General features: G+C 71.6%; 47 protein-coding genes, 1 tRNA gene and 1 pseudogene (2 of these 49 running past the window's edge). 27 read left to right on the top strand and 22 right to left on the bottom strand.

Going from position 1 to position 57,671, the window contains the following annotated elements:
• The 4 genes from GQF42_RS13105 to GQF42_RS13090 form a co-directional block, all read left to right on the top strand.
• Positions 1-335, top strand: the final stretch of a protein-coding gene (locus GQF42_RS13105) for a VIT1/CCC1 transporter family protein (RefSeq protein WP_158919807.1). The gene continues 397 nt to the left of window position 1, outside the view; the window shows 335 of its 732 coding nt (coding positions 398-732); its start codon lies beyond the left edge, outside the window; the stop codon is at positions 333-335.
• Between the two features lie 445 nt (positions 336-780).
• Positions 781-5,373 (top strand): glutamate synthase large subunit, encoded by a 4,593-nt coding sequence (gene gltB / locus GQF42_RS13100; protein ID WP_199272667.1) that lies wholly within the window; start codon positions 781-783, stop codon positions 5,371-5,373.
• Entirely contained in the window at positions 5,366-6,829 is a 1,464-nt protein-coding gene (locus GQF42_RS13095) for a glutamate synthase subunit beta (RefSeq protein ID WP_158919806.1), read from the top strand. Before gltB ends, GQF42_RS13095 begins: the two co-directional genes overlap by 8 nt.
• A 617-nt stretch (positions 6,830-7,446) precedes the next feature.
• Positions 7,447-8,175: a vWA domain-containing protein gene (locus GQF42_RS13090; protein ID WP_158919805.1), complete on the top strand. Its 729-nt coding sequence runs from the start codon at positions 7,447-7,449 to the stop codon at positions 8,173-8,175.
• 148 nt (positions 8,176-8,323) lie between these two features.
• Here GQF42_RS13090 and GQF42_RS13085 read toward each other — a convergent pair whose 3' ends face one another.
• Together GQF42_RS13085 and GQF42_RS13080 are read right to left on the bottom strand one after the other, a co-directional pair.
• Positions 8,324-9,322, bottom strand: coding sequence for an acyl-CoA dehydrogenase family protein (locus GQF42_RS13085; RefSeq protein ID WP_158919804.1), 999 nt, complete (start codon positions 9,320-9,322; stop codon positions 8,324-8,326).
• Entirely contained in the window at positions 9,322-10,461 is a 1,140-nt protein-coding gene (locus tag GQF42_RS13080; RefSeq protein WP_158919803.1) for an acyl-CoA dehydrogenase family protein, read from the bottom strand. Before GQF42_RS13080 ends, GQF42_RS13085 begins: the two co-directional genes overlap by 1 nt.
• A 50-nt stretch (positions 10,462-10,511) precedes the next feature.
• On the opposite strand from GQF42_RS13080, the gene GQF42_RS13075 reads away from it, so the two are divergent.
• The 3 genes from GQF42_RS13075 to GQF42_RS13065 are packed head-to-tail and all read left to right on the top strand — an operon-like array spanning position 10,512 to position 13,137.
• A complete protein-coding gene (locus tag GQF42_RS13075; protein WP_158919802.1) occupies positions 10,512-11,297 on the top strand; it encodes an SDR family oxidoreductase in 786 nt (261 codons plus the stop codon).
• Between the two features lie 30 nt (positions 11,298-11,327).
• Complete coding sequence (locus GQF42_RS13070) at positions 11,328-11,939, top strand: TetR/AcrR family transcriptional regulator (protein WP_158919801.1); 612 nt, start codon at positions 11,328-11,330, stop codon at positions 11,937-11,939.
• 40 nt (positions 11,940-11,979) lie between these two features.
• The gene (locus tag GQF42_RS13065; protein ID WP_158919800.1) at positions 11,980-13,137 is read left to right on the top strand and encodes an acetyl-CoA C-acetyltransferase; all 1,158 of its coding nucleotides are present in this window, start codon (positions 11,980-11,982) and stop codon (positions 13,135-13,137) included.
• Here GQF42_RS13065 and GQF42_RS13060 read toward each other — a convergent pair.
• From GQF42_RS13060 to GQF42_RS13045, 4 genes are read right to left on the bottom strand one after another with little or no spacing between them, the layout of a single operon-like run.
• Complete coding sequence (locus GQF42_RS13060) at positions 13,121-14,182, bottom strand: NAD(P)H-dependent flavin oxidoreductase (protein WP_158919799.1); 1,062 nt, start codon at positions 14,180-14,182, stop codon at positions 13,121-13,123. The two genes, GQF42_RS13065 and GQF42_RS13060, sit on opposite strands and share 17 nt — an antisense overlap.
• Positions 14,179-14,958 (bottom strand): CoA-transferase subunit beta, encoded by a 780-nt coding sequence (locus tag GQF42_RS13055; RefSeq protein WP_158919798.1) that lies wholly within the window; start codon positions 14,956-14,958, stop codon positions 14,179-14,181. The genes GQF42_RS13060 and GQF42_RS13055 overlap by 4 nt, the downstream gene beginning before the upstream one ends.
• On the bottom strand, positions 14,955-15,806 hold the full coding sequence (locus GQF42_RS13050; RefSeq protein ID WP_158919797.1) for a CoA transferase subunit A: 852 nt from the start codon (positions 15,804-15,806) through the stop codon (positions 14,955-14,957). The genes GQF42_RS13055 and GQF42_RS13050 overlap by 4 nt, the downstream gene beginning before the upstream one ends.
• The gene (locus tag GQF42_RS13045; protein ID WP_158919796.1) at positions 15,807-16,586 is read right to left on the bottom strand and encodes an enoyl-CoA hydratase family protein; all 780 of its coding nucleotides are present in this window, start codon (positions 16,584-16,586) and stop codon (positions 15,807-15,809) included.
• A 94-nt stretch (positions 16,587-16,680) separates the two neighbouring features.
• Between GQF42_RS13045 and GQF42_RS13040 the strand changes: the two genes are divergently transcribed.
• Both GQF42_RS13040 and GQF42_RS13035 read left to right on the top strand, forming a co-directional pair.
• Positions 16,681-17,418: an SDR family oxidoreductase gene (locus GQF42_RS13040; protein WP_158930090.1), complete on the top strand. Its 738-nt coding sequence runs from the start codon at positions 16,681-16,683 to the stop codon at positions 17,416-17,418.
• A 1-nt stretch (position 17,419) separates the two neighbouring features.
• Positions 17,420-18,325 carry an SDR family oxidoreductase gene (locus GQF42_RS13035; protein WP_158919795.1) on the top strand — a complete coding sequence of 302 codons (906 nt, stop codon included), beginning with the start codon at positions 17,420-17,422 and terminating at the stop codon, positions 18,323-18,325.
• 30 nt (positions 18,326-18,355) lie between these two features.
• Here the strand turns inward: GQF42_RS13035 and GQF42_RS45860 are convergent, their stop codons facing one another.
• From GQF42_RS45860 to GQF42_RS13020, 3 genes are all read right to left on the bottom strand, one after another.
• On the bottom strand, positions 18,356-18,538 hold the full coding sequence (locus GQF42_RS45860) for a hypothetical protein (protein ID WP_233273335.1): 183 nt from the start codon (positions 18,536-18,538) through the stop codon (positions 18,356-18,358).
• Between the two features lie 361 nt (positions 18,539-18,899).
• Positions 18,900-19,781 (bottom strand): hypothetical protein, encoded by an 882-nt coding sequence (locus GQF42_RS13025; RefSeq protein ID WP_158919794.1) that lies wholly within the window; start codon positions 19,779-19,781, stop codon positions 18,900-18,902.
• Between the two features lie 58 nt (positions 19,782-19,839).
• Positions 19,840-21,594 carry a glycoside hydrolase family 35 protein gene (locus tag GQF42_RS13020; RefSeq protein WP_158919793.1) on the bottom strand — a complete coding sequence of 585 codons (1,755 nt, stop codon included), beginning with the start codon at positions 21,592-21,594 and terminating at the stop codon, positions 19,840-19,842.
• 97 nt (positions 21,595-21,691) lie between these two features.
• Between GQF42_RS13020 and GQF42_RS13015 the strand changes: the two genes are divergently transcribed.
• The 8 genes from GQF42_RS13015 to pyk all read left to right on the top strand — a co-directional run bounded on the left by GQF42_RS13015 (position 21,692) and on the right by pyk (position 31,353).
• Positions 21,692-22,582: a helix-turn-helix domain-containing protein gene (locus GQF42_RS13015; RefSeq protein WP_158919792.1), complete on the top strand. Its 891-nt coding sequence runs from the start codon at positions 21,692-21,694 to the stop codon at positions 22,580-22,582.
• A gap of 33 nt (positions 22,583-22,615) precedes the next feature.
• Positions 22,616-22,963, top strand: coding sequence for a chorismate mutase (locus GQF42_RS13010; protein WP_158919791.1), 348 nt, complete (start codon positions 22,616-22,618; stop codon positions 22,961-22,963).
• Between the two features lie 284 nt (positions 22,964-23,247).
• Entirely contained in the window at positions 23,248-25,758 is a 2,511-nt protein-coding gene (pepN, locus tag GQF42_RS13005) for an aminopeptidase N (RefSeq protein ID WP_199272666.1), read from the top strand.
• 200 nt (positions 25,759-25,958) lie between these two features.
• Positions 25,959-26,246, top strand: a complete 288-nt coding sequence (locus GQF42_RS47240) for a hypothetical protein (RefSeq protein WP_325100324.1) — start codon at positions 25,959-25,961, stop codon at positions 26,244-26,246.
• A 261-nt stretch (positions 26,247-26,507) separates the two neighbouring features.
• Positions 26,508-26,714 carry a hypothetical protein gene (locus GQF42_RS47235; RefSeq protein ID WP_325100323.1) on the top strand — a complete coding sequence of 69 codons (207 nt, stop codon included), beginning with the start codon at positions 26,508-26,510 and terminating at the stop codon, positions 26,712-26,714.
• 166 nt (positions 26,715-26,880) lie between these two features.
• The gene (locus GQF42_RS12995) at positions 26,881-28,257 is read left to right on the top strand and encodes a pyridoxal phosphate-dependent decarboxylase family protein (protein WP_233273334.1); all 1,377 of its coding nucleotides are present in this window, start codon (positions 26,881-26,883) and stop codon (positions 28,255-28,257) included.
• Complete coding sequence (locus GQF42_RS12990; RefSeq protein WP_158919789.1) at positions 28,254-29,669, top strand: lysine N(6)-hydroxylase/L-ornithine N(5)-oxygenase family protein; 1,416 nt, start codon at positions 28,254-28,256, stop codon at positions 29,667-29,669. Before GQF42_RS12995 ends, GQF42_RS12990 begins: the two co-directional genes overlap by 4 nt.
• A 229-nt stretch (positions 29,670-29,898) precedes the next feature.
• Positions 29,899-31,353, top strand: coding sequence for a pyruvate kinase (gene pyk / locus GQF42_RS12985; protein WP_158919788.1), 1,455 nt, complete (start codon positions 29,899-29,901; stop codon positions 31,351-31,353).
• Positions 31,354-31,447: 94 nt separating this feature from the next.
• Here pyk and GQF42_RS12980 read toward each other — a convergent pair.
• Positions 31,448-31,522 (bottom strand) — tRNA-Leu (locus GQF42_RS12980).
• 100 nt (positions 31,523-31,622) lie between these two features.
• Here GQF42_RS12980 and GQF42_RS12975 point away from each other — a divergent pair.
• Positions 31,623-32,279, top strand: a complete 657-nt coding sequence (locus GQF42_RS12975; protein ID WP_158919787.1) for an ANTAR domain-containing response regulator — start codon at positions 31,623-31,625, stop codon at positions 32,277-32,279.
• A gap of 68 nt (positions 32,280-32,347) precedes the next feature.
• Here GQF42_RS12975 and GQF42_RS12970 read toward each other — a convergent pair whose 3' ends face one another.
• From GQF42_RS12970 to GQF42_RS12930, 9 genes are all read right to left on the bottom strand, one after another.
• Positions 32,348-33,064, bottom strand: a complete 717-nt coding sequence (locus tag GQF42_RS12970; RefSeq protein WP_158919786.1) for an ABC transporter ATP-binding protein — start codon at positions 33,062-33,064, stop codon at positions 32,348-32,350.
• Complete coding sequence (locus GQF42_RS12965) at positions 33,061-33,984, bottom strand: ABC transporter ATP-binding protein (protein WP_158919785.1); 924 nt, start codon at positions 33,982-33,984, stop codon at positions 33,061-33,063. Before GQF42_RS12965 ends, GQF42_RS12970 begins: the two co-directional genes overlap by 4 nt.
• Before the next feature lie 5 nt (positions 33,985-33,989).
• Positions 33,990-35,840: a branched-chain amino acid ABC transporter permease gene (locus GQF42_RS12960; protein ID WP_158919784.1), complete on the bottom strand. Its 1,851-nt coding sequence runs from the start codon at positions 35,838-35,840 to the stop codon at positions 33,990-33,992.
• A 5-nt stretch (positions 35,841-35,845) separates the two neighbouring features.
• Positions 35,846-36,778 carry a branched-chain amino acid ABC transporter permease gene (locus tag GQF42_RS12955; RefSeq protein ID WP_158919783.1) on the bottom strand — a complete coding sequence of 311 codons (933 nt, stop codon included), beginning with the start codon at positions 36,776-36,778 and terminating at the stop codon, positions 35,846-35,848.
• Between the two features lie 110 nt (positions 36,779-36,888).
• Positions 36,889-38,127, bottom strand: coding sequence for a branched-chain amino acid ABC transporter substrate-binding protein (locus tag GQF42_RS12950; RefSeq protein ID WP_199272665.1), 1,239 nt, complete (start codon positions 38,125-38,127; stop codon positions 36,889-36,891).
• 297 nt (positions 38,128-38,424) lie between these two features.
• Positions 38,425-39,087, bottom strand: coding sequence for a Tat pathway signal sequence domain protein (locus GQF42_RS12945; protein WP_158919781.1), 663 nt, complete (start codon positions 39,085-39,087; stop codon positions 38,425-38,427).
• On the bottom strand, positions 39,084-39,506 hold the full coding sequence (locus GQF42_RS12940; RefSeq protein ID WP_199272664.1) for a hypothetical protein: 423 nt from the start codon (positions 39,504-39,506) through the stop codon (positions 39,084-39,086). The genes GQF42_RS12945 and GQF42_RS12940 overlap by 4 nt, the downstream gene beginning before the upstream one ends.
• A 53-nt stretch (positions 39,507-39,559) precedes the next feature.
• Positions 39,560-40,051 carry a hotdog fold thioesterase gene (locus GQF42_RS12935; protein ID WP_158919780.1) on the bottom strand — a complete coding sequence of 164 codons (492 nt, stop codon included), beginning with the start codon at positions 40,049-40,051 and terminating at the stop codon, positions 39,560-39,562.
• Positions 40,052-40,113: 62 nt separating this feature from the next.
• Positions 40,114-42,426, bottom strand: a complete 2,313-nt coding sequence (locus GQF42_RS12930; RefSeq protein WP_158919779.1) for an FdhF/YdeP family oxidoreductase — start codon at positions 42,424-42,426, stop codon at positions 40,114-40,116.
• Between the two features lie 230 nt (positions 42,427-42,656).
• Here GQF42_RS12930 and polA point away from each other — a divergent pair, with 230 nt between their 5' ends.
• A complete protein-coding gene (gene polA, locus GQF42_RS12925; RefSeq protein ID WP_158919778.1) occupies positions 42,657-45,383 on the top strand; it encodes a DNA polymerase I in 2,727 nt (908 codons plus the stop codon).
• 336 nt (positions 45,384-45,719) lie between these two features.
• Entirely contained in the window at positions 45,720-46,139 is a 420-nt protein-coding gene (locus GQF42_RS12920; protein WP_199272663.1) for a hypothetical protein, read from the top strand.
• Here the strand turns inward: GQF42_RS12920 and GQF42_RS12915 are convergent.
• Positions 46,048-46,916 (bottom strand): annotated as a pseudogene (locus GQF42_RS12915) (DUF4184 family protein). The gene GQF42_RS12920 and the pseudogene GQF42_RS12915 overlap by 92 nt on opposite strands.
• A gap of 312 nt (positions 46,917-47,228) precedes the next feature.
• Between GQF42_RS12915 and GQF42_RS12910 the strand changes: the two are divergent.
• The 3 genes from GQF42_RS12910 (at position 47,229) to GQF42_RS12900 (ending at position 50,294) form a co-directional block, all read left to right on the top strand.
• Positions 47,229-48,962 carry a lytic transglycosylase domain-containing protein gene (locus GQF42_RS12910; protein WP_158919777.1) on the top strand — a complete coding sequence of 578 codons (1,734 nt, stop codon included), beginning with the start codon at positions 47,229-47,231 and terminating at the stop codon, positions 48,960-48,962.
• 176 nt (positions 48,963-49,138) lie between these two features.
• Positions 49,139-49,273: an SPW_0924 family protein gene (locus GQF42_RS12905; protein WP_158919776.1), complete on the top strand. Its 135-nt coding sequence runs from the start codon at positions 49,139-49,141 to the stop codon at positions 49,271-49,273.
• Between the two features lie 28 nt (positions 49,274-49,301).
• Positions 49,302-50,294, top strand: coding sequence for a DUF3068 domain-containing protein (locus tag GQF42_RS12900; protein WP_158919775.1), 993 nt, complete (start codon positions 49,302-49,304; stop codon positions 50,292-50,294).
• On the opposite strand, the gene hrpB is transcribed toward GQF42_RS12900, so the two are convergent.
• A complete protein-coding gene (gene hrpB, locus GQF42_RS12895) occupies positions 50,284-52,809 on the bottom strand; it encodes an ATP-dependent helicase HrpB (protein WP_158919774.1) in 2,526 nt (841 codons plus the stop codon). The genes GQF42_RS12900 and hrpB overlap by 11 nt on opposite strands.
• Positions 52,810-52,924: 115 nt before the next feature.
• Positions 52,925-53,809 (bottom strand): class I SAM-dependent methyltransferase, encoded by an 885-nt coding sequence (locus GQF42_RS12890; RefSeq protein WP_199273050.1) that lies wholly within the window; start codon positions 53,807-53,809, stop codon positions 52,925-52,927.
• Between the two features lie 317 nt (positions 53,810-54,126).
• On the opposite strand from GQF42_RS12890, the gene rpsA reads away from it, so the two are divergent.
• The 4 genes from rpsA to GQF42_RS12870 form a co-directional block, all read left to right on the top strand.
• On the top strand, positions 54,127-55,620 hold the full coding sequence (rpsA, locus tag GQF42_RS12885; RefSeq protein WP_067015219.1) for a 30S ribosomal protein S1: 1,494 nt from the start codon (positions 54,127-54,129) through the stop codon (positions 55,618-55,620).
• Between the two features lie 214 nt (positions 55,621-55,834).
• Complete coding sequence (locus GQF42_RS12880) at positions 55,835-56,773, top strand: PAC2 family protein (protein WP_158919772.1); 939 nt, start codon at positions 55,835-55,837, stop codon at positions 56,771-56,773.
• Between the two features lie 45 nt (positions 56,774-56,818).
• Positions 56,819-57,430: a dephospho-CoA kinase gene (gene coaE / locus GQF42_RS12875; RefSeq protein WP_158919771.1), complete on the top strand. Its 612-nt coding sequence runs from the start codon at positions 56,819-56,821 to the stop codon at positions 57,428-57,430.
• 49 nt (positions 57,431-57,479) lie between these two features.
• Positions 57,480-57,671, top strand: the 5' portion of a protein-coding gene (locus GQF42_RS12870; protein ID WP_158919770.1) for a tetratricopeptide repeat protein. Its footprint extends 189 nt past the window's final position; the window shows 192 of its 381 coding nt (coding positions 1-192); its start codon is at positions 57,480-57,482; its stop codon lies beyond the right edge, outside the window.

The raw sequence follows: 57,671 nt of genomic DNA, 5'->3' as shown, positions 1-57,671 counted from the left end.
CCAGGGACCCGGAGCAGGCGCTGGAGATCCATGCCCGTGAAGAGCTGGGGATCGATCCGAGCGACCTGCCCTCGCCGCTGGTCGCGGCCGTCTCGTCGTTCGGGTCCTTCGCGCTCGGCGCCCTGCTGCCCGTGCTGCCCTTCCTGCTCGGTGCGACCGCGCTGTGGCCCGCCCTGCTGCTGGCCCTCGTCGGGCTGTTCGGGTGTGGTGCCGTCGTGGCCAAGGTGACCGCGCGGAGCTGGTGGTACAGCGGCCTCAGGCAGCTCGCACTCGGCGGTGCGGCAGCCGGTGTGACGTACGCCCTGGGCAGCCTGTTCGGAACGGCCGTAGGATAGCGAGACCGCTACCTATGCGTTGGGCCGCATAAGTAGCCGTTACTCGCTGGTTTCGAATGTTTCATCACCGGGCATGAGCCGTAAGCGCTGCGGGCAATGACGCCTGCGGCACCCCCTGGGGCGAGTGAAGACGCTCTCCCCGCCCCTCTTGGGCCGACGGGCGCCGATCCGACCGATCCTGTCCGCGGCGGTCCCGCCTCTGAGTCGCCGCCATGTGCGGCACCCGCCGCCACCGCGCGGCACCCCCGCCGCTCCGCGCGGCACCCCGCCGTCACCATGCGGCGCCTCTGCCATGTACCCCGTGGTGTCCGCATGCTGGAACGCAGTATCCGGTTCCCGAGAACCGACCCATCATGTAACCTGCACGAAATTTTGATCACACGCAGAGGGCCAACGTCGTCCCTCGGCACCTGCCACATGCCACATGACGACGACGGGAGAGCCGATGCGTACGCCGCGCCAGCCGTCCCAGCACTCCGCGAATGGCCAGAACTGGTCGTTCATGGATGCTCGCCCTGCTGCCCAGGGTATGTACGACCCCCGCAACGAGCGTGACGCCTGTGGCGTCGGTTTCGTCGCCACTCTCACCGGCGAGGCATCGCACACGCTGGTCGAACAGGCCCTCACCGTCCTGCGCAACCTGGAGCACCGCGGTGCCACCGGCTCCGAGCCCGACTCGGGCGACGGTGCCGGCATCCTCTCCCAGGTGCCCGACGCCTTCTTCCGTGAGGTGGCCGGATTCACCCTTCCCGCGGCCGGTTCCTATGCGGTGGGCATCGCCTTCCTGCCGGAGGAGGGAACCGAGGACGCCGTCGCGCGGATCGAGACGATCGCCGACGAGGAGGGCCTGACGGTTCTCGGCTGGCGTACGGTCCCGGTCGCCCCCGAGCTGCTCGGCGCCAGCGCCCGCTCCACCATGCCGGCCTTCCGGCAGCTCTTCGTCGGCGACGGCGCCAGCGAGGGCATCGCGCTGGACCGCAAGGCCTTCGTGCTGCGCAAGCGCGCCGAGCGGGAGGCCGGTGTCTACTTCCCGTCCCTCTCCGCGCGCACCATCGTCTACAAGGGCATGCTGACCACCGGCCAGCTCGAGCCCTTCTTCCCGGACCTGTCCGACCGCCGCTTCGGCTCCGCGGTCGCGCTCGTCCACTCGCGCTTCTCCACGAACACCTTCCCCTCGTGGCCGCTCGCGCACCCGTACCGCTTCGTCGCGCACAACGGTGAGATCAACACCGTCAAGGGCAACCGCAACTGGATGCGCGCCCGCGAGTCGCAGCTGGTCTCCGACCTGTTCGGCGCCGGCGAACTCGAGCGAACCTTCCCGGTCTGTACGCCGGACGCCTCCGACTCCGCCTCCTTCGACGAGGTCCTGGAGCTGCTGCACCTGGGCGGCCGGTCGCTGCCGCACTCCGTGCTGATGATGATCCCGGAGGCATGGGAGAACCACGCCTCCATGGACCCGGCCCGGCGCGCCTTCTACGGCTTCCACTCCACGATGATGGAGCCCTGGGACGGCCCGGCCTGTGTCACCTTCACCGACGGCACCCAGGTCGGCGCCGTGCTCGACCGCAACGGTCTGCGTCCCGGCCGCTACTGGGTCACCGACGACGGCCTCGTCGTCCTCGGCTCCGAGGTCGGCGTCCTCGACATCGACCCGGCCAAGGTCGTCCGCAAGGGCCGGCTGCAGCCCGGCAAGATGTTCCTCGTCGACACCGCCGAGCACCGCATCATCGAGGACGACGAGATCAAGGCGACCCTCGCCGCCGAGCAGCCGTACACCGAATGGCTGGAGGCCGGCGAGATCGAGCTGGGCGACCTGCCCGAGCGCGAGCACATCGTCCACACCCACGCCTCGGTCACCCGCCGCCAGCAGACCTTCGGCTACACCGAGGAGGAACTGCGCGTCATCCTCGCGCCGATGGCCAAGGCCGGCGCCGAGCCGATCGGCTCCATGGGCACGGACTCGCCGATCGCCGCGCTGTCCTCGCGTCCGCGTCTGCTGTTCGACTACTTCACCCAGCTGTTCGCGCAGGTCACCAACCCGCCGCTGGACGCGATCCGCGAGGAGCTGGTCACCTCCCTGCGTTCGTCGCTGGGCCCGCAGGGCAACCTGCTCGACCCGACCGCCGCCTCCTGCCGGTCCGTCGTGCTGCCCTTCCCTGTCATCGACAACGACGAGCTGGCCAAGCTCATCCACATCAACGCCGACGGCGACCTGCCCGGCTTCCAGGCCGCGACCCTCTCCGGCCTGTACCGGGTCTCCGGCGGCGGTGACTCCCTCGCCGCACGCATCGCCGAGATCTGCGCCGAGGCCGACGCCGCCATAGAGAACGGCGCCCGCCTGATCGTCCTGTCGGACCGGCACTCCGACGCCGAGCACGCGCCGATCCCGTCGCTGCTGCTCACCGCGGCCGTCCACCACCACCTCATCCGCACCAAGCAGCGCACCCACGTGGGCCTGCTGGTCGAGGCCGGCGACGTCCGCGAGGTCCACCACGTCGCCCTGCTGATCGGCTTCGGCGCCGCCGCCGTCAACCCGTACCTGGCGATGGAGTCGGTCGAGGACCTGGTGCGCGCGGGCACCTTCCTGGACGGCATCGAGCCGGAGAAGGCCATCAAGAACCTGATCTACGCCCTCGGCAAGGGCGTGCTGAAGGTCATGTCGAAGATGGGCATCTCCACCGTCGCCTCCTACCGCGGCGCCCAGGCCTTCGAGGCCGTCGGCCTGGACGAGGCCTTCGTCGAGAAGTACTTCAACGGCACGGCCACCAAGATCGGCGGCGTCGGCATCGACGTCATCGCCCAGGAGGTCGCCGCCCGGCACGCCAAGGCCTACCCGGCCTCCGGCATCGCTCCCGCGCACCGCGCGCTGGAGATCGGCGGAGAGTACCAGTGGCGTCGCGAGGGCGAGCCGCACCTGTTCGACCCGGAGACGGTCTTCCGTCTCCAGCACTCCACGCGCTCGGCCCGCTACGACATCTTCAAGAAGTACACGGACCGTGTGAACGAGCAGTCCGAGCGCCTGATGACGCTGCGCGGTCTGTTCGGCTTCCGTTCCGACCGTGCCCCGATCTCCGTCGACGAGGTCGAGCCGGTCTCGGAGATCGTCAAGCGGTTCTCGACGGGCGCGATGTCGTACGGCTCCATCTCCAAGGAGGCGCACGAGACTCTCGCCATCGCCATGAACCAGCTGGGCGGCAAGTCCAACACCGGTGAGGGCGGCGAGGACCCGGAGCGCCTGTACGACCCGGCGCGCCGGTCGGCCATCAAGCAGGTCGCCTCGGGCCGCTTCGGCGTCACCTCCGAGTACCTGGTCAACGCCGACGACATCCAGATCAAGATGGCCCAGGGCGCCAAGCCCGGCGAGGGCGGCCAGCTGCCCGGCCACAAGGTCTACCCGTGGGTCGCCAAGACCCGTCACTCGACGCCGGGCGTCGGCCTGATCTCGCCGCCGCCGCACCACGACATCTACTCCATCGAGGACCTGGCCCAGCTGATCCACGACCTGAAGAACGCGAACCCGCAGGCGCGGATTCACGTCAAGCTGGTCTCCGAGGTCGGCGTCGGCACGGTCGCCGCGGGTGTCTCCAAGGCGCACGCGGACGTGGTCCTGATCTCCGGCCACGACGGCGGTACGGGTGCCTCCCCGCTGACCTCGCTCAAGCACGCGGGCGGCCCCTGGGAGCTGGGCCTCGCCGAGACCCAGCAGACCCTGCTGCTCAACGGCCTGCGCGACCGCATCGTCGTCCAGACCGACGGCCAGCTCAAGACCGGCCGTGACGTGGTCATCGCCGCGCTGCTCGGCGCCGAGGAGTTCGGCTTCGCGACCGCTCCGCTCGTCGTCTCCGGCTGCATCATGATGCGCGTCTGCCACCTGGACACCTGCCCGGTCGGCATCGCCACCCAGAACCCGGTCCTGCGCGAGCGCTTCGCGGGCAAGGCCGAGTACGTCGTGAACTTCTTCCGGTTCATCGCCGAGGAGGTCCGGGAGCTGCTCGCCGAGCTGGGCTTCCGCTCCATCGAGGAGGCCGTCGGCCACGCCGAGGTGCTGGACGTCGAGCGCGCGGTCGACCACTGGAAGGCGCAGGGCCTGGACCTCGAGCCGCTGTTCCACGTGCCGTCGCTGCCCGAGGGTGCCGTCCGCCACCGGATCGTGGCCCAGGACCACGGCCTGGAGAAGGCGCTCGACAACGAGCTGATCAGGCTCGCCGCCGACGCACTCGCCGCCGGCGACGCCACCGAGGCCCAGCCGGTGCGCGCGCAGGTCGCCATCCGCAACATCAACCGCACGGTCGGCACGATGCTCGGCCACGAGGTGACGAAGAAGTTCGGCGGCGCGGGCCTGCCCGAGGACACCGTCGACATCACCTTCACCGGCTCGGCCGGCCAGTCCTTCGGCGCGTTCCTGCCGCGCGGCGTCACGCTGCGCCTGGAGGGCGACGCCAACGACTACGTGGGCAAGGGCCTGTCGGGCGGCCGTATCGTCGTCCGCCCGGACCGCGCGGCCGACCACCTCGCCGAGTACTCGACCATCGCGGGCAACACCATCGGCTACGGCGCCACCGGCGGCGAGCTATTCCTGCGCGGCCGTACCGGCGAGCGGTTCTGCGTCCGCAACTCCGGCGCGCTGGTGGTCTCCGAGGGCGTGGGCGACCACGGCTGCGAGTACATGACCGGCGGGCACGCGGTCGTCCTCGGCCCGACCGGCCGCAACTTCGCGGCGGGCATGTCCGGCGGCGTCGCCTACGTCATCGACCTCGACCGCGACAACGTCAACGTCGGCAACGTCGAGTCGGTCGAGACGCTGGACGACACCGACAAGCAGTGGCTGCACGACGTGGTGCGCCGCCACGCCGAGGAGACCGGCTCGACGGTCGCCGAGAAGCTGCTCGCCGACTGGGACGCGGCCGTGGCCCGGTTCAGCAAGATCATCCCCAGCACGTACAAGGCAGTGCTCGCCGCCAAGGACGCCGCCGAGCGAGCCGGTCTCACCGAGACCGAGATCACCGAGAAGATGATGGAGGCGGCGACCAATGGCTGACCCTAAGGGCTTCCTGAACCACGGCCGCGAGGTCGCCGAGACCCGTCCCGTCGGTGAGCGCGTCAAGGACTGGAACGAGGTCTACGTCCCCGGCTCCCTGCTGCCCATCATCAGCAAGCAGGCCAGCCGCTGCATGGACTGCGGCATCCCGTTCTGCCACAACGGCTGCCCGCTGGGGAACCTGATCCCCGAGTGGAACGACTACGCCTACCGCGAGGACTGGGGCGCCGCCTCCGAGCGCCTGCACGCGACCAACAACTTCCCGGAGTTCACCGGTCGCCTCTGTCCGGCCCCCTGCGAGTCGGCCTGCGTGCTCGGCATCAACCAGCAGCCGGTCACCATCAAGAACGTCGAGGTCTCGATCATCGACAAGGCGTGGGAGACCGGGGACGTCGCCCCGCAGATCCCCGAGCGCCTGTCCGGCAAGACGGTCGCGGTCATCGGCTCCGGCCCCTCGGGTCTCGCCGCCGCCCAGCAGCTGACCCGGGCCGGTCACACGGTCGCCGTCTACGAGCGCGCGGACCGCATCGGAGGCCTGCTGCGGTACGGCATCCCCGAGTTCAAGATGGAGAAGCGGCACATCAACCGCCGTATCGAGCAGATGCGCGCGGAGGGCACCCGCTTCCGTACCGAGGTCGAGGTCGGCCGCGACATCAACGCGCGTGACCTGAAGAAGCGCTACGACGCGATCGTGATCGCCGCCGGTGCGACCATGGCCCGCGACCTCCCGGTCCCCGGCCGTGACCTCAAGGGCATCCACCAGGCCATGGAGTACCTGCCGCTGGCCAACAAGGTCCAGGAGGGCGACTACGTGGCGCCCCCGATCTCGGCCGAGGGCAAGCACGTCGTCGTGATCGGCGGCGGTGACACCGGCGCGGACTGCGTGGGTACCGCCCACCGGCAGGGCGCGGCCTCCGTCACCCAGCTGGAGATCATGCCCCGCCCGAACGACGAGCGGCACCCGATCGGCCAGCCCTGGCCGACCTTCCCGATCCTGTACAAGGTCACCTCGGCCCACGAGGAGGGCGGCGAGCGGATCTACTCCGCCTCCACCACCCACTTCGAGGGCGACGAGGACGGCAACGTGCAGTGGCTGCACCTCGCCGAGGTCGAGTTCGTCGACGGCAAGCTGACCTCCAAGCCGGGCACCGAGCGCAGGATCCCGGCCCAGCTGGTCACCCTCGCCATGGGCTTCACCGGCACCGACCGGGAGAACGGCCTGGTGGAGCAGTTTGGTCTGGACCTCGACGAGCGCGGTAACATCGCCCGCGACGCCGACTTCCAGACCAACGTGCCGGGTGTGTTCGTCGCCGGTGACGCCGGCCGCGGACAGTCCCTGATCGTGTGGGCGATCGCGGAGGGCCGCTCGGCCGCCCGCGGTGTCGACCGCCACCTGACCGGTGCCAGCGACCTGCCGGCTCCGATCCGTCCGACGGACCGCGCGCTGGCGGTCTGACGGCACCCGGGACCCCGCAGGTCCCGCCACAGACGTCCCGCACAACGGCGTGCGGAACACTGACGACGCCTGCCCCGTCCCCGACCGGACACCTGGGCAGGCGTCGTTGCATGTCCGCGCGCGGTGGTCACTCGCAGGGGACGCCGGCCGGCGGACCGCGCGTGGTGACGCCCCGGCCCGGACGGTAGGACGGCGGCCCTGCTCCGGTCGCCGCGGATGTGCCGGTCCTCGAAGAGCGCGGGCGTGGGCACCCCACGGCCCGCATCCAGCCACGGCCGTGCACATGGCCGGCTGCGACGACCGGACGACCGGACGCGGCCTTCGACGGCGACCGGACGGAGCGTGCCCCGGGATCGCCGAAGGGGAGGCGGGCGGCCGGCGAGCCCCAGGCCTGCGAGCGCAGGATGCAGCCCACGACGTGGGCCTTCGAGGTGAGCCTTCGAGGTGGACCGTCGAGGAGGGCCTTCGAGGCCGGCCTTCGAGGTGGGCCTTCGAGATGGGCCTCGGTCCAGCCGGCGGTGCGCTCGTGCAGCGCGCCGTACGGTCGACCCGCGCGGCCCCGGTGCCCGTGGGTGCTCGCGTAGGCTCGGCCACGGGCACCGGCACGAAGGGGGACCATGGCCGCGATCAGTCTGCGCAAGGTGGAGGAGACCGCGCCCGCGCTGGTCAGCCTGTACAAGACCGCAGGGGTCTGCCTGCGCAGGAACGGCCTGGACGGGCTGCGCGCAGCCGTCTACCTCGTGGTCGATCACTCCGGCTCCATGCGCCCGTACTACCAGGACGGCAGCGTGCAGACGCTCGCCGACCGGGTGCTCGGCCTGTCCGCGCACCTGGACGACGACGGGCGGGTGCCGGTGGTGTTCTTCTCCACCGACATCGACGCGCTCAGCGACATCACCCTCGACGGGCACGAGGGCGCCGTCGAACGGATCGTGGCCGGGCTCGGGCACATGGGCAGGACCAGCTATCACCTGGCGATGGACACCGTCATCGACCACTACCTGGACAGCGGCGCCACCGACCCCGCCCTCGTCGTCTTCCAGACCGACGGCGGCCCGATCAGCAGGCCCGCCGCCGAACGGTATCTGTGCAAGGCGGCCAGACTGCCGCTGTTCTGGCAGTTCGTCGGCTTCGGCGACCCGGACGGCAAGCAGTTCGACTTCCTGCGGAAACTGGACGAGCTGGCCGTGCCCGGCAAGCGGATCGTGGACAACGCCGGCTTCTTCCACGCCGGCCGGGACCCGCGCCGCCTGTCCGACGCCGAGCTGTACGACCGGCTCGTCGCCGAGTTCCCGCGGTGGCTCGAGGCCGCACGCGCCGCCGGGATCGTCACACCTCCCGCCTGACGCACGCCCCGGCGTCGGTCCGCTCGACCTGCTGGACTGCGTGTGCGGCAGCGCGGCGGAGGCCGAGCCCTGTCCGGCGCCGGTGCTGCTCGAGCGGCAGAGGGCATCGAGGAGCGCATCGCCCGGCTGCAGGGCGCCCGTACCTCGCTCACCCGCCTGCGGGTCCCTTGAGCGCGTCCTCGAGGAACAGCTCCCGGCACTCCTCGGGCGTGCCCCAGGCGGTGCGCAGGGCGCGGGCCTTGGTCAGCCACAGGGACAGGTCGTACTCCGCGGTGTAGCCGATCGCGCCGTGCAGCTGCAGCGCCGTGCGCGCCGCTGTGTAGGCCGCCTCGCACGACTTGAGCTTGGCGGCGGCCACGTCCCCCGGGTGCAGGGAGAGCGCCGCCCCGAACAGCAGGGGGCGGGCGAACTCCAGGGCCGTCGCGGTGTCGGCCAGGCGGTGCTTGACCGCCTGGAAGGAGCCGACGGGGACGCCGAACTGGGTGCGTCGGCGGACGTACTCCACCGTGCGGTCGACAAGCGCCAGCCCGACACCGAGCGCCTGGGCGGCGGTGGCCAGCCGGGCCCAGGTCAGGGCGAGGTCGTACGGCGGGCGGGGGCTGAGCAGTTCACCATCCGGGAGGAGCGGGGTCAGGCGGCGGGCGGGGTCGAGGGAGCGGCGCGGCGGGCCCGCGGGCGAGGCCAGACGCAGTCCGTCGGGGGCGAGGGCCAGACGAAGGCCGGCCGTGTCGGCGTCGAGGGCGAGGGGGACGGCAGCGGCGTCGCGGACGGAGCCGCCGGGGGCCGTCGCCACGGTCGCGAGTTCGGTCCCCGCCAGGAGCCCCGGCAAGAAGCGCCGCGCGAGTGCAGGGTCCTGGAGGAGCACGGCCGCCGCCACCGTCTCCACCAGCGGGCCCGGCATCGCATGCCGTCCCAACTCCACGAAGGCCAGCGCCAGTTCCACCGGATGCCGGCCCAGCCCGCCCCGCTCCTGCGGCACCGTCAGGCCGAACACCCCCGCCTCGGCCACCCGGTGCCACAGCGCACGCCCGCGCGTGTGGTCGCCGCCGCTCCACTCGCGGATCACCGTCGGAGTGTCCGCGGCCGTCAGCATCGCGTGCAGCGAGCCGGCGAAGGCGAGCTGTTCGGTGTCGGGCAGGAAGCGCATCAGCGCCGTCCCTTCGGCAGGCCGAGCAGCCGCTCGGCGATGATGTCCCGCTGGATCTCGTTGGTGCCCGCGTAGATGGGTCCGGCGAGCGAGAAGACGTAGCCCTCGGCCCAGTCGGTGTCCGCCCACTCGCCCTCGCCGTCCAGCAGATCGAGCGCCGTCTCGTGCAGGGCGAGGTCCAGCTCGGACCAGAACACCTTGTTCATGCTGGACTCCGGGCCGATCCGGGCGCCGTCCAGGAAGCGGGAGGCGGCCGCGTACGTGAACAGCTGGTAGGAGCGGGCACCGATCAGCGCGTCGGCCACGCGCGTGCGTGCGTGCTCCGGGCAGCCGCGCGCCCGCCAGAGTCCGGCCAGCCGGGCGGCGGCGGCGAGGAAGCGGCCCGGGGAGCGCAGGGTGAGCCCGCGTTCGTTGCCGGCCGTGGACATCGCGATCCGCCAGCCCTGGCCCGGCTCGCCGATCATGTCCTCGTCCGGCACGAACACGTCGTCCAGGAACAGCTCCGCGAAGGCCGGTTTGCCGTCCAGGCGCCCGATCGGACGGACGGTGACACCGGGGGACCGCAGGTCGAACATCAGGTAGGTGAGCCCCTGATGGGGTTTCGGGGCATCGGGGTGGCTGCGGAACAGGCCGAAGGCCCGGTCGGCGAAGGCCGCCCGCGAGGACCAGGTCTTCGCGCCGCGAAGCAGCCAGCCGCCGTCCGTCCTGACCGCACGGGAGGTGAGCGAGGCCAGGTCGGAGCCCGCCTCCGGCTCGGACCAGGCCTGCGCCCAGACCACCTCGCCGCTCGCCATCGGGGGCAGCACGCGCGCGCGTTGCTCCTGTGTGCCGTGGTCGAAGAGCGTCGGCGCAAGCAGGCTGACACCGTTCTGCCCGACCCGGCCCGGTGCGCCCGCCGCCCAGTACTCCTCCTCGAAGACCAGCCAGCGCAGCAGACCGGCGTCCCGGCCGCCGTACCGCTCCGGCCAGGACACCACCGACCAGCGGTCCGCGGCCAGTTCGGCCTCCCACGCGCGGTGGGCCGCGAAGCCCGCTGCCGTCTCCAGGGACGGCAGCGCGGTGCGTGGCACATGCGCCTCCAGCCAGGCCCGGGCTTCGGCACGAAACTCCTCGTCGGCCGGGGAATGGGAGAGGTCCACCACCGTCACCATCCTTCCCTAACAAGTGTTTGGTAGGTTAGCGTGGCTCTATGACAGGCGTCGAGAGCCCGGCCTACGTGCCCGGGCACGGACTGCTCCGGGGCCGCAGTGCCGTCATCACCGCGGCGGCCGGCGCCGGCATCGGCGGGGCGACCGCGTACCGCTTCCTGGAGGAGGGCGCGCGCGTGCTGATCAGTGACGCGCACACGCGCCGGCTCAAGGAGCACGAGGCCGAGCTGGCCCGCAAGTTCCCGGGCCGGGTGGCGGCGGTGCCGTGCGACGTCACCGACGAGGCGCAGGTGAGCACCCTGTTCGAGACCGCCGTGCACGAGCACGGCAGGCTCGACATCGTCGTCAACAACGCGGGTCTGGGCGGTACTTCGGACCTCGTCGACATGACCGACGCGCAGTGGTCCCGCGTCCTGGACGTCACTCTGAACGGCACGTTCCGCTGCACCCGCGCCGCTCTGCGGGCCATGCGGGAGACCGGCCGCGGGGTGATCGTCAACAACGCCTCCGTCGTCGGCTGGCGCGCCCAGGCCGGGCAGGCGCACTACGCCGCCGCCAAGGCCGGAGTGATGGCGCTGACCCGGTGTGCGGCGATCGAGGCCGCCGCCTACGGCGTCCGGGTCAACGCGGTGGCCCCCAGCCTCGCCATGCACCCCCACCTGGTGAAGGTCACCTCGGCCGAACTGCTGGAACAGCTGACCGGGCAGGAGGCCTTCGGGCGGTACGCCGAGCCTTGGGAAGTGGCCAATGTGATCGTGTTCCTGGCGTCCGGCTACTCCTCGTACATGACCGGCGAGGTCGTCGCCGTCAGCAGCCAGCATGCCTAGGCAACCGGGGCCGGGGACCAGAATGGGTCCGTGCCGACCAAGAAGAAGCCCCAGGTGACCCCGGCAGCGGCCCGGCGCGGCGAACTCCTGACCACCGCCGCCGAGGTTTTCGCCGAGCACGGCTACAACGCCACCACCGTCCGCAGGATCGCCGACCACGCCGGGATGCTCGCGGGCAGCCTGTACTACCACTTCGACTCCAAGGAGTCGATGCTCGAGGAGATCCTGCGGACCTTCCTCGACGAGCTGTGGGACGGCTACGACACCGTCCTGGCCTCCGGGCTCGGGCCCCGCGAGACGCTCGAGGCGCTGGTCACCGAGTCCTTCCGGGAGATCGACCGGCACCGCGCGGCCGTCGCGATCTACCAGAAGGAGAGCCGGCAGCTCGCCGCCCAGGACCGGTTCGCGTTCCTCGCCGACTCCCAGCGCCGGTTCGAGAAGGCCTGGCTGTCCACTTTGGAGCGCGGAGTCGCCGAGCGTGTCTTCCGCGCGGACCTGGACGTCCGCCTCACCTACCGCTTCGTCCGCGACACCGTCTGGGTCGCCGCCTCCTGGTACCGGCCCGGCGGGCAGCACAGCCCCGAGGAGATCGCCCGCCAGTACCTGTCGATGGTGCTGGACGGCATCGCCGTACGCGAGTGACACCGTTTCCGTAACACCCCTTTCCTGTGTGGGAGTTGCCATGGCCGAGGCCTACATCGTCGAAGCGGTCCGCACGCCCGTGGGGCGGCGCGGGGGAGGGCTCAGCACGGTCCACCCGGCCGACCTGGGCGCGCATGTGCTGACGGCGCTGGTGCAGCGGGCCGGGATCGACCCGGCCGCCGTGGAGGACGTGGTCTTCGGCTGTCTGGACACGGTGGGACCGCAGGCCGGGGACATCGCCCGCACCTGCTGGCTGGCCGCGGGCCTGCCCGAGGAGGTGCCCGGCGTGACCGTCGACCGGCAGTGCGGGTCCTCCCAGCAGGCCGTGCACTTCGCCGCGCAGGCCGTGCTCTCCGGCACCCAGGACCTGGTGGTCGCCGGCGGTGTGCAGAACATGTCCCAGATCCCCATCGCCTTCGCCTCCCGGCAGGCCGCCACCCCTCTCGGCCTGACCGACGGCCCCTTCCTCGGCAGCACCGGATGGCGCGCCCGCTACGGCGACCAGCCCGTCAACCAGTTCGCCGGCGCCGAGATGATCGCCGCCCAGTGGGGCATCAGCCGGCAGGACCAGGAGGAGTTCGCCCTGCGCTCGCACCGGCGCGCCCTGCGGGCCCTCGACACCGGCCGCTTCGAGCGCGAGACCGTCCCCTACGGCGAGGTCACCCTCGACGAGGGCCCCCGCCGGGACACCTCCCTGGAGAAGATGGCCACGCTGAAGCCCGTCCTCGAGGGCGGCACCATCACCGCCGCCTGCTCCTCGCAGGTCTCCGACGGCGCCGCGGCGATGCTGCTCGCCTCGGAGCGGGCCGTACGCGACCACGGGCTGCGTCCCCGCGCCCGCGTCCACCACCTCTCCGTGCGCGGTGAGGACCCGATCCGGATGCTCTCCGCGCCCATCCCGGCCACCGCGCACGCCTTGAAGAAGGCGGGGCTGGCCCTCGGCAGCATCGACCTCGTGGAGATCAACGAGGCCTTCGCGCCGGTCGTCCTGGCCTGGCTCAAGGAGACCGGCGCCGACCCCGGCAAGGTCAACGTCAACGGCGGCGCGATCGCCCTCGGCCACCCACTCGGCGCGACCGGCGTCCGCCTGATGACGACCCTCCTGCACGAACTGGAGCGCACCGGCGGTCGCTACGGCCTGCAGACCATGTGCGAGGGCGGCGGCCAGGCCAACGTGACGATCATCGAGCGTCTCTGAGTCCCGCCAGCCCGGTCAGCGCCTCCTCCGCCTCCTTCACGATCCGCTCCACCAGCTGAGCACACGACGGCAGGTCGTCGATCACCCCGGCGACCTGCCCGGACGCCATCACCCCCAGATCCGTACGGCCGTCCACCATCGCGGACTTGAGCAGCATCGGCGTGTTCGCCGCCAGCAGCACCTGACTCCAGGTCAGCTCCTTTCCGTGCTTCATGGCCAGGCCGTCGCGGACCAGCTCCCGCCGGCTGAGCCCCGACAGCCGCCGGAACCCGGCCGCCTTCCGCACCGCGTGGGCCAGAGCCCGGATGCGGCCCGACCGCTCCAGCACGTCGACCAGGTCGGTACGCAGCATCCGGTGCGGCAGGCCGTCCACCGCCCGGGTGACCGTGACGTCCCGGACCGTCGCGGCCAGGTACCGGGCCTTCACCGCGTCCGGCACGGTCGAGTCGGAGGTGAGCAGGAACCGCGTGCCCATCGCCACCCCGGCCGCCCCGTACGCCAGCGCCGCCACCAGACCGCGCCCGTCGAAGAAACCGCCCGCCGCCACCACCGGTATCTGCACCGCGTCCACCACCTGCGGCAGCAGCACGCTCGTCGCCACCTCGCCGGTGTGCCCGCCGCCCTCACCGCCCTGCACGATCACCGCGTCCGCACCCCACGCGGCCACCTTCTCCGCGTGCCGCCGCGCCCCGACGGACGGGATGACGACCACCCCCGCCTCCTTGAGCCGGGCGATCAGCTCGCGCGAGGGAGCCAGCGCGAAGGAGGCCACGCGGACACCCTCCGCCAGCATGATCTCCACCCGGTCGGCTGCATCACCGGCGTCGGCGCGCAGGTTCACCCCGAACGGAGCGTCGGTACGCGACCGCACCTCCCGTATCGCCTCGCGCAACCGGTCCGGTGTCATCGTCGCGGAGGCCAGGATGCCGAGCGCGCCCGCGTTCGCCGCCGCCGAGACCAGCCGGGGGCCGGCCACCCAGCCCATCCCGGTCTGCACGATCGGATGGCGTGTGCCGACCAGCCGGGTCAGCGCGGTCTCCCTCACCCCGTCACCCCCTCCGGCACCTCACGGGCGCGCGCCCCGTCCGGGTCCAGCACCTCGCGGATCAGCCGCAGTTCCGCCGTCTCGGGCTCCCGGGTGCGGGGCACCTCGTCGGGCACGGCGAGCGCGAAGCCCGTCGCCTCCCGTACCTGCTCCACACTCACCCCCGGATGCAGCGAGGCCGGCCGCATCGAGCGGTCCGGGGTCGCGAAGTCGAAGACGCCGAGGTCGGAGACCACCCGGGCGAGGTGGTGGAAGCGGGCCGCGCTCCCCAGCCCGGCCGCCCGGTCGTACCCCACCCCGCACACCACGTCCACCCGCTCCACGAACACCCGCCGGGAGTGTCTCGGGATCCAGTAACTGGTCGGATTGTTCAGCGTGTTGAGCGGTGCTCCGCGCATTCCGAGCAACTGGCGGCGGGGGCGGGCCCAGTCGCCGATGCAGGAGATGTTCTGGTTGCCGTACCGGTCGATCTGGCTCGCGCCCATCATCACGTGCCGGCGCCCGCCCGCGACCAGCTCCAGATGCTGCCGGTAGGGCAACCAGCCCTCGGGTGTGCCGTCCGGACCGACCAGCAGGGCCTCGCCGTCGGTCAACAGCAGGTCCGGCGCGAAGGTGAGCCGGGCCAGCCGCGCACCCAGCGAGGGGATCAGGCCCATCGGGCTCGCCAGGACCTCCCCGGCCCCGCGCCAGGCGTCGGCACAGGCGATCACGCAGTACTCGGCCCGGGTGGGCGGGGGAAGAGGGGCCCGTGCGACCGTCGGCTCCGGTGTGCTCATCGCTCCTGCTCCTTCCGCCACTCCCGCACCGCCGACCGATAGGCCTCCTCGTCCCCGCCCAGGAACCTGCCGGCGAAGTCCGGCCAGGGCGTGGACGCGTAGAGCCGCTGGAACGCCTCGTCCCTGCCGTAGTCCGGTGCGCAGGAGGTGAAGTGCGCGCCGCTCGGGGCCTCCACCACACCGGTCACCGTGAGCCGTTTGAGCAGGAGCGACTGCGGGGGAGCCTCCTTGGTCAGCTCGGCGGTGTCCACGATCCGTTCGCAGGAGACGTAGGCTGCGTCCGCCGCCTCGCAGAACAGGTCGTCGAAGTACGGGTCCGGGCCCAGACACTGCCCGTTGCCCAGCCGGTCGGCGCGGCCCACGTGCACCAGGGCCGCGTCCATCCGCAGGGCCGGCATGGCCACGAGGGTCTCCCCGTCCTCGTACGGCGAAGTGACCGTCCTCAGGCCGGGGTTGATCCGCATGACGTCCGAGCCGAGGCCCGCCCGCACCGGCAGGAACGGCAGCCGGTGCGCCGCCGCGCGCAGGCCCGACAGGAACATCCCCTCGTCGACCTCCGTCAGCTCGAACCCGGCCCGCTCGCGCGCCGACCGGTAGTGCGGCTCCAGCGGGATCGAGTCGAGGGTGACGAAGGCGGTGACCAGCTTGCGGATCCGGCCGGCCGCGGCCAGCATCCCGACGTCCGGGCCGCCGTACGACACGACCGTCAGGTCCGTGATGCCCGTCCGCAGCAGGGCTCTGACCAGCGCCATCGGCTTGCGCCTCGACCCCCAGCCGCCGATGCCGAGGGTCATGCCGGTCCGCAGCCGGGCGACCACCTCGTCGGCGGTCATCGTCTTGTCGCCCATCTATCCGCCCTCCTTGCCCGGCGTGGTGTCCTTGGCGGACGCCTCGTCCTTCCCGAACGTGTCGCGGACCCGGTCGGCCAGTCCGCTGAGGTTGGCCTCGAAGGTGAAGCCCTGCTCGAAGCGGTAACTGCGGCGCACGTCGACCGGGTCGATGCCGTTGATGGCGGCCTTCGCCATGCGCAGCAGCCGACCGTCCTTCGCGGCGATCTCGTGTGCCAGCCGCAGTGCCGCGTTCCGCAGTTCCGCGCGGGGCACCACCTGCCACACCGAGCCGTGCCGGTGCAGCTCGGCGGCGCTCACCGTGCCACCGGTGTAGTACAGGACGCGCATCAGGTGCTGGGGGACCAGCCGGGCCAGATGGGTCGCGGCGCCCAGGGCGCCCCGGTCCAGCTCGGGCAGGCCGAAGGTGGCGTCCGCGCTCGCCACGATCGCGTCCGCGTTGCCCACCAGGCCTATCCCGCCGCCCAGGCAGAAGCCCTGCACCGCCGCGACGACGGGGACCGCGCACTCGTACACCGCCGCGAAGGCCTGCGCGCAGCCGTGGTTGGCGCCGATCAGGGCCTGCTGCCCGGCCGTCTGTATCTCCTTGATGTCCACCCCTGCGTTGAAACCGCGGCCCTCGGCGGCCAGTACGACGCACCGGACGTCCGCGTCGCGGCCGGACTCGCGCACCGCGTCGGCCAGGTCGAACCAGCCGCGCACCGGCAGCGCGTTCACCGGCGGGAAGTCGACGGTGACCACGGAAATCCCTTTTTCCGGGGACGAACGGGAGACACCCATGGACGCATCAGCTACCTTTCCACCAAACATTTGTTAGGTACGAGGCTTCGAAGCTAGCAGTCGGCGCAGACAAGCGGGAGGGCCTGTGGATAACTTGCCGCGCGACACGACCGTGGTCGTCACCGGCGGCACCCGGGGCGTCGGAGCGGGGATCGCGCGGGCGTTCGCCGAGGCCGGGGCCCGGGTCCTGGCCTGTGCCCGCCGCCCACCGGAACGCCCCCTCGACGGCGTGGAGTTCACGCCCCTGGACCTGCGTGACCCGCCCGCCGTGCAGGGCTTCTTCGCCGCGCTGCCCCGGCTCGACGTGCTCGTCAACAACGCCGGAGGCACGCCGTACCGGCTGCTCGCCGACGCCGACGCCGAGCGGCACGCCAAGGTCGTCGAGCTGAATCTGATCACCCCGCTGACCGCGTCCCTCGCCGCGTACGAGCACCTCCGGCGCAGCCGGGGATCGGTCGTGATGGTCGGCAGCGTCAGCGGTGCCCGGCCCTCGCCCGGCTCGGCCGCGTACGGCGCCGCCAAGGCGGGGCTGGCCAGCCTGGCCGCCTCCATGGCCGTGGAGTGGGCGCCCGAGGTCCGCGTCAACACACTCGTGGTCGGCATGGTCCGCACCGAACTCTCCTCGGGGCACTACGGCGGCCCGGACGGTGTCGCGGCCGTCTCCCGCACCGTCCCGCTGGGCCGGCTCGCCGCCCCCGCCGACGTCGGCGCCGCGGCCGTCTTCCTGGCCTCCGACGCGGCCGCCTACATCAGCGGGGCGAGCCTGCACGTGCACGGCGGCGGGGAGCGGCCCGCCTTCCTCGATGCCGCAACAGCCAACCGGGAGAAGTGAGATGAGCGCACTCTGCGACGGCCGGATCGTCGTCGTCACCGGCGCCGGCCGCGGGCTCGGCCGTGCCCATGCCCTCGCCTTCGCGGCCGAGGGTGCCCGGGTCGTCGTCAACGACCTGGGCGTCGGGCTCGACGGAGCCCCCGACGCCAGGAACCCGGCCGAGTCCGTCGTCGCGGAGATCCGGGCCGCCGGCGGCGAGGCGGTCGCGCACGGCGGCGACATCGCCACGGCGGAGGGCGCCGCGTCCCTCGTCCGGACGGCCGTGGAGACGTACGGCCGGCTCGACACGCTCGTCAGCAACGCCGGATTCCTGCGCGACCGCATGCTGGTCAACCTCGACGAGGACGACTGGGACGCCGTGATCCGCGTCCACCTCAAGGGGCACTTCCTGCCCCTGAAGCATGCCGCCGCGCACTGGCGGGCCGAGACCAAGGCCGGGCGTACGCCGGTGGCCCGGATCGTCCACACCAGCAGCGGGGCCGGTCTGCTGGGCTCGGTCGGGCAGGGCAACTACAGCGCCGCCAAGGCCGGCATCGTCGGGCTGACCCTGGTCGCGGCGGCCGAGCTGGCCCGCTACGGCATCCAGGTCAATGCCGTCGCGCCCGCCGCCCGCACGCGGATGACGGAACGCACCTTCGCCGAGACGATGGCGGCCCCGGCCGCCGGGTTCGACGCCATGGCGCCGGAGAACGTCTCCCCGCTCGTGGTCTGGCTGGGCTCGGCCGCGAGTACGGGCGTGACGGGCCGGGTGTTCGAGGCGGAGGGTGGCCGGATCACCGTCATGGAGGGCTGGCACCCGGGCCCCACCGCCGACAAGGGGGCGCGCCGGACTCCGGCCGAGGCGGGGGAGACGGCACGTGAGCTGCTGGCCGCCGCGGAGCCGCCGGGAGCGGTCTACGGGGCCTAGCGGGTCCACGGGCCCCGGCGGCGCGGGAGTTCAGCCGGTGAGCCGGGCCGCCGCCGCGCGCCGGCGCTCGCTCATGACGGACGACAGGAAGCGGTGCATGGTCCGCAGCTCGTCCGTGCTGAACTCCTCACAGGCTTCGACGATGTCCTGTGTCCAGCCCTCGAAGTACCCGGCCAACTCCGCGACCTTGGCCTGGTCCGGTTCGACCAGCACCCGGCGCCTGTCCGTCGGATGCTCGACCCTGTGGACGAAGCCCTTGTCCTCCAGCCGGTCGAGCAGCCCGGTGACGGAGGCGGGAGAGCCCGGTCAGCTCGGCCGGCTCCTTGGCGGTGAGCGGGCCCTGCCGCTGGAGGTGGCCGAGGGTCTTCTCCTGCGTCGCGTTCAGCCCCTGCCCGGCGGCGACGGCCGAGTGGAACATCACCGTGACCGTGCCGTGGGCCCGGCTCGCCTCCCTGAGCTGCGCCAACACCCGGGAGCGTGCAGCCTCGTCGCGCGTGTCGTCCCGCTTCTCATGTGCTGCGGCCATGGATCGGGCCAGCGAAATCTTCGTTCGGCCGAACCAACTGCCCGGAGGCTAGGTGTCGCACTCCAGTACCGTGCGGCACAGCCCGCACCGCGCCCGGACCCGCCCCCGCACCGGCACCCGGATCCGCTGGTGGCAGGTGGGACAGGGGAAGGTGACGCGGAGGTGGCCAGCGGGGTCGGGGGTGAACGTGTAGGGCGCTCCCGGCAGTACGGCGGGTGCATGCCGTCGGTCATGGGCGTAACGGCGCCGACCGGCCCAGCCCGCGCCGGTCAGCGGCGGCTGCTGCTCGTCCCGGCGGGCCCGGGCCATGCCCTTGACGTAGGCGGTGTAGGCCTGCGGGCTGGTGAACCACACGGACGGGTCCTCCCGGAAGAGCAGCGCCCGCTTGGCCAGGACGTAGCCGAACTCCTCGGGTGTGAGATAGCCGAGCTTCTGCGAGGAGACCCCGTCCTCCCGGTAGGCGTCCAGCAGCAGCCAGCCCGCGCCCAGGTAGGTCGTCACCGTGTCCGTGAGGATCTCGTTCTCGGCCGTGGTGGGAAAGGCGAGGTCCAGGCGGTGCAGATAGACGTGCGCCACCTCATGGGCGAGCGCGGCGCCGATGTCCCGGCGATGGGTGCGGAAACGGTCGTTCAGCTCGACGAAGTACTCAGGGCCCGCCGCCAGTTCGACGTTCGCCGCGTGGGTCATCTCCCGGAAGCCGACGATCAGCCGCGCGTCGGGCAGCCGGAAGTGCCGCACGATCTCGCCGGCCACGCGCTGCGCGCCCAGGTACAGGTCGTCGGTGTCGCAGAAGGCCACGTCGGCGGGGGCCAGACTGGCCGCGAACGTCTGGACGGTGTCGTAGGACAGGCGCCTGTACAGCGCGTTGACCGCGGCCCGCACCGTCTCCAGGTGCGGGAAGCCGTGCTCGACGGGTCCGCCGTTCGCCACGTCCGCACCCCCAATGACGCCGGAACTCCTCTCCACTGTAGGCGCGGCGGGCCGCCGGTCACACGGGCAGCAGGCGGGGCGCCGGCCGGTCCGGGCCGGTCTCCTGCAGTTCCAGCACCCACAGCTCGTTCTCGCCCTCCCGCAGCACCGGCCCGGGGACGTACAGGGACCGCTGGGGGCCCACCGACCAGTAGCGGCCCAGGCCGAACCCGTTGATCCAGACGAAGCCGCGCGTCCAGCCGGGCAGCTCGAGCCGGGCGTCCCCGGCCCCGTGGACGGTGAGCGCGCCCCGGTACAGCCCCGGGGCGCCCGGTCCGGGCGGCGCGCCGAAGGGCACCGTGTCCACGCCGGCGTCGAAGGCGTCCAGATCCAGGCCACGCGCGCGTACCGTGTGCAGATACTGCCGCTCGTGCAGGATGCCGCCGGTGACGCCCTTCGCCTCGCCGAGGCGTGGCCCGTAGTTCACCCTTCCCAGGGACTCCACCCACAGCTGCACGCGCGCGGGGCCCGCCACGGGCTCCTTCAGTTCCGGCTCCTCCTCGGCGAGCACCCCGGCCCGTACGCCGTCGACGTACACCACCGCCAGATCCCGCAGCCCGCGCAGGCGCAGCGGATACGGCTGCCGCGGCCCCGGCACCGCCACCTCGTAGCGCACCAGTCCCCGGGTGACCCCCAGCTCCTCGAAGGCGGGCGGCACCGGTGTCACGGTCTCCTCGCCGCCCAGTGCCTCCAGTACGTCGCCCAGGGGCGCCCATCCCGTGAGCACCGCCTGGGTCGGGGCGCCCAACGGGGAGGGGTGCGGCGGCGGTTCGGGCAGCGGCTCGTGGTGGTACTCCGAAAGGACTTCGCGAAAACGCCAGAACTTCTCGGTGGGGCGGCCCTGTTCGTCCACGGGTGCGTCGTAGTCGTACGAGGTCACGTCCGGCTCCAGCGGGCCCTCCTGCAGGGCGCCGCCCCGGTTGGCGCCCGCCCAGCCCCCGAAGCTCGTGCCGCCGTGCGCCATGTACAGGTTCACCGACGCGCCGGACTCCAGGATCTCCCGCAGCGCGCCGGCGGCCTCGCCCGGGTCCCGTACGACGTGCTTGCCGGCCCAGTGGTCGAACCAGCCGCACCAGAACTCCATGCACATCAGCGGGCCCTTGCGGCGGTGCCGGCGCAGCGTCTCGAAGGCCTCGCGCGCGTGCGAGCCGAAGTTCACCGTGGCGAGCACCCCGGGCAGCGAACCGCCGCTCAGCATGTGGTCCTCGGGCCCGTCCGAGGTGAACAGCGGGACCGTGATCCCCTCGGCGCGCAGCACACCGGCCAGCTCCGTCAGATAGCCGCTGTCACTGCCGTAGCTGCCGTACTCGTTCTCGACCTGCACCATGAGCACCGGGCCGCCACGGTCGATCTGCCGGGGCGCGATCTCCTGCAGCAGGTGGTGGAACCAGGTGCGCACGTGGGTCAGAAAGTGTTTGTCGCCCGTACGCGCGCGCGTGCCCAGCTCGAGCGTCAGCCACGCCGGCAGACCGCCGTTCTCCCACTCGGCGCAGATGTAGGGACCCGGCCGCACGATCGCCCACAGACCCGCCTCCCGGACCGCGTCCAGGAACCGGCCGACCGCCTGCACGTCCCGGGTGGTGCCGGGGCGCGGCTGGTGCAGATTCCACGGGACGTACGTCTCCACGCAGTTCAGGCCCATCGCCCGCAGCATCGCCAGCCGGTGCCGCCACTGCGCCTCGTGCACCCGGAAGTAGTGCAGTGCCCCGGACAGCAGCCGCACCGGCCGCCCGTCCAGCAGGAAGTCGGATTCCCCCACCGTGAACTCGCTCATGCGGCTCAGCTTCACCTCTTCCGGTGATCAGTGCCATGGACGAAGATCGGCGTTGCTTGGACAAACGTCGGCGGGTGCGCGGCCGGGAGGAGCGCCGATGTACCAGACCTGGATGCGGTTCTTCAGCCCCCATCCCGTCCACCACCGCCTCGGCCTGGTCTGCCTCGGCGTCGGTCTCCAGCACGGCACGCTGCCCACGGTCGGCCCGCGCGTCCTCGACCACCACGTGGCCGTCGTGATCAGCTCGGGCGGCGGCTGGTACCGGGGCGCCGACGGCCGCCGCACGACCGTCACCGCGCCCGCGCTGCTCTGGCTCACCCCCGGAGTGCCCCACCACTACGCGCCCGATGCGGACACCGGCTGGGACGAGGGCTTCGTCGACTTCGCCGGGTCCGCCGCCGCCACCTACACCGAACTCGGCTACATCGAACCCGAGCGGCCCGTCGTCCCGCTCTCCGACGCCTCCGGGCCCCGCGCGGTGATCGCCCGCATCGTCCGCGCCGCCCGCCGGGGCAACCCGCTGCTGGAGGTGGAGACCGGCGCCGCCGTGCACGAGCTGCTCGTCGCCCTGCGCCGGGCCCGCGCCGATCTCGCCCCGGACGGCGACCAGGTGCTCGAGGCCCTCGCCCGGGACGCCTGCACCCCGATGAGCGTCGCCGACCACGCGCGCGTGCACGGCATGACCCCCGCCGAGCTGCGCGGCGCCGTCCGCCGGGCCGCCGGGTGCAGCCCCAAGGACTACCTGCTCGGCATCCGTCTGGCCCGCGCCAAGGAACTCCTCGCCGCCACCGAGCTGCCCGTCGCGGCCGTCGCCCGGCGGGTCGGCTACGACGACCCCGCCTACTTCTCCCGGCTGTTCACGCGCCGTGTGGGCCTCGCTCCCGTCCGCTTCCGGGCCCAGCAGGGCCGCAGCGTCCCCGGAGGCTGGAGCGACCGGGTCCCGGACCCCGACGACCCCCCGATGATCCACTCTCCGGACACCCCGTAGACGCAGGCCGCAGAACGCATAGGGTTGACGGCCATGACCACCAGCAATACCGGCACCGGTGACGTGGAGCCCCAGGTCCGCCAGGAACTGGAGCGGCTGCGCGACAGCATCGACAACATCGACGCGGCCGTCGTCCATCTGCTCGCCGAGCGTTTCAAGGCCACCCAGCAGGTCGGGCGGCTCAAGGCCGTCCACCAGCTGCCGCCCGCCGACCCGGCCCGCGAGTCCCGCCAGATCGAGCGGCTGCGCCGCCTCGCCGAGAACGCCAAGCTCGACCCGGCCTTCGCCGAGAAGTTCCTGAACTTCATCATCGCCGAGGTGATCCGGCACCACGAGCGCATCGCCGAGGACACCGCCAACGCCCAGCCGACGGACGACTGACCCCGAACGCCGCCCCCGGCGTCCGGCAGGGCGGCCGGGGAGCGGACGGGCCAGCGGGGGAGCGGGGGAGGCGCGTACGGGGGAGCAGGGACGGCGCGTACGGGCGCAGCCGGATCGGACCGGGCCCGGTGGGTCACGGGTGCGGGGTGGGCCGGTCGGGCGCGGTGAGGCGTGGGCGCGGGCGGGCGCGGTGGGCCGGGCGGACCCGACCGGCGATCCGGACATATGGCGTGAACCAGTCCACCCCCTGTGCGCTGTCAGTGCGATCAGGCAGCATGGCCTGCATGTCCGTACTCACGCGCGACGAAGCGCAGCTCCGAGCACAGCTCCTCGACGTCCACCGCTACACGGTCGAACTGGACCTCACCACCGGGGACGAGACCTTCGACTCCCGCACCGCGATCCACTTCACCGCGCGGTCGGCCGGGGACACGTTCGTCGAGCTGAAGCCCGCCGAGCTGCGCACGGTCACGCTCGACGGACAGCCCCTCGACCCGGAGTCGCTGGACGACGGCCGGCTGCCGCTGAAGAACCTCACCGCGGGCGAGCACGAGCTGCGCGTGGACACGGTCATGCGCTACTCCCGCACGGGCGAGGGCATGCACCGCTTCACCGACCCCAGCGACGGCGAGACGTACGTCTACACGCAGATGTTCATGGACGACGTCCAGCGTGTCTTCGCCGCCTTCGACCAGCCCGATCTGAAGGCGGTCTTCGAGGTCTGCGTCACCGCGCCCGAGGGCTGGACCGTCCTCGCCAACGGCATCACCGAGCAGCGCGCCGACGGCGTCTGGCAGGCCGCGCCCACCCCGCTGATCTCGACCTACCTCGCCGCCGTCGCGGCGGGCCCCTGGCACTCGGTGCGCACCGAGCACCGCGGGCTGCCCTTCGGCATCCACTGCCGCCGCTCCCTCGCGCCCCACCTGGAGGCGGACGCCGAGGAGATCCTCGACATCACGCGCGCGTGCTTCGACCGCTACCACGAGAAGTTCGAGGAGCCGTACCCCTTCGACTCCTACGACCAGGCGTTCGTGCCCGAGTTCAACGCGGGCGCCATGGAGAACCCCGGCCTGGTCACCTTCCGCGACGAGTTCGTCTTCCGCTCCGCCGTCACCGACACCGAGCGGCAGACCCGTGCCATGGTCATCGCGCACGAGATGGCCCACATGTGGTTCGGCGACCTCGTCACCCTCAAGTGGTGGGACGACATCTGGCTGAACGAGTCCTTCGCCGAGTACATGGGCTACCAGACCACTGCCGAGGCCACCCGGTTCACCGACCCCTGGACCGAGTTCGGCGTCACCCGCAAGGCCTGGGGCTACGACGCCGACCAGCGCCCGACCACCCACCCGGTCGCCCCCGAGAACGTCGACGACACCGCCTCCGCGCTGCTCAACTTCGACGGCATCTCCTACGCCAAGGGCGCCTCCGCGCTGCGCCAGCTGGCCGCCTGGCTGGGCGAGAAGGACTTCCTCGCCGGCATCAACACGCACTTCGCACGGCACAAGTTCGGCAACGCCACCCTCGCCGACTTCATCGACTCCCTCGCCTCCGCGACCGACCGGGACGTGCCCGCCTGGGCCGACAGCTGGCTGCGCACCACCGGCGTGGACACGCTCACGCCGCGCATCGCCTCCACCGACGGCGGACGCACCCTCAGCGTCGACCGCGCGGGCAGCCGCCCGCACCGCCTCACCGCCGGTGTGTACGACCGCGACGTCACCGACGAGAGCCGACTCGTGCTGCGCACGCGCCTGGACCTGGACGTCCCGCAGAGTGCCCCGCAGCCCATCGGCAAGCGTCCCGCGCTGCTCCTGCTCAACGACGGCGACCTCACCTACGCCAAGATCCGTTTCGACACCGAGTCCTTCGAGGCGGTGCACGGCGCACTGTCCGGGCTGCCCGACCCGCTCACCCGCGCGGTCGTCTGGAACGCCCTGAGGGACGCCGTGCGCGACGGCGAACTGCCGCCCGCCGCCTACCTGGAGACGGCCCGCGCCCACCTGCCGCGCGAGACCGACCTGGCCCTCGTCCAGGGTGTCCTCGCCTTCGCCTCCGGCCAGGTCGCCGACCAGTACCTGAGCGTGCAGGACCGCCCGGCCGCCCTGGCCACCCTCACCTCGCTCTGCCGCGACCTGCTGCGGCGCACCGAGGACGGCGACCACCCCGGCCTGCGGCTGATCGCCGTACGGCATCTGGTCGGCGTCGCCGCCCACCCCGACACCATCGCCGCCTGGCTCGCCGACGGCACCGTGCCCGGCGGGCCGGAACTGGATCCCGAGCTGCGGTGGCACATACTCGCCCGGCTCGCCGTCCTCGGCGCCACCGACGAGGCCGAGATCGCCGCCGAGCTGGAGCGGGACCCGAGCGCCACCGGCCAGGAGGGCGCCGCCCGCTGCCGCGCGGCCCTGCCCGACCCGCAGACCAAGAGCGCGGCCTGGGCGGCCATGTTCGCGGGCGACGAGCTGTCCAACTACCTTTTCACGGCCACCGCGCAGGGCTTCTGGCAGCCTGAACAGGCCGATCTGGTACGGGAGTACGTGCCGCGTTTCTACGCGGACGCGGTCGCCGTCAGCGCCCGTCGCGGCCCGGCCATCGCGCAGGCCGCCGGGCGCTGGGCCTTCCCGGCCCATGCGGTCGACGCCGAGAACCTGGACCTCGGCGAGGCCTGTCTGCGCGACGCCGACCTCACGCCGGCCCTGCGCCGCACCCTCGCCGACCGCCTCGACGACCTCTCCCGCGCCCTGCGTGTGCGCGACGGGCAGGAGGCGCCCGGCGGGACGCGGGAGGCCTAGGCGGAGGCGGCGGGCGTAGGACGGGAGACGTAGGACACGGCCGCGCCCTGACGGTGATGCGGCGGGGCGGCGGCCTTCCTGGGCCCGGGCAGGAGTGTTCCACCCAACCTCAGGAGGCAGCACCGTGATCGCAGTGACCGGAGCGACCGGCAACGTCGGCCGCGGCCCTCGTCGCCCGTCTCCTCGCCGCAGGGCGGCCCGTGCGCGCACTGACCCGTGATCCGCAGCGGGCCGCACTGCCCGACGGGGCCGAGGTGGTGCGGTTCGCGCCGGACGCCCCGGCCGCCGGGTTCGCCGGGGCCACCGCTCTCTACCTGTACGCGCAGGTCGGCACGCCCGAGTTGCTCCGGGCCGCCCGCGAACAGGGGGTACGGCATGTCGTCCTGCTCTCCAGCGCCATCATCGCGCCGGGTGCCGACGAGACCCACCCCATCCACGTCCTGCACGCCACCGTCGAGCAGCACCTCCGCGACAGCGGTCTGACCTGAACCTTCCTGCGGCCGGGCGCCTTCGCCACCAACGCCCTCGCATGGGCACCGCAGATCCGCGCCGCGAACACCGTCCGCGGCATCCACGCGAACGCTCTCTCCGCGCCCATCCATGAGGACGACATCGCGGCCGTCGCCGAACGGGCCCTGCTCGACGGTGGGCACGAGGGCGCCGTCCACCGGCTGACCGGGCCCGCGGCGACGAGCAACGCCGAGCAGGTCACGGAGATCGGCGCGGCCGTCGGCCGGGATCTGACCTTCGTGGAGGCGGACCCGCGCGAGGCGGGCCCGGAGCTGTTCCCCCACGCGCCGCCGCAGCTGCTCGAACGGCTGCTGCAGAGCTTCGCGGACACCGCCGGTGTGCCCCCGGAGATCACCGACACGGTGGGCAGGCTCACCGGCGTCCCGGCCCGCACCTTCGCCGAGTGGGCCCGGGACCACGCCGGGGACTTCGGCGCGCGGGCATAATCCCGACGCATTTTCCCCGCACGGCAGTACCCACTTTCGGGTTCTGATCGTCGGTCTTTCGGGACACACGGGCTGCTTCTTGTACAAGCTGGAAGTCCATCCGCAAGCCGGAAGCACCCCGGCGGCGGAGACGCCCGACGGGCAGCCCAGGAGCGGAGGACGGCCGATGCGCGGTGACGACCCTCTGCCCACCGCGCCCCTCGCCTCGGGCCCCCGCGCCGCCGATGTGCTGCGGCCCCTGCTCGGCACGGTCCTCGACGCGCTCGCGGCCGGTGGCCGGGCCCGCGGCGGGCCGTTGCCCGCCGGTGGCCCCGAGGCGGTCGCCACGCGCGTCGCCGACGTACTCGGCGATGTCCTGCCCGACCACGGCGACCCGGACGCCCTCCGCGCCCTCGTGCAGACCCTCGCCGAGGGCGCCGCCGACCCCGCGGACCCGCTGTGCGCGGCCCATCTGCACTGTCCGCCGCTCGCCGTGGCCGCGGCGGCCGACCTCGCGGCGAGCATCCTCAACCCGTCGCTGGACTCCTGGGACCAGGCCCCGGCCGCCGCCGCCCTGGAGGCCGCGGTGACCCGCGCGCTCGCTCACACGGCCGGTCTCGCCGACGCCCTGGTCACCACCGGCGGCACCGAGTCCAACCAACTCGCCCTGCTGCTCGCCCGCGAGGCGCACGGCACCGGCGTCCGGCTGGTGTGCGGGGCGGGCGCCCACCACTCGCTGCCGCGCGCCGCCTGGCTGCTCGGCCTGCCCGACCCGGTCGTGGTGCCCGCCCCGAGCGGAGTGCTGGACCCGGCCGCCCTGGACAAGGCCCTCACCACGCTTCCCGGTCCGCTGCTGGTCGCCGCCACCGCCGGGACCACCGACACCGGCCTCATCGACCCGCTGCCCGAGATCGCGGGCCTGTGCGCCGCCCACGGCGCCCGGCTGCACATCGACGCCGCCTATGGCGGAGGTCTGCTGTTCAGCGACCGCCACCGTGAGCGGCTGGCCGGACTCGAGGCCGCCCACACCGTCACCCTCGACCTGCACAAGCTCGGCTGGCAGCCGATCGCCGCCGGTCTCCTCGCCGTCGCCCGGCCCGCCGAACTCGCCGTACTCCACCAGCGCGCCGACTACCTGAACGCCGACGACGACACCGAGGCCGGATTCCCCGACCTGCTCGGCCGCTCCCTGCGCACCACGCGCCGTCCCGACGTCCTCAAGATCGCCGTCACGCTCAGGACCCTGGGCCGCACCGGACTCGGCACTCTGGTCGACCAGGTCTGCGCCCGCGCGCGCGAGTTCGCCGCGCTGGTCGAGGCACATCCCGGCTTCGAGCTGTACGGCCGGCCCGTGATCAGCACGGTGCTGTTCCGGCCCGCGGGTGCCGACGACGACACCGTGGCCGCCGTACGCCGCCGGCTGCTGCACGAGGGCAGGGCCGTCCTCGGGCGGGCCCGGCCCGACGGCCGGCTCTGGTTCAAGGCTACCCTCCTCAACCCCCACATCCGGCCGGACGACCTGGCCCGGCTGCTGAAATCCGCAGAAGAAGGCACCTCCGTATGACCATCCCCCCGCAGCACGAGTCCGCATCCCCCCGCGACCTGGTCGGCATCGGCATCGGACCGTGCAACCTCTCCCTCGCCGCCCTCGCGCACCCGCTCGCCGAACTCGACGCCGTCTTCTACGAACAGCGCCCCGGTTTCGACTGGCACCCCGGCCTGCTCATCGAGGGCGCCACCATCCAGGTGCCGTTCCTCGCCGACCTGGTGACCCTCGCCGATCCGAGCAGCCCCTGGAGTTTCCTGCACTACCTCAGGACCTGCGAGCGGCTCTTCCCCTTCTACTTCGCCGAGCGCTTCCACATCCAGCGCGCCGAGTACGACGCCTACTGCCGCTGGGTCGCCCAGAGCCTGCCCGGGCTGCACTTTCGCCACCAGGTCGACTCGGTGCGCTGGAACCCCGAACGGGACGTGTTCGAGGTCGACTTCGCCCAGCTCGACGCCGAGGGCGAGGTCGAGTCCCTGGGCCGTACCCACACCCGCAACATCGTCCTCGGTGTCGGCACCGCCCCCCATGTGCCCGACCCGCTCAAACCCCTGGTGGACGCCCCCGGCGTGCCCGTCATCCACGCCGCCGACTATCTCGACCACCGCGACAGCCTGCTGGCCGCCGAGCACGTGACCGTCGTCGGCTCCGGACAGTCCGGCGCGGAGGTCTTCCTCGACCTGCTCCGCCACCGCCCGGCAGGCCGCGAGAGGCTGCACTGGATCGGCCGCAGCGAGGCGTTCGCACCGATGGAGTACTCCAAGCTCGGTCTGGAGCACTTCACGCCCGACTACACGCGCTACTTCCACGGCCTCACCGAGCCCGTCCGCGACCGGCTGGTCGCCGCGCAGTGGCAGCTGCACAAGGGCATCGACGCGGGCACCCTGGCCGCCATCCACGACGAGCTGTACCGGCGCACCGTGCACGGCAGCTGGCCCGACGCCGTCCTCACCCCCGGCGTCCGGGTCCGCACGGCCGGCCGGATCGCGACGACCAAGGTCGAACTGCATCTGGAGCATCTCCAGCAGGGCAGCCGTTCCCGCCTCACCACCGACGCCGTCGTGCTCGCCACCGGCTACCGCGAGCGCCCGCTCGACCGTATCCTCGCCGGACTCGACCCTTACATGCGCCGTGACAGCAGCGAACGCCCGCGCATCGACGCGGAGTTCCGGCTGGTCCTCGACCCCTCGGTCATCGGCTCGGTCTACGTCCAGAACGCCGAGCTGCACACCCACGGCGTCGGCGCCCCCGACCTGGGCCTCGCCGCCTGGCGCAGTGCCACCATCCTCAACTCGCTCACTGCAAAGGAGACTTATCCGCTGCCCGTCCGAACTGCCTTCACCAGCTTCGGACTTCAGGACGCCCTGTCCCCGGTGCCGCAGGTCCCCCGGGCCGCACTGCGGCTGACGCCCCTCGCCGACGGACAGTGATCGCGCGCCGGGCCGGAAGGCGTCCGCCGACGGCGGTGTCGGCGCATCCACGCCGCGTGGATTCTGATCTGAACATTCCCCATGGCCCCAGCTTTTCCGGGAGGAGAATTCGCTCATCGGAGCGAGTGGCCGCACAATTCAACACTTGTCAACATCCCTTTACTCAAAGGTTGTTGAGTGGTCATGTGGGGCCGACTATCTACCGGCGGGTAAGGCCTAGGCTCGACGTATGCGCCGAGCAAAGATCGTCTGTACTCTGGGGCCCGCCACCGATTCGTACGACCAGATCAAGGCACTGGTCGACGCCGGAATGGATGTCGCCCGGTTCAATCTCAGCCACGGCACCCATGCCGAGCACGAGGAGCGCTACCGGCGGGTGCGCAAGGCGGCCGACGAGACCGGCCGCAGCGTCGGTATTCTCGCCGACCTTCAAGGTCCGAAGATCCGGCTCGGTCACTTCGGCGAAGGCCCCGTACTCCTTGAACGCGGCGACGAGTTCACCATCACCGTAGAGGAGGGCGTCGAGGGCGACCGCCACCGGTGCGGCACCACCTATGCCGGCCTCGCCGCCGACGTCGCCCCGGGCGAGCGCGTCCTGGTGGACGACGGCAAGGTCTGCCTGGAGGTCACCGCCGTCGACGGTCCCCGTGTGCACACCCGGGTGGTCGAGGGCGGCATGGTCTCCGACCACAAGGGCCTGAACCTCCCCGGCGTCGCCGTCTCCGTGCCCGCCCTGTCCGAGAAGGACGAGGCGGACCTGCGCTGGGCCCTGCGCACCGGCTTCGACGTCATCGCCCTGTCCTTCGTGCGCAGCGGCCACGACGCCGAGGACGTGCGGCGCATCATGGCCGAGGAGGGCCGCCGCCTGCCGGTGATCGCCAAGGTCGAGAAGCCGCAGGCCGTGGAGAACCTGGACGGCATCGTCGCCGCCTTCGACGGCATCATGGTCGCGCGCGGCGACCTGGGTGTGGAGATGCCGCTGGAGCAGGTGCCGATCGTGCAGAAGCGCGCGATCAAGCTCGCCCGGCGCAACGCCAAGCCGGTCATCGTCGCCACCCAGATGCTCGACTCGATGATCGAGAACTCCCGCCCGACCCGCGCCGAGGCCTCCGACGTGGCCAACGCGGTCCTCGACGGCACGGACGCGGTGATGCTCTCCGGCGAGACCAGCGTCGGAAAGTACCCGGTCGAGACCGTGCGCACCATGGCCAAGATCGTCGAGGCGGCCGAGGAGGGCATGCTCGCGGCGGGCCTGCCCCCGCTGACCGAGCGGAACAAGCCCCGCACCCAGGGCGGCGCGGTCGCCCGGGCCGCCGCCGAGACGGGCGACTTCCTCGGCGCGAAGTTCCTGGTGGCGTTCACCCAGTCGGGAGACACCGCCCGCCGGCTCTCCCGCTACCGCTCGCCGATCCCGCTGCTCGCGTTCACCCCGGAGCAGGCCACCCGCTCCCAGCTCAGCCTGACCTGGGGCGCGGAGACCTTCCTCGGCCCGCACGTCGACTCCACCGACGCCATGGTCGAGCAGGTGGACGAGCTGCTGCTCAAGTACGGCCGCTGCGAGAAGGGCGACGTCGTGGTGATCACGGCCGGCTCCCCGCCCGGGGTCCCCGGCTCGACCAACCTGGTCCGGGTTCACCACATCGGTGAGGACGACAGCCCTGAGGAACCCAAGGAACCGAAGTGATCAAAGCAACCGAAAAAAGGGCCTCTCACCGGAGGGGCCCTTTGACATATTTGCCTTTTGCTCGCCTAGGCTGACCTTGGAATCCAAGGAAAAGTGCCCCGGGTCGGACTCGAACCGACACTGTACGGGTTTTGAATCCGTTGCCTGCTGCCAATTGGGCTACCGGGGCTCGCAGAATCAAAGGTTTCCCCCGACCCTCCGCGCGTCCACCATACCGTAGCTAGGTAGGCTCTTGTCAGCAGTACCCCTGCCCTGAACGAGGAGCCCCCGTGACCGCCGAGTCGCCCCAGCCCGTAGACGCGCCCGACGAGGACAAGTCGCACGTGCCTCCGCTGACGACCCGTGTCGTCATCGCCGAGGACGAGGCCCTGATCCGGCTCGACCTGAAGGAGATGCTGGAGGAAGAGGGGTACACCGTCGTCGGCGAGGCCGGGGACGGCGAACAGGCCGTCGAGCTGGCCCGCGAGCACAAGCCGGACCTGGTCATCCTGGACGTGAAGATGCCCAAGCTGGACGGCATCTCCGCGGCCGAGAAGATCGCCGAGGAGTCCATCGCGCCGGTCCTGATGCTCACCGCCTTCTCCCAGCGCGACCTGGTGGAGCGTGCCCGGGACGCCGGTGCCATGGCGTACCTGGTGAAGCCGTTCAGCAAGAGCGACGTCGTACCGGCCATCGAGATGGCCGTCTCCCGCTTCACCGAGCTGAAGCAGCTGGAGAAGGAGGTCGCCGACCTCACCCTGCGCCTGGAGACCCGCAAGCTGGTCGACCGGGCGAAGTCCATCCTGCAGACCGAGTACGGCCTGACCGAGCCGGCCGCCTTCCGCTGGATCCAGAAGACCTCCATGGACCGCCGCATGTCGATGCAGCAGGTCGCCGAGGCGGTCATCACGGACAGCGAGGAGAAGAAGTCCGCGAAGAAGGACTGAGCGGCACGCTGCGTACGACGCGGCCCGCGCCCGGGAGAAGAGGGGCGCGGGCCGCGTCGTCGTACCGGTCAGTCCTCGCCCAGGTACGCCTTGCGCACGGACTCGTCGTGCAGCAGATCCTGCCCCGTGCCGGACAGGACGATCGTGCCGACCTCCATGACATGACCCTGGTCGGCCAGTGACAACGCGGCCTGGGCGTTCTGCTCGACCAGCAGGATCGTCGTGCCCTGGGACTTGAGTTCGGCTATCGTCGCCATGATCTTCTGCATCATGATCGGCGACAGACCCATCGACGGCTCGTCCAGCATCAGCAGCTTGGGCTGGGACATCAGCGCCCTGCCCATCGCCAGCATCTGCTGCTCACCGCCGGAGAGGGTGCCCGCCGCCTGCTTCCTGCGTTCCCCGAGGATGGGGAAGAGGTCGTAGGCGCGCTGGATGTCCTGCTCGATGCCGGGCTTGTCGCTGCGCAGGAACGCCCCGAGGCGCAGATTGTCCTCGATGGTCATGCGCGGGAAGATGTGCCGGCCCTCGGGGGAGTGGGCGAGGCCCAGCGCGACGATCTGGTGGGCCGGGACCTTCTTCAGCGACTTGCCGCCGAACCGGATCTGCCCGCCGACCGGCTTCAGCAGACCGGACAGCGTGCGCAGGGTGGTGGTCTTGCCGGCGCCGTTGGTACCGATGAGGGTGACGACCTGGCCGGCCTCGACCGTGAAGGAGATGCCCTTGACGGCCTCGATCTTGCCGTAGGCGACCCTCAGATCCTCGACTTCGAGCAGTGCGGTCATCGGTCGTTCTCCTCGCCTGGCGCGGCGTCGGTCGTGTTCTCGGTGTCCGCCTCGGCCTGTGCCTCGGCGGCCTCGACCTCGGCCACCTCCTCGTCGCCGGGCGCGTTCTCGAAGGGCTCGCCGAGATAGGCCGCGATCACGCGCTCGTCGCCCTGGACGGTCGCGCTGTCGCCCTCGATCAGCTTCTCGCCCTGCACCAGGACGGCGACCCGGTCGCAGAGGTTGAAGATGAAGCGCATGTCGTGCTCGATGACGAGGACGGCGATGCCCTGGTCCCGGATGGCGAAGACCAGCTCCTCGGTGGCCCGGGTCTCCTGCGGGTTCATGCCGGCCGTCGGCTCGTCGAGCAGCAGCAGACCTGGCTCGCTGGCCAGCGCGCGGGCGATCTCCAGCTTGCGCTGCTCGCCGTAGGGCAGGTTGCGGGCGAGGTGCTCCGCCTTCCGGTCCAGGCCCACGAACCGGAGCAGTTCCATGGCCCGTTCGCGGGAGGCCGCCTCGGCGCGGTGGAATCCCGGGCCGCGCAGCAGCGCCGACCACAGGCCCTCCCTGGTGCGGGTGTGCCGGCCGACCAGGACGTTCTCCAGCACGGTCATGTTGGCGAACAGCCGGATGTTCTGGAAGGTACGGGCGATGCCGGCCGCGGTGACCTTGAAGGACTTGGGCGGCAGCACCTGGTCCTTGTAGCGGACCTCGCCCTCGGTGGGCACGTACAGGCCGGTCAGGCAGTTGAAGAAGGTCGTCTTGCCGGCGCCGTTGGGGCCGATCAGCCCGACGATCTCGCCGCTGTTCACGGTCAGGTCCACATTGCGTACGGCGGTCAGTCCGCCGAAGCGCATGGTCACGCCGCGGGCGTCGAGGACGACCTCGCCGGAGGCGGAGGCGCCCGGGGTGGGCTCCTGGGTGGTGGTGTCGGTGGTCATCGTGGTCAGGCCCCTGCCTTGCTGAGGACGGCGGGCGCGTCGGCCTCTTCGTGGAACTCGAGCTGGCGGCGCCGGTTGGGGATGAGGCCCTCCGGGCGGAAGCGCATCAGCAGGATGAGAGTGACGCCGAAGGCGAAGAGCTGGTAGTCGCCCAGGAACTGGAGCTTGGCCGGGATCAGGTACAGCAGGGACGCACCGACCAGCGGTCCGGAGATGGTGCCCATGCCGCCGAGGACCACTGCGGCCAGCAGGAAGGCCGAGTTGGGCGGTACGGCGTAGGCGAACTGGTACTGCTCCGGGGTCACCGTGTAGGTGACGTGGCCCTGGACGGAGCCGGAGAGACCGGCCAGGCACGCGCCGAGCGCGAAGGCGATGAGCTTGACCCGGAAGCCGTTGATGCCCATGGCGAGCGCGGCGGTCTCGTCCTCGCGGATGGCGACCCAGGCCCGGCCGATGCGGGAGTCGCTGCTGCGCCGGAACACGACGACCACGATGAGCGTGATGACCAGCATCAGCAGCAGGTAGTTGGCGAACCGGCCGATGGTGGAGCCGAGGATCTGGTGCTGCTGGCCGAAGTCGAAGCCGAGGATGTTCAGGTTCGGGATCGAGGAGATGCCGTTGGAGCCGTTGGTGACGTCCGGACCCGAAGTGCCGTCCAGGTTGAGGACGGTGATCCGGAAGATCTCACCGAATCCGAGCGTCACGATGGCCAGGTAGTCGCCGCGCAGCCGCAGGGTCGGGGCGCCGATGATGACGCCGAAGATCATGGCGACGACCGCGCCGAGCAGCGCCGACGCCCAGAACGGCCACTGCACGTGCAGCGGCGAGGACGGCGAGCCGGAGACCAGGGCCGCGGTGTAGGCGCCGACACCGAGGAAGGCGACGTAACCGAGGTCGAGGAGACCGGCGAGGCCGACGACGATGTTCAGGCCCAGGGCCACGGTCGCGAAGATCAGGATGTAGACGCCGATCGTCGCGTACTGGTCGTTGGTCTGGGTGAACGGGAAGGCCGCGGCGGCGACGAAGGCGCCGGTCATGGTGATGTTCCGGTGCTTCGCGGTGATCGCCGAGACACGGGCCACGAGCCCCGCCTTGGAGAGCGCGGCGAAACCGAAACCGGCGGTGATCAGGAAGCCGACGAACAGTTCGTCGTACGGCGTGCCGACGCCGTAGCTGAAGACGATCAGGCCCACGGCCATGGCCGCGACGATGACGAGGATCTCGGCCCAGGCGGGCAGCGGCCGGGCCGGCGCGGGGGTCTCGGCGGCGAAGGCCGCGCGGAACGTGCTCCAGCCCTGCCGGCCGCGGTGCTTGAACAGCTCCATGCCGGTGTCGTCCGGGTCGATGGGTTCCGGCTCCGGCCGGGCGAACGGGAGGGCCAGCGCGCCGAGCAGGGCGACGAGCGTGGCGATCGCGACGACGAAGCCGCCGGGATCCAGGTTCACCAGGCCGCCCAGCTCCGCGCTGATGGCGATGACGGTGTACCAGGCGGTGCCGAAGGTGCCGACAGCGGCCATCTTGAGGGCGGCGTCGGCGCTGCCGGGCGTCAGCCGGTCAAGGCCCTTGACTCCGTAGGAGGCCAGGCCGAACAGGGTGGTGAGGATACCGCCGATCAGCACCAGGACCTGCAGGCCGCCCGGGTAGCCGTAGACCGTGAGGTCGCCGGGGAAGTCGGTGGTCCAGGTCCAGGACATGAACGTGGAGACGATCGCGAGGGCGCCGCCGCCGGTGGCGAGGGCCCGCCCGAGCGGGGCCGGCAGCCCGACCAGACCGGAGCGGGCGGTCGCCGTGGTGCCCGAACTCTCCGCCGTGTCTGGGGACTTGGGGGACTCGGACGGTGTGGTCTGTGTGGTCATCGCTGTCACGCCCTGTCCGCGACGCGCTCGCCGAGCAGGCCCTGTGGCCTGAACAGCAGCACGAGGATGAGGAGTACGAACGCCCAGACGTCTGCCCAGGACTGGCTGCCGAACTTGTCCATGCCGGGGATGTTCGAGATGTAGGCGGTGGACAGTGCCTCGGCCACACCGAGGACGAGGCCGCCGAGCATGGCGCCGTAGATGTTGCCGATGCCGCCGAGGACGGCCGCGGTGAAGGCCTTCAGACCGAGGAGGAAGCCCATCTTGAAGTCGATCTGGCCGTACTTGAGACCGTAGGCGACGCCTCCGACGGCCGCGAAGGCGGCGCCGAGGGCGAACGCGATCACGATGATGCGGTCGGTGTTGACGCCCATCAGCTTCGCGGTGTCCGGATCCTGGGCGGTGGCCTGCATACCGCGGCCGGTACGGGTGCGCATCACGAAGTAGGCGAGGAACGCCATGCTGAGCGGGGCCGCGGCCACCAGGAAGATGTCACCGGTCTGGATCGTGACGTTGCCGATGTTGAAGGGGCCGCCCGGAATGGTCGGGAACGTGCGGGCGGACTTCGCCTGCGGGTACCAGGCCCACACCGCCTGCTGCAGCGCCAGGGAGAGACCGATGGCGGTGATGAGGGGCGCGAGGCGCGGGGCGGTGCGCAGCGGACGGTAGGCGAACCGTTCCGCTCCGACGGCGACGGTGACGGAGACCAGGATCGCGCCGATCAGCATCAGCGGCAGGGCCACCCACATCGAGGTGCCGTCGGGAAGGATGTACACATAGACCGTGAGCGCGCCGAAGGCACCGGTCATGAAGATCTCGCCGTGGGCGAAGTTGATGAGCTGGACAATGCCGTAGACCATTGTGTAGCCGATGGCGACCAGCCCGTACATGGATCCAAGTAGCAGGCCGTTGACCAGCTGCTGCGGCAGTTCGTTCACCGCATGTCCTCCGAGACGTTCGGAACGAGCGACGGATGGGGCCGGATGCGAGTCCGCGCGGGGCGCCAGTGGAACAGCGCCCCGCGCGGCTCGACAGGTGCGGGAGTGGGTCAGCCGCCGTTGTAGGTGCCGGACTCCACGGCCTTCCAGGCGCCGCCCGCCACGGAGTAGACGGTGAGCTGCTTGTTGGTCGCGTCGCCGTACTGGTCGAAGGAGACCTTGCCGGTCACACCGTCGAAGGACACGTTCTGCACCGCGGCGGTGACCTTCGCGCGGGCGTCGGACGGCAGCTTGCCGCCGTTGTCGTCGACGACCTTCTTCACGGCCTCGATGATCGCCCAGGCCGAGTCGTAGGAGTAACCGCCGTAGGCCGCGTACTCGTCCTTGTAGCCCGCCGCCTTGTAGTTGGCGACGAATTCCTTGGCGGAGGCCAGCGTTTCGACCGGCGCGCCGACCGAGGTGGCGAAGTCGCCGGTGGCCGCGGTGCCGGCCAGCTTGATGAAGGTGGGGTCGTAGATGCCGTCGCCGCCGATCAGCGGAATGTTGGCGCCGGCGGACTTGATCTGCTTGCTGAGCGGGCCGGCCTGCGGGTACTCGCCGCCGTAGTAGACCACTTCGGCGCCGGAGTTCTTGACCTTGGTCGCGACCGCGGAGAAGTCCTTGGTGTCGGGGTTGATGTGCTCGGTGCCGACCACCTTGCCGCCGAGCTTCGTGAACTCGTCGGTGAAGGTCTTGGCGAGGCCTGCGCCGTAGGTCTTCTTGTCGTCGATGACGAAGACCTTGGTCTTCTTGGCCTTGTTGTAGATGTACTGCGCAGCGAACGGGCCCTGGATGGCGTCCGTGGTGGCGGTGCGGAAGTACGACTTGTACGGACGCTGCTTGGTGGTCTGCCAGTTGGTGCCCTGGGTCAGGTCCGGGCTGGTGTTGGCGGGGGAGACCTCCACCAGCTTGTTGTCGTCGAAGACCTTCTGCATCGACTGCGCGACCGAGGAGTTGAGCGGGCCGACGACACCGAGGACGGAGCTGTCGCCGACGAACGCGGTGGCGTTCTGCTGACCGGAGGAGGGCTGCGCCTGGTCGTCCTTGGCGGAGATCTTGAAGGTGACGCCCTTGACGAGGTTCTGCTTGTTGGCCGTGTTGACGGCCAGGTCCACGGAGTTCTTGATGCCCAGGCCGAGCGCGGACAGGTCGCCGGTCAGCGGGGCGTCGACGCCGATGGTGACGGTGGTGCCGCCACCCTTGCCGGAGTCGGAACCCTTGTCGCCGCTGTCGCGCGAGCCGCAGGCGGTGAGGGTGAGTGCTCCCGCTGCCAGCGCGGCGGTGATGGCGATGAGCGAACGTTGACGCACGATCAGTCCTTTCCCTGGACGACCGTCTCCCCCTGGAGACGGTCGAGCCGCGCGCCCGTATGAAGTGACAGGCCCAAGGGCGAAGCCCTGCGGGCAAGTCGAAGAGGCAATCATTCGGCGCGGTGACTGGCGGTGACTCTAAGCGTGTGCAGGGAACGTGGAGGAGACCCTGACCCAGGCTGTGACTCTCTTGTTATGACACGACGTAATGCAGAGCGGTACGCACTGGGGGGGAAGGTTGGAATTCCGCCCGATTCGCTCCGTCCGCATGATGAGAACCTGCAGGATTCACCATGATCAATTCAGGCGTCTCGAGGGTTTTGGTGATGACGTGATCTTGTTGTCGCAGGCGTCTTTCAGGGCCTGGGAGAGGTGTTGCGCGTAGCGCGTGCCGAGGATGAAGCTCTGAATCTGTATTGCGCGCGTATTACGCAGAGTTACATCCAGGAAAGGAAGCCCGGCGTCCATGGGCACCTTTCCGCATTCCGTCACGTGCATGGTTATTGTGATCTTGCGGCCGGATCCTGCCTTGGTGCGGAAGGGGGGCCGAGGGTCTGTCACCAGCGACAGTCCCGCGTACGGCTGGGTCACCCGGGTCACGGTTACCGGTGGCCCGGACTCCACGCTCAGTAGCACCGCGAAGCTGAAGCTGCGCGGAAGGGCGCCGCCCGGATTGGGCCGACCGCCCGAGTAGGCCACGTCCACCGTCTGGGCGGGATACGGCGCCGGGGGCGGCGAAGGCGACGGTGGCCGCTGGGGCCGGGTGGCATAGAGGTAGCCGCCTGCGCCCAGGAGGGCGGCGGCTGCGGCGAGGGCGAGGGTGGTGCGGCGGTGGCGGGTGTAACGGGTCAGCAGCGCCGTGCGGATCCGGGCGGTGCGGCGGCCGGGTGGGCGCTCCGGCGCTCCGGCGTCCCACGCGCGCGTGCCCTCGCCGGGCTCCAGAGGGCCGATGCCGGTCACTGCCAGGGGCTTTCGCTCGGGGCCCCGTACCGATAGCGCTCGGCGCAGGCGCTGCGTGCCTGACGGTCGATCAATTCACCGGCACCCCCCGCCCCTTGACGCCGCTTCATGGACCGCGCCGCGTTCACGACGTCCCGCAGGATCTCGTACTCCCCGTTGGACAGCCCCATCGACTGGTAGTCGCCGTAGGTGGTGCCGTCGAGCACCTCGCGCGACCAGTGCGCGACGAGCCGGGTGCACAGGTCGGCGGCGGAAGCAGAGGAAGCGGCGTAGGGGGAGGGGGCGGGAGGGGGATCCGGGCCGGCGCGGTGCCCGGTGCCGCCGGGCCCGTCGCAGGCCGTTGCCAGCAGGAGCGCGGGCAGCGCCGACCCGAGCAACAGCCACCTCACCCCGTGCCGGGGGTCCCCTCGCCGTCCCATGTGCCGAAGCTAAGGGCCGGGACGGCAGGGGGCAACAGCCCGGGGCGGGCCGGTCAGCCGGCGGTGGCCGGCACCTGTGCCGCGTCGCCGGGCCGCACGTCCCGCAGCAGGCAGGTCAGCCGGGCGCTGCACACCCGGCGGCCCTGCTCGTCGGTGATCACGATCTCGTACGTCGCCGTCGACCGGCCCCGGTGCACGGGCGTGGCCACACCCGTCACCAGGCCCGAACGGACCCCGCGGTGATGCGTGCAGTTCAGATCGACCCCGACCGCGATCTTGGAGCTGCCGCCGTGCAGCATCGAGCCCACCGAACCCAGGGTCTCCGCCAGCACCGCGGAGGCGCCGCCGTGCAGCAGGCCGTACGGCTGGGTGTTGCCCTCCACCGGCATGGTCCCGACGACCCGGTCCGCCGAGGCCTCCAGGATCTGCACACCCATGCGCGTGCCCAGGTGACCGGCCGAGAACAGGGCGGGCAGGTCGACACCGAGGGCCGCGTACTCGTCGATGACCTCCTGCGGGAACTCCGCTCGATGCTGCTCACCCATGGTCCCGGCTCCGTTCGTCGTCCGGCTGTCCACTCGCAGCCGGCTGCTCACTGAGCAAACGCTCAGTCGGTCGCCGATTGTTCCAGACGGCCCGCTGTGCTCTCCGTGTGCCCTTCGAGTCGTACGACGACGGACTTGCTGGCCGGCGTGTTACTGGTGTCGGCGGTGGCGTCGAGCGGGACCAGGACGTTCGTCTCGGGGTAGTAGGCCGCCGCGCAGCCCCGGGTCGTCGGGTAGTGCACGATCCGGAAGCCGGGCGCCCGCCGCTCCACGCCGTCCTTCCACTCGCTGACCAGATCGACGTACGCCCCTTCGGCGAACCCGAGCGCCCCGGCGTCCTCGGGGTGCACCAGCACCACCCGGCGGCCGCCCGTGATGCCCCGGTAGCGGTCGTCGAGACCGTAGATCGTGGTGTTGTACTGGTCGTGCGAGCGCAGGGTCTGCAACAGCAGCCGGCCTTCGGGCAGCTCCGGGTACTCCACCGGCGCCGCCGTGAAGTTCGCCTTGCCGGTGGCGGTCGGGAAGCGGCGCTCGTCGCGCGGCGCGTGCGGCAGCGCGAAGCCGCCGGGGTGGGCGACACGGGCGTTGAAGTCCTCGAAACCGGGGATCACGCGCGCGATGCGGTCACGGACCGTCGCGTAGTCCTTCTCGAACTCCTCCCACGGCACGACGCTGTTCGCGCCGAGCACCCGGCGCGCCAGCCCGCAGACGATCGCGGGCTCGGAGCGCAGGCGCGCACTGGCGGGCGCGAGCCGCCCGCGCGAGGCGTGCACCATGCCCATCGAGTCCTCGACGGTCACGAACTGTTCGCCACAGGCCTGCAGGTCCCGCTCGGTGCGGCCCAGCGTGGGCAGGATCAGCGCCCGCGCCCCGGTGACCACGTGCGAGCGGTTGAGCTTGGTCGACACATGCACGGTCAGCCGCGCCCGGCGCATCGCGGCCTCGGTGACCTCGGTGTCGGGGGAGGCGGAGACGAAGTTGCCGCCCATGGCGAAGAACACTTTCGCCTCTCCGTCGCGCAGCGCGCGGATGGCCCGTACGACGTCGAAGCCGTGCCGGCGCGGCGGTGTGAACCCGAACTCCTTCTCCAGCGCGTCCAGGAAGGCCGGGGCAGGCCGCTCGAAGATGCCCATCGTGCGGTCGCCCTGCACGTTGGAGTGGCCGCGCACGGGGCACACGCCCGCGCCGGGCCGGCCGATGTTGCCGCGCAGCAGAAGGAAGTTGACCACCTCGCGGATGGTCGGGACGGCGTGCTTGTGCTGGGTGAGACCCATCGCCCAGCACACGATCGTGCGCTTCGAGGCGAGCGCCATGCCCAGCGCCTGCTCGATCTCCGCGCGCGTGAGGCCCGTGGCGGCCAGCGTCCCGGCCCAGTCGGCGGCGCGGGCGGCCTCGGCGAACTCCTCGAAGCCGTGGGTGTGCTCGCGGACGAACTCCTCGTCGACCGCGCCCTCGGTCTGCAGGATCAGCTTGTTCAGCAGGCGGAAGAGCGCCTGGTCGCCGCCGATGCGGATCTGCAGGAACAGGTCGGTGAGCGCGGCGCCCTTGAGCAGGCCCTGCGGCGTCTGCGGGTTCTTGAACCGCTCCAGGCCGGCCTCGGGCAGCGGATTGATGCTGATGATCTTCGCGCCGTTCGCCTTGGCCTTCTCCAGCGCGGAGAGCATGCGGGGATGGTTCGTGCCCGGGTTCTGGCCTGCGACGATGATCAGGTCCGCCTGGTGGAGGTCCTCCAGCAGAACGCTGCCCTTGCCGACGCCGAGGGTCTCGCTCAGGGCCGAGCCGGACGACTCGTGGCACATGTTGGAGCAGTCCGGCAGGTTGTTCGTACCCAGCTCGCGTGCGAAGAGCTGGTACAGGAACGCGGCCTCGTTGCTGGTGCGGCCCGACGTGTAGAAGACGGCCTCGTCGGGGGAGCCGAGCGCCGCGATCTCCTCGGCCACGATGTCGAAGGCCCGCTCCCAGGTGACCGGCTCGTAGTGCGTGCCGCCCTCGGGGAGATGCATGGGGTGCGTGAGCCGGCCCTGCTGTCCCAGCCAGTAGCCGCTCCTGGTGGCCAGGTCGGCCACCGGGTGCGCGGCGAAGAACTCCGGCGTGACCCGGCGCAAAGTGGCCTCCTCGGCCACCGCCTTCGCGCCGTTCTCGCAGAACTCGAAGGTGTGCCGGTGCTCCGGCTCGGGCCAGGCGCAGCCCGGGCAGTCGAAGCCCTTCTTCTGGTTCACCTGCAGCAGCGTCAGCGTGGTGCGCCGCAGACCCATCTGCTGCTGGGCGATGCGCAGGGTGTGGCCGATGGCCGGCAGCCCGGCGGCCGCGTGCTGAGGCTCGGTGACCTGCGGCGCGTCCTGAACCGGATCACCCTTCGGTGGTTTCGTCGCCATCGCACGCTCCCCTTCGACTGCGTGTGCCGTATTCGCCGTCGATCCTCCCACGGGTCGCCGACAACGGTGCCGCCGCCTTCTCCTGCCGCCGCCTGCCTCGTCCTCGGCCCGTCCCGACCGCGTCCTTCGCCCGTCCCGGCCGCCGTGGCGGCGCGGTGTCGTGGGGGCGAGCACCCGCACCCGGAGCCGTCCGGTCCGGACTGTCAGTGCGGCGTGGCAGGATCGGGGACGTGGCAGAGACAGCATCGAAGAAGACCGACAAGACCCCCGGCGGTACCCGTCCCCGGCTGATGCTCATGGACGGGCACTCGCTGGCCTACCGCGCGTTCTTCGCGCTGCCCGCGGAGAACTTCACGACCGCGACCGGCCAGCCGACGAACGCGATCTACGGCTTCGCGTCGATGCTGGCCAACACCCTGCGTGACGAGGAGCCGACGCACTTCGCGGTGGCCTTCGACGTCTCGCGCAAGACCTGGCGCTCCGAGCGGTTCACCGAGTACAAGGCGAACCGCTCGAAGACCCCGGACGAGTTCAAGGGTCAGGTCGAGCTGATCGGCGAGCTGCTCGACGCGATGCACGCCCCGCGCTTCGCCGTCGAGGGCTTCGAGGCGGACGACGTCATCGCCACCCTCGCCACCCAGGCCGAGGCCGCGGGCTTCGACGTGCTGATCGTCACCGGCGACCGCGACTCCTTCCAGCTGGTCACCGACAACATCACGGTGCTCTACCCGACGAAGGGCGTCTCGGAGCTGACCCGGTTCACCCCGGAGAAGGTTCTTGAGAAGTACGGCTTGACGCCTGCCCAGTACCCCGACTTCGCGGCCCTGCGCGGCGACCCGTCCGACAACCTCCCGGGCATTCCCGGCGTCGGCGAGAAGACCGCCGCGAAGTGGATCAACCAGTTCGGCTCCTTCGCCGAGCTGGTCGAGCGGGTCGAGGAGGTCAAGGGCAAGGCGGGGCAGAACCTCCGCGACCACCTGGAGTCGGTCAAGCTCAACCGCGTCCTGACCGAGCTGGAGCGCCAGGTCGAGCTGCCGAAGACGGTCACCGACCTGGAGCGGGGCCCGTACGACCGCAAGGCCGTCGCGATGGTCCTGGACACCCTGGAGATCCGCAACCCGTCCCTGCGCGAGCGCCTCTACGCCGTCGACCCGGGCGCGGAGGAGGCCGAGGCCACACCGGTCGCCACCGACGGCGTGGAGATCGACGCCACGGTCCTGGGCACCGGCGAGCTGGCCCCCTGGCTCACCGAGCACGCCGGCCGGACCCTGGGCGTCGCCACCGTCGACACCTGGGCGCTGGGCACCGGCTCGGTCGCCGAGGTCGCCCTCGCCGCGGCCGGGGGAGCGGCCGCCTGGTTCGACCCGGCCGAGCTGGACGAGGCCGACGAGAACGCGTTCGCGGCGTGGCTGGCCGACGCCGCCCGCCCCAAGGTGTTCCACAACGCCAAGGGCGCCATGCGCGTCCTCGCCGAGCACGGCTGGAGCGTCGAGGGCGTCACCATGGACACCGCGCTCGCCGCCTACCTGGTCAAGCCGGGCCGCCGCTCCTTCGACCTGGACACGCTGTCCCTGGAGTACCTGCACCGCGAGCTGGCGCCCGCCGCCGCGGCCGACGGGCAGCTCGCCTTCGGCGCGGACGACGGCGCCGAGGCCGAGGCCCTGATGGTCCAGGCCCGCGCGATCCTCGACCTGGGCGAGGCCTTCGGGGCCCGCCTCGAGGAGGTGGGCGCGGCGGACCTGCTGCGCGACATGGAGCTGCCCACCTCCGCCCTGCTCGCCCGCATGGAGCGGCACGGTATCGCGGCCGACCGCGCGCACCTGGAGGCGATGGAGCAGACGTTCGCGGGCGCGGTGCAGCAGGCCGTGAAGGAGGCCCACGCCGCCGCAGGGCACGAGTTCAACCTGGGCTCGCCCAAGCAGCTCCAGGAGGTCCTCTTCGGCGAGCTGGCCCTGCCCAAGACCAAGAAGACCAAGACGGGCTACACGACGGACGCCGACGCCCTCGCCTGGCTCGCCACCCAGACCGACAACGAACTGCCGGTGGTCATGCTCCGCCACCGTGAGCAGGCGAAGCTGCGCGTCACCGTCGAGGGTCTGATCAAGACCGTCGCGGGCGACGGCCGGATCCACACCACGTTCAACCAGACGGTGGCCGCGACCGGCCGTCTGTCCTCCACGGACCCGAACCTGCAGAACATCCCGGTGCGTACGGACGAGGGCCGGGCGATCCGCCGCGGCTTCGTCGTCGGCGAGGGTTTCGAGTCGCTGATGACCGCCGACTACAGCCAGATCGAGCTGCGCGTGATGGCCCACCTCTCCGAGGACGAGGGCCTGATCGAGGCGTTCACCTCCGGCGAGGACCTGCACACCACGGTCGCCTCCCAGGTCTTCGGGGTCGAGCGGGACGCGGTGGACGCGGAGATGCGCCGCAAGATCAAGGCGATGTCGTACGGCCTCGCCTACGGCCTGTCCGCGTTCGGCCTCTCCCAGCAGCTGAACATCGACGCGGGCGAGGCGCGCGCCCTGATGGACACCTACTTCGAGCGCTTCGGCGGCGTCCGGGACTACCTGCGCCGCGCGGTCGACGAGGCACGGGCGACGGGCTACACGGCGACGCTCTTCGGCCGCCGCCGCTATCTGCCCGACCTCAACAGCGACAACCGCCAGCGCCGCGAGGCGGCCGAGCGCATGGCCCTCAACGCACCCATCCAGGGGACGGCGGCGGACATCGTCAAGATCGCCATGCTCAAGGTGGACAGCGCGCTGCGGGCGGCGGGGCTGAAGTCCCGCATGCTCCTGCAGGTCCACGACGAAATCGTGCTGGAGATCGCCCCGGGCGAGCGCCGGGCCACGGAGGAGATCGTCCGCCGCGAGATGGCGGGCGCCGTCCACCTCAGGGCCCCCCTGGACGTCTCGGTGGGCGCGGGCCCGGACTGGGAATCCGCAGCGCACTAGCCTGCGCAGGGCGGTGGCGGAGGAGGCAGGCCCCCCGCCGCCACCGCGCGGTTCCGCCACCGCAGGTTCCACCACCGCCAGGCTCGCCCACCGCGCGGTTCCAGTCCCGCCCGGCTCGCCCACCGCACCGAGAGATCCTTCTCGGCGGTAACTGCGTTCGGGCGAGACGGCGGCACCCCGCGGTGCCGAACCCGTCGCCGCCCCCCGCGCCGCCTCACCCACCCGCACAATCAACCGGCTCCAGCACAACAAACCGGCCAAATTCCCGCAGGGCCCGTCACTCACGTGGCCCCCGCCAAAACGCCCCACACCCCCCGCAGCCGCAACACTGCGGGCATGGGTATACGCATGCTTCACCGCCGGACGCCCGAGGCAGACACCCGGGCCTGGGCGGACACCGCCTCGGCGCAGGCCCTGCTCGCCTCGCCGGTCCCGGCCCTCGCGGCCGACGCAAGCACCGCCCGCGTCCCCGCAGACCTGGCCGAGACCGTACGCACGGCCGCCACGGACCTGCGGCGCAGACTCGCCGGCCCGACCGCCTGCACGGACCACGTCCCGGACTGGCGGCAGTGGGCCGACCTGGCCCGCGGCTATCTCGCCCTGGCGCTCGCGCTGATCCCCAGATCGCGCCCCCGACCCACCCTCACGGTCTTCGTCGCGTCCCTCACCGAGCGACCGGCCGCCTCCGACGCGCAGCGACCGCCTCGCCGGGACCGCCAGGACCGTCCGGCGCCGGGTCCCGACGCCGCACCCTGACCCCGCCGGCGTACAGCAGCAGCCCCGGGACGAGCCCCGCGCCCACCCCGAAGCACAGGGCCGGCACCAGTTCCCACAGCCGGGCCGACGCGCCTGCGCCCGGCCACTCCCGCGCCACCCGCTGCACCGCCCTGGCCACCGCGCAGCCGCCGATGACCGCCGCGGCCCGCCACCGGTCCCGCACGGAGAGCACCGGCACCCCCGCCGGCACCCCGCCCGCCGGCCGCCGCAGCGCCCGAGCGGCGAACACCGCGAGCACGGCCGCGCCCGCCACGGACGAGCCGTACTGCAGCCACGAGAACAGCGGCACGCCGAGCAGGCGGTCGTGCTCGACGGCCGGGACCAGCCGCGCCCCCCACCGGCAGTCGTGCGTGAACGCGTCCCACACCACATGCGTCAGCCCGCCGAGCACCGCGGAGACGTACCACCACCCCACCGCGGCGGCCCGTACGCGCGCGCGTGGCGCACCGCAGCGCAGCAGGGCCGCCGGCCGCCCCTGCACGGCCCGGGGCAGCAGCGCGAGCAACGGTTCCCGGACCAGCAGCCACAGCCCCACCAGGGCCCAGGCGATGAGCACGTCGACCGTGACGACCCCGGCGAACGCGTGCGTGACCGTGCCGGATTCCATTCCGCCCGGCAGGACACTTGCGGCACAGAAGGTCATGCGGGCGCGAAGGGGGCCGCGACGAGCACCGCCGGCACCAGCGGGCCGCGTCCGGTCCCGTCCCGGCGGACCGCGGGCAGGACGGCCGCCGCATGGCTGAGTGTGAACGGCAACAGGGCCCCCTCGAACGGTCGTCGGCCACACCGTCGGAGCCGGTGGTCAGGCCTGTTCAGTATGCGGGAACCCCGCCGGCTCCACGGGCGACAACGAGAGTTGGCCAACCGGTGAAAATCGGACGTGAACAGGTGCCCGCGCCAAGCAAGTTGCCGTAGGGTCACCTGCGGCGCCGGGCAGGCACACGGTCGCACACCACACAGAGGGAACGGCGCAACAGACGCAACCGGAACACCGGGTCAACCGTCACACCGGAGCGAGGCAGACGGACGGAGACGGGCGCAGGGGCGTCCACAGGAGGGGTTCAGTCTATGGCGGCGCATTTCGGCAGGCGGCTGCGCAAGGGGGCGGCAACCACCGCCGTGGCCGCGGCGGCGGTCGCGGCTCTGTCCGCGTCCCAGGCACCGGGAGCGACCGGCCGGGACCACAGCAGACAGACGACGGCCGGCGCCTCCACGCCCGTCCCGGGCGCGGCCTCCGAGGGCAACGCCACCGGCAACTCCCCGTACTACACGGACCTCCCGCCGCTGAACAGCCCCAACCCCAGCCCGGGCCCCAGCTCCTCGCCGACCGCCGGAACCCCGGTCGTCCAGGGAGACGCGGAGGCCGGCATACCGGCGACGGTCCTCGACGCCTACAAGAAGGCCGAGGCCGAACTGCGCTCCTCCAAGCCCGGCTGCAACCTGCCCTGGCAACTCCTCGCCGCCATCGGCAAGGTCGAGTCGGGCCACGCCGACGGCGGCCGGGTCGATGCCGACGGCACCACGCTGACCCCCATCCTGGGCCCGGTGCTCGACGGCAACGGCTTCGCGCTCATCAAGGACACCGACCACGGGGCCTACGACGGCAGTGCCGAGTACGACCGGGCCGTCGGCCCCATGCAGTTCATCCCGTCGACCTGGGCCTGGGCCGGCCGCGACGGCAACGGCGACGGCAAGAAGGACCCCAACAACGTCTACGACGCCGCCCTCGCCGCCGGCCACTACCTGTGCCGCAACGACTGGGACCTCTCTGGCGAGGACGGGCTGCACAGCGCGATCCTCAGCTACAACGACTCGCAGGACTACCTGAACACGGTCCTGAGCTGGCTGGAGTACTACCGCAAGGGCACCTACTCCGTCCCCGACGGCAGCGGCAGCGTGCCCGGGCGCCGCAGCGACGACGGCACCCGGCACACCGAGTCCCCGACGCCCACGCCGCCGAAGCCGCCGAAGAACAAGCCCACCCCGAAGCCCGGGGGAGGCAGCGGGAGCCCCGGCCCGACCCCGTCGAAGCCGCCCGCCCCGACGCCCACGCCCACCCCCACCGACACCGTGGACCACCTCCAGGACGCGGGCACCACCCAACTCACCGCGATGGCCGGCGACGCCTTCACCGAGCGGATCTCCACCCGCGCCGAGACCAAGGCCGGCAAGTCCGTCGCCAAGGTGCGTATCCGGTTCACGATCAGCGGCGACACCGACACCACCTTCACCGGTGGCGAGAAGGTGGCCACGGTCGCCACCGACGCCCAGGGCGTCGCGCTCGCCCCCGCGCTCCGGGCGGGAGAGAAGACCGGCGACTTCAAGGTCACCACGGCCGTCGTGGGCCGCTCGGCCAAGGGCGTCGACTACACGGCCACCGTCACCGCCCGCGTCGCCGACACCCTGACCCGCACCAGCGACACCCCGCTCACCTGCACCCCGGGCGGCGAGTTCGCCGACCAGGTCCAGGTGAAGGCGACGTACAAGGGCGCCGTCGCGGACAAGGTCGCGGCCACCGCCACGCTGATCAAGTCGCCCCTCGACACCAGCGAGAACGACAAGGGCCCCTACTTCAAGGACGCCAAGGGCAAGACGGTGCGCACCCTCACCGGCCTGCAGACCGACGGCAAGGGCCTGCTCACGCTGCCGAAGCTGTACGCCGACGACAACACCGGCACCTTCCTGCTCCGGATCACCACCACCGGCGGCACGACGCTCACCGTCGAGCTGAACGTCGCCGCGGCCGACACCACGGCGAGCCCGTCGCCGAGCCCCTCGCCCACCTCCTCCGCCTCGTCCTGACCCCACACGGACCAGCAGGGCGCCCTTCTCGCACCAGCGGGCAGGGCGCCCTCGTTCGTACGTGCACCGCTGTTCTCATCTCGCCCGCCCGTTGCTACGGTGCCGGACCTGACACTCCATCAGGAACTGGCGGGACGCCGACCGTCAGGAACCGTTCCGCTCGCCGGGAGGCCCCGATGCGCGCACTGATCGCCGCTGCGACCGGTTTCGCCCTCGCGCTCGCCCTGGTCCTCACGATCAGCGCGATGGGCTCGCCGTCGGGCCGGACGTCCCCCAAGCCGCTGCTGACGACGGTGCCCTCGCACCCGTAGCCACGCCCGTCCGGGAGGGAGGCCTCGCATGCGCCGCAAGGCAAGCCTGGTCCTGCTCGCCTGCGCCGTCTTCTGCGCGGCGCTGTCCCCGCTCATGCGCTGGTACGCCTTCCCGCGCCTGGCCAGGATCCCCGCGAACCAGTACCAGGACATGGTCCTGGAGGCCAAGGACGCCACCCTCCTCGACTACGGCACCATGCACGCCAAAAAGGTCCCCAAGGTCACCATCGTGCAGACCCTCAAGGGCAACGTGGAGGCCGCGAAGAAGATCGAGAGGACGGCGGGGCGGCCGGTCGTCGTCTGGGACAGCCTGTCCTACGTCCAGGGCCCCGACGGCAAGATGGTCTCCAAGATCCCCGAGCGCTACATCTTCGACGCCCACACCCAGGACCCGGTGCACGCCACCGGCGAGATGGTCGACGGCGACCCGGTCACCCGCCAGGGCATCGAGTTCAAGTGGCCGTTCCTCACGCAGAAGCGCGACTACGAGTACTTCGACGCGCAGACCCGCACCACGAGCCCCATCCACTACAAGGGCACCCAGACCTTCCGCGGCCTGATGGTCTACTACTTCGAGCAGACCATCCCCTGGACCAAGGTCCCCATGCCCAAGAGCATGCCCGTCCAGGGCATCACACCGGAAACGGTCGCCAGGACGGGCACGACCCGCTGGTACAGCACGGTCCGCAAGTTCTGGGTCGAACCGGTCACCGGCGCCCCGGTCTACGGCGAGGAACTGCACCAGGAGGAGCTGCGCGGCGGCACCCTGCTCGGCGGCCGCGCCAAGGTCACGGCGTTCGCCGGGGACGTGAAGATGCGCGAGGACTACATCGAGCACACCGTCGCCCTGGTCAAGCACAACCGCACCCTCGTCCTGATGCTCACCTCGTACGTCCCCTGGGGCTCCCTGATCCTCGGCGTCCTGCTGCTGGCCCTCTCCCTCTACCTGGAGGCCCGCTCCCGCCGCCCCCGGGACCCGGCCCCCACGCAGTCGCCGGAGCCGGAACCGGTCAACGCCTGAGCCTCGCGCTGGTGTGCCGGGTGGGCTCGGCGGCCGCCGGGTCCTCGGGCCACGGATGCTTCGGATACCGTCCGCGCAGCTCCGCGCGTACGCCCTTGTAGCCGTCCTTCCAGAAGGACGAGAGGTCGGCGGTGACGGCGGCGGGCCGCCCGGCGGGGGAGAGCAGATGCACCAGCAGCGGCACCCCCGCCACGGCCGGCGTCTCCTGAAGCCCGAACATCTCCTGCAACTTGACGGCGAGCACCGGCCGCTCGGGGTCGTCGTAGTCGATCCGGATTCTGGACCCACTGGGTACGACGATCCGCTCGGGCGCGAGTTCATCCAGCCGGACGGCATCTCCGCTCGCCCAGGGCAGCAGCCGGGCGAGCGCCTGTCCGGCGTCGATCCGCGCGAGATCGGCCCGGCGCCGGGCCCTGCCCAGCTCCGGTTCCAGCCACTCGTCCACGCGCGCGTGCAGCGCGTCGTCGGACACGTCCGGCCACGGCTCCCCGAGGTGCGTCCGCACAAACGCCAGCCGCTGCCGCAGTACCCGCGCCTCCGCCGACCACCGAAGCAGCCCGAACCCCTCCTGCTGCAGACCTTCGAGAAGGGCAGCGCGTACGAGTGGCGGATCGGCGTCCTTCAGCGGCCGTACGGCCAGCTCGATCGCCCCCAGCCGCTCGACATGCCGGGCGACGACGTCCCCATCGGCCCAGTGCACCTCGTCCCGTTCGGCGAGCAGAGGTCCGGCGGCCGCGAGCGCCACGTCCTGCGCCACGGCGGCCCCGAGCCGCACACGCGCGTGCCCGGTGCCGCCCGGCCGGTCGGCAACCGCGACGACGATCCACGGCGCTCCTCGCACCGCCGACCCCTGCGCCCACTCGGCCCGTGTCCCGGAGGCCATGAGATACGACCCGCCGTCGAGCCTGGCGACACGCTCGGGAAAGGCGAGCGCGGCGACCAGCCCGGCGAGCCGGTCGTCACTGGTGCCCGGCCCGACTTCGAGAGCACCTTGCGGGCGGGCGTCGCGGGCGGGCGGGCCGGACGGATCCGAAGAGACGGCCCGCAGCCGCCGAACCTCCGCAGCCCACTGTGCGGCGTAGGCGTCACCTCCGCGTCGGGCGCGGCGCAAGGCATCCGCAAGATCATCCCCGTACTCGCGCGGCACCTCTTCCGAGAGCAGCGCGACAACCTCCGCGCCCTCACCCGAGGTGTCCAACAACGCCCGCCCCAGTCGCGGGTGCACCCCCAGCCGGGCCAACCGCACCCCGACGTCCGTGGCCCGCCCGGCGGGATCCACCGCCCCCACGGCTGCCAGGGCGGAGCGCCCGGCGGCCATCGCCCCGCCCGGCGGCGGATCCAGCAAGGCCAGCCCGGAGGCGTCCGGATCGCCCCAGCAGGCCGCCTGGAGGGCGAACGCGGTCAGGTCGGCCAGCTTGATCTCCGGCGTCGGAAAGGCCGGCAGACGCCCGTCCTCGGCCTGCGTCCAGCACCGGTACACCACCCCCGGCGCCTCACGCCCCGCTCGCCCGGCCCGCTGCCGCCCGGCCGCCCGCGACGCCCGTACGGTCGTCAGTCCGCTCAGCCCGCGCGCGTGGTCCACCCGCGGCTCCCGCGCCAGCCCCGCATCGACGACCACCCGCACCCCGGGCACGGTCAGTGACGACTCGGCGACCGACGTGGCCAGGACCACCCGGCGCCGCTCCCCGCCCGTCAGCACCGCGTCCTGCACCGAGGCCGACGCCCGCCCGTGCACCTGCAGCACCTCGACGTCCCCCAGGCCCCCGAGCTGCCCGGCCACGCGCGCGATCTCGCCCACACCGGGCAGGAAGCACAGCACGTCGCCCGCCCGCTCGGCCAGCGCCCGCCGCACCACCGATGCCACGTGCGCGAGCAGTGCCGGATCGACCCGCATCCCGTGCGGCGGGCGCACCGGGCGCGGCGGCGGCGCCCACACCACCTCCACCGGATGGGAGACACCCGCCGCCTCGACCACCGGCGCCCCGCCGAGCAGCCGGGCCCAGCCCTCCGCGTCCGTGGTCGCCGACGCGGCCAAGAGCCGCAGTTCCGGCCGCAGCGTCTGCCGCACGTCCCACAGGAAGGCGGCCGCCGTGTCCGCGTCCAGGTGCCGCTCGTGGCACTCGTCCAGTACGACGACGTCGACGCCCGGCAGCTCCTGGTCCCGTTGCAGCCGCTGCAGCAGCACACCGGTCGTCACGACCTCCACGCGCGTGTGCCGCCCCACGGCCCGCTCGCCGCGCACCGTGAAGCCCACGCTCTCGCCGGGCTTCTCGCCCAGCAGCCACGCCATCCGCCGGGCCGCCGCCCGCGCCGCGATCCGCCGCGGCTCGGCCACCACGACCCGCCGCGCCGGACCGCCCCCGACCAGCCCCGCCAGCACCAGCGGCACCAACGTCGTCTTGCCGGTGCCGGGCGGCGCCACGAGCACGGCGGTGCCGTCACCCTCCAGGGCGTCGGCCAGGGCGGGCAGGGCGGAGCGCACGGGCAGCGCGTCCAGGGCGTCGTAACGGATCACGTCCCTAGTGTCGTACGACGGAAAACGCAGCCCACGCGCGCGTACGTCCCTTCACGTACGCGCAAGGACGTACGTGAAGGGACGTACGTGAGGGGAACACGGATGCGCGGCGGCGTCAGTCCCGCTCGCACACGAAGATCGCCGTCCCCGGGATCAGGCTCCCGCGCAGCGGGGACCAGCCGCCCCACTCCGAGGTGTTCCAGGCCGGCCACTCGGGCTCCACCAGGTCCACCAGCCGGAAGCCGGAGGCCGCGATGTCCCGGACGCGGTCGCCGAGGGTCCTGTGGTGCTCCACGTAGACCGCGTGGCCCTCCTCGTCCTGCTCCACATAGGGTGTGCGGTCGAAGTACGTGGCCGACACCGACAGACCCTCGGGGCCCGGCTCGTCCGGGAACGCCCAGCGGATCGGGTGCGTGACCGAGAAGACGAACCGGCCGCCCGGCCGCAGCACCCGGCGGACCTCGCGCAGCACAAGCCGCGGGTCGGCGACGAACGGCAGCGCCCCGTACGCAGAGCACGCCAGATCGAAGGAGCCGTCCGCGAAGGGCAGCGCCCCGGCATCCGCGCAGACGAGGGGAAACGATCCGCCGATGCGCAGCGCGTGCTGGAGCTGGCGGTGCGAGAGGTCCAGCGCCACCGGGCGGGCGCCCTGCGCGGCGAGCCAGCGCGCGCACTGCGCCGCGCCGGCGCCGATCTCCAGAATCGCCTTGTCCTTCAGTTCTTCCGACGGACCGAGCAGCTCGGCCTCCACCTCGTCCAGCCCCTCCGGGCACCACACGAAGCGGTCGTCGCCGAGGAACGTGCCGTGCTCGACCTGGTACTCGTCCGCGTTGCGGTCCCACCAGCCCCGGTTGGCCCGTGCGCTCTCCGCGACACCGGCGTCACGCCGCGTGGCTTCCGACGTGGAATCCACGGCGTTGTCGGTCTCGTGCGCTTCCGGCTCTTGGATGATCGGCTCCCTCGTCGTACTCTTCCGTCCAACCCGCCAGGGGTCCGCGATGGAAGGTGTCCCCCAGGCGCGCGTGGCCTCGTGGGACGCTTTCTTCTGCCGGGTATGCGGCGATCCGCCCCCCGTGTGCGCCTTCGCGCATTGACCCTGTCCGGCTGCCCCCGTATGCTACAAGTTGCGCTGCGGGCCTGCGCACCTCAGACGTAGCAGGCTGTGCTCGCATCTGTTGTATGTCCCCTCGGTTCTCGAGGCGCCACCAGTGGTTTTGTGTGGCGCTTCCTTGGCTGTCCGGCTTCATCAGAGCGAAACGGGCTCCCGGCGTAAGCAGTACCTACGACTTCAATGTCCGTACCGGAGCCCTTTCCCACATGACGAGCAGCACCGAGACCACCGCCACCACCCCGCAGGTTGCGGTCAACGACATCGGTAACGAGGAAGCCTTCCTCGCAGCGATCGACGAGACGATCAAGTACTTCAACGACGGCGACATCGTCGACGGCGTCATCGTGAAGGTCGACCGGGACGAGGTCCTGCTCGACATCGGTTACAAGACCGAAGGTGTCATCCCGAGCCGCGAGCTCTCGATCAAGCACGACGTCGACCCCAACGAGGTCGTCGCCGTCGGTGACGAGATCGAGGCCCTCGTCCTCCAGAAGGAGGACAAGGAAGGCCGCCTGATCCTCTCGAAGAAGCGCGCCCAGTACGAGCGTGCCTGGGGCACCATCGAGAAGATCAAGGAAGAGGACGGCATCGTCACCGGTACCGTCATCGAGGTCGTCAAGGGTGGTCTCATCCTCGACATCGGCCTCCGCGGCTTCCTTCCGGCCTCCCTGGTCGAGATGCGCCGCGTCCGCGACCTCCAGCCGTACGTCGGCAAGGAGCTCGAGGCCAAGATCATCGAGCTGGACAAGAACCGCAACAACGTGGTCCTGTCCCGCCGTGCCTGGCTGGAGCAGACCCAGTCCGAGGTCCGCCAGACGTTCCTCACGACCCTCCAGAAGGGTCAGGTCCGTTCCGGCGTCGTCTCCTCGATCGTCAACTTCGGTGCCTTTGTGGACCTGGGTGGCGTCGACGGTCTGGTCCACGTTTCCGAGCTGTCCTGGAAGCACATCGACCACCCGTCCGAGGTCGTCGAGGTCGGCCAGGAGGTCACCGTCGAGGTCCTCGACGTCGACATGGACCGCGAGCGCGTCTCCCTGTCGCTGAAGGCGACCCAGGAAGACCCGTGGCAGCAGTTCGCCCGCACCCACCAGATCGGCCAGGTCGTGCCCGGTAAGGTCACGAAGCTGGTTCCGTTCGGTGCGTTCGTCCGCGTGGACGAGGGCATCGAGGGTCTGGTCCACATCTCCGAGCTGGCCGAGCGCCACGTGGAGATCCCGGAGCAGGTCGTCCAGGTCAACGACGAGATCTTCGTCAAGGTCATCGACATCGACCTCGAGCGTCGTCGCATCAGCCTCTCGCTGAAGCAGGCCAACGAGTCCTTCGGTGCCGACCCGGCCTCGGTCGAGTTCGACCCGACCCTGTACGGCATGGCCGCGTCCTACGACGACCAGGGCAACTACATCTACCCCGAGGGCTTCGACCCCGAGACCAACGACTGGCTCGAGGGCTACGAGAAGCAGCGCGAGGAGTGGGAGCGCCAGTACGCCGAGGCGCAGACCCGCTTCGAGCAGCACCAGCAGCAGGTCATCAAGTCCCGCGAGGCCGACGCTGCCGCTGCCGCCGAGGGTGGCGAGGCTGCCGCTCCGGCCGCCTCGGGTGGCGGTTCGTACTCCTCCGAGGGTGCGGACACCTCCGGTGCCCTGGCCTCGGACGAGGCGCTTGCCGCGCTGCGCGAGAAGCTGGCCGGCGGCCAGAGCTGATCGCTGCCGCTGAGGCTTGGCCGATAGCTGGTCCCGAGGGGCCGTACCTTTCCAGGTGCGGCCCCTCGGGCGTTGCCGGGACAGGCCACCGTCCTTCGTGTACCGGTCCGTCTGCGGCTTGTCCTCCCGAGATCCCTGATCAAGCGGCCTGTCGCGGGAATGCTCGTGTTCCAGGGGGCGTTGTCCATGAAGAACACGAGGAGGAGCGGTCACAGTGCTTGATCCGCAGGGTTTGTACGCATGGGAGCCCAAGGGCCTCGCCGTCGTCGACATGGCGCTCGCGCAGGAGTCGGCCGGTCTTGTCATGCTCTACCACTTCGACGGATACATCGACGCGGGCGAGACCGGCGACCAGATCGTCGACGGGCTGCTCGAATCACTGCCCCACCAGCTCGTCGCCCGTTTCGACCACGACCGGCTCGTGGACTACCGGGCCCGCCGGCCCCTGCTGACCTTCACGCGGGACCGCTGGACCGACTACGAGGTCCCGGCCATCGAGGTCCGCCTCGTCCAGGACACCACCGGCGCCCCCTTCCTGCTGCTGTCCGGACCCGAGCCGGACGTGGAGTGGGAACGGTTCGCGGCGGCCGTGCGGCAGATCGTGGAGCGGCTCGGCGTGCGCCTGTCGGTGAACTTCCACGGCATCCCCATGGGCGTCCCGCACACCCGCCCGGTCGGCCTCACCCCGCACGGCAACCGCACCGACCTCGTCCCCGGCCACCGCAGCCTCTTCGAGGAGGCCCAGGTCCCCGGCAGCGCCGAGGCGTTGGTGGAGTACCGCCTCGGCGAGGCCGGGCACGACGTCCTGGGTGTCGCCGCGCACGTCCCGCACTACATCGCCCGTTCTGCGTACCCGGACGCCGCCCTGACCGTCCTGGAAGCCATCACGGCCGCCACCGGGCTGGTCCTGCCGGGCGTGGCGCACTCGCTGCGCACGGACGCGCACCGCACACAGACGGAGATCGACCGGCAGATCCAGGAGGGCGACGAGGAACTCACCTCGCTCGTCCAGGGACTGGAGCACCAGTACGACGCCGCGGCGGGCGCCGAGACCCGGGGCAACATGCTCGCCGAGCCGGTGGAGATTCCGTCCGCCGACGAGATCGGGCTGGAATTCGAGCGGTTCCTGGCGGAGCGCGAGGGCGACAACTGACCTCCGCCGGTTCCGATGTCAGCGGCAGGGCCTAAGCTTCCGGTCATGCTGAAAGTAGGCCTGACCGGTGGCATCGGTGCCGGCAAGAGCGAGGTGTCGCGACTGCTCGTGGAGCATGGGGCCGTGCTGATCGACGCGGACCGCATCGCCCGCGAGGTCGTTGCGCCCGGCACGCTCGGCCTCGAAGCCGTGGTCGAGGCCTTCGGCGAGGGCGTCCTCGCCTCCGACGGCAGCCTGGACCGGCCTCGGCTCGGCTCGATCGTCTTCGCCGACCCCGAGAAGCTCGCCGTGCTGAACTCGATCGTGCATCCCCTGGTGGGCGCCCGCTCCCGCGAGCTGGAGGAGACCGCGGCCCCGGACGCCGTCGTGATCCACGACGTACCCCTCCTCACCGAGAACGGCCTGGCTCCGCTGTACGACCTCGTGATCGTCGTGGACGCTAGCCCCGAGACCCAGCTCGACCGGCTGACACGGCTGCGCGGAATGGCCGGGGAGGACGCACGCGCGCGCATGGCCGCGCAGGCCACACGCGAACAGCGCCGGGAGATCGCGGACATCCTGATCGACAACGACGTACCCCTGGACGCGCTGCACAAGCGCGTCGCCGAGGTCTGGGACGATCTCGTGCGCCGGGCACGTGAGGCGTCCGCGGAATAGCAGCCCCCGACCGGGCGTTGAAGTGCCGCAGCGAGGGAAGGACTCTGCCGTGCCCGAGACCAGCGGTTCCACCGGACGTACTCCGGAAACGCATGTCATCGACTTCCGTGCAGCCGAGCACCTGCTCAACTCACGGGACCCGCGGGGCGCGGTGAAACTGCTCGACGGAGTCATCGCCGCATACCCGGAGAACACCGCCGCTCGGCTGCTCCGCGCACGTGCCTTCTTCGCGGCGGCACAA

Source organism: Streptomyces broussonetiae (assembly GCF_009796285.1).
In the GTDB taxonomy this organism is placed as follows: domain Bacteria; phylum Actinomycetota; class Actinomycetes; order Streptomycetales; family Streptomycetaceae; genus Streptomyces; species Streptomyces broussonetiae.
The sequence above is the reverse complement of the archived record's forward strand: the minus strand, read 5'-3'. Positions and strand labels throughout refer to the sequence as shown.

What these genes read in the sequence shown, in the direction of transcription:
- gltB (WP_199272667.1), top strand. Translation starts at nt 781, where the DNA reads ATGCGTACGCCGCGCCAGCCGTCCCAGCACTCCGCGAATGGCCAGAAC.
- GQF42_RS13095 (WP_158919806.1), top strand. Translation starts at nt 5,366, where the DNA reads ATGGCTGACCCTAAGGGCTTCCTGAACCACGGCCGCGAGGTCGCCGAG.
- GQF42_RS13090 (WP_158919805.1), top strand. Translation starts at nt 7,447, where the DNA reads ATGGCCGCGATCAGTCTGCGCAAGGTGGAGGAGACCGCGCCCGCGCTG.
- GQF42_RS13085 (WP_158919804.1), bottom strand. Translation starts at nt 9,322, where the DNA reads ATGCGCTTCCTGCCCGACACCGAACAGCTCGCCTTCGCCGGCTCGCTG.
- GQF42_RS13075 (WP_158919802.1), top strand. Translation starts at nt 10,512, where the DNA reads ATGACAGGCGTCGAGAGCCCGGCCTACGTGCCCGGGCACGGACTGCTC.
- GQF42_RS13065 (WP_158919800.1), top strand. Translation starts at nt 11,980, where the DNA reads ATGGCCGAGGCCTACATCGTCGAAGCGGTCCGCACGCCCGTGGGGCGG.
- GQF42_RS13055 (WP_158919798.1), bottom strand. Translation starts at nt 14,958, where the DNA reads ATGAGCACACCGGAGCCGACGGTCGCACGGGCCCCTCTTCCCCCGCCC.
- GQF42_RS13050 (WP_158919797.1), bottom strand. Translation starts at nt 15,806, where the DNA reads ATGGGCGACAAGACGATGACCGCCGACGAGGTGGTCGCCCGGCTGCGG.
- GQF42_RS13045 (WP_158919796.1), bottom strand. Translation starts at nt 16,586, where the DNA reads ATGGGTGTCTCCCGTTCGTCCCCGGAAAAAGGGATTTCCGTGGTCACC.
- GQF42_RS13035 (WP_158919795.1), top strand. Translation starts at nt 17,420, where the DNA reads ATGAGCGCACTCTGCGACGGCCGGATCGTCGTCGTCACCGGCGCCGGC.
- GQF42_RS13020 (WP_158919793.1), bottom strand. Translation starts at nt 21,594, where the DNA reads ATGAGCGAGTTCACGGTGGGGGAATCCGACTTCCTGCTGGACGGGCGG.
- GQF42_RS13015 (WP_158919792.1), top strand. Translation starts at nt 21,692, where the DNA reads ATGTACCAGACCTGGATGCGGTTCTTCAGCCCCCATCCCGTCCACCAC.
- GQF42_RS13010 (WP_158919791.1), top strand. Translation starts at nt 22,616, where the DNA reads ATGACCACCAGCAATACCGGCACCGGTGACGTGGAGCCCCAGGTCCGC.
- pepN (WP_199272666.1), top strand. Translation starts at nt 23,248, where the DNA reads ATGTCCGTACTCACGCGCGACGAAGCGCAGCTCCGAGCACAGCTCCTC.
- GQF42_RS12995 (WP_233273334.1), top strand. Translation starts at nt 26,881, where the DNA reads ATGCGCGGTGACGACCCTCTGCCCACCGCGCCCCTCGCCTCGGGCCCC.
- GQF42_RS12990 (WP_158919789.1), top strand. Translation starts at nt 28,254, where the DNA reads ATGACCATCCCCCCGCAGCACGAGTCCGCATCCCCCCGCGACCTGGTC.
- pyk (WP_158919788.1), top strand. Translation starts at nt 29,899, where the DNA reads ATGCGCCGAGCAAAGATCGTCTGTACTCTGGGGCCCGCCACCGATTCG.
- GQF42_RS12970 (WP_158919786.1), bottom strand. Translation starts at nt 33,064, where the DNA reads ATGACCGCACTGCTCGAAGTCGAGGATCTGAGGGTCGCCTACGGCAAG.
- GQF42_RS12965 (WP_158919785.1), bottom strand. Translation starts at nt 33,984, where the DNA reads ATGACCACCGACACCACCACCCAGGAGCCCACCCCGGGCGCCTCCGCC.
- GQF42_RS12960 (WP_158919784.1), bottom strand. Translation starts at nt 35,840, where the DNA reads ATGACCACACAGACCACACCGTCCGAGTCCCCCAAGTCCCCAGACACG.
- GQF42_RS12940 (WP_199272664.1), bottom strand. Translation starts at nt 39,506, where the DNA reads ATGGGACGGCGAGGGGACCCCCGGCACGGGGTGAGGTGGCTGTTGCTC.
- GQF42_RS12935 (WP_158919780.1), bottom strand. Translation starts at nt 40,051, where the DNA reads ATGGGTGAGCAGCATCGAGCGGAGTTCCCGCAGGAGGTCATCGACGAG.
- GQF42_RS12930 (WP_158919779.1), bottom strand. Translation starts at nt 42,426, where the DNA reads ATGGCGACGAAACCACCGAAGGGTGATCCGGTTCAGGACGCGCCGCAG.
- GQF42_RS12920 (WP_199272663.1), top strand. Translation starts at nt 45,720, where the DNA reads ATGGGTATACGCATGCTTCACCGCCGGACGCCCGAGGCAGACACCCGG.
- GQF42_RS12910 (WP_158919777.1), top strand. Translation starts at nt 47,229, where the DNA reads ATGGCGGCGCATTTCGGCAGGCGGCTGCGCAAGGGGGCGGCAACCACC.
- GQF42_RS12905 (WP_158919776.1), top strand. Translation starts at nt 49,139, where the DNA reads ATGCGCGCACTGATCGCCGCTGCGACCGGTTTCGCCCTCGCGCTCGCC.
- GQF42_RS12900 (WP_158919775.1), top strand. Translation starts at nt 49,302, where the DNA reads ATGCGCCGCAAGGCAAGCCTGGTCCTGCTCGCCTGCGCCGTCTTCTGC.
- rpsA (WP_067015219.1), top strand. Translation starts at nt 54,127, where the DNA reads ATGACGAGCAGCACCGAGACCACCGCCACCACCCCGCAGGTTGCGGTC.
- coaE (WP_158919771.1), top strand. Translation starts at nt 56,819, where the DNA reads ATGCTGAAAGTAGGCCTGACCGGTGGCATCGGTGCCGGCAAGAGCGAG.